This is a genomic window from Rhodoferax ferrireducens T118, from assembly GCF_000013605.1.
In the GTDB taxonomy this organism is placed as follows: domain Bacteria; phylum Pseudomonadota; class Gammaproteobacteria; order Burkholderiales; family Burkholderiaceae_C; genus Rhodoferax; species Rhodoferax ferrireducens.
In genome coordinates this window covers 4584474-4638618 of record NC_007908.1, presented here as the reverse complement: position 1 = coordinate 4638618, position 54145 = coordinate 4584474, and the positions used below count along the sequence as shown (strand labels likewise).

General features: G+C 60.7%; 62 protein-coding genes and 3 pseudogenes (2 of these 65 only partly in view). 36 read left to right on the top strand and 29 right to left on the bottom strand.

What is annotated here, in order from left to right; translation table 11 throughout:
• The 15 genes and pseudogenes from RFER_RS21115 to RFER_RS24755 form a co-directional block, all read left to right on the top strand.
• A protein-coding gene (locus RFER_RS21115; RefSeq protein ID WP_011466421.1) for a CaiB/BaiF CoA transferase family protein crosses the window boundary here: on the top strand, nucleotides 1–1106 show its 3' portion. The gene continues 58 nt to the left of window position 1, outside the view; the window shows 1106 of its 1164 coding nt (coding positions 59–1164); the start codon falls outside the window, past its left edge; the stop codon is at nucleotides 1104–1106.
• 175 nt (nucleotides 1107–1281) lie between these two features.
• Nucleotides 1282–2031, top strand: coding sequence for an electron transfer flavoprotein subunit beta/FixA family protein (locus tag RFER_RS21110; RefSeq protein ID WP_011466420.1), 750 nt, complete (start codon nucleotides 1282–1284; stop codon nucleotides 2029–2031).
• 78 nt (nucleotides 2032–2109) lie between these two features.
• Nucleotides 2110–3042, top strand: a complete 933-nt coding sequence (locus RFER_RS21105) for an electron transfer flavoprotein subunit alpha/FixB family protein (protein WP_011464251.1) — start codon at nucleotides 2110–2112, stop codon at nucleotides 3040–3042.
• 203 nt (nucleotides 3043–3245) lie between these two features.
• Nucleotides 3246–3479, top strand: a pseudogene (locus tag RFER_RS21100) (aspartate 1-decarboxylase); the annotation flags it as partial.
• 136 nt (nucleotides 3480–3615) lie between these two features.
• The gene (locus RFER_RS21095; protein WP_041793060.1) at nucleotides 3616–5307 is read left to right on the top strand and encodes an electron transfer flavoprotein-ubiquinone oxidoreductase; all 1692 of its coding nucleotides are present in this window, start codon (nucleotides 3616–3618) and stop codon (nucleotides 5305–5307) included.
• Between the two features lie 6 nt (nucleotides 5308–5313).
• The gene (locus RFER_RS21090; protein WP_166485776.1) at nucleotides 5314–5733 is read left to right on the top strand and encodes a methyl-accepting chemotaxis protein; all 420 of its coding nucleotides are present in this window, start codon (nucleotides 5314–5316) and stop codon (nucleotides 5731–5733) included.
• 611 nt (nucleotides 5734–6344) lie between these two features.
• Nucleotides 6345–7088 (top strand): IclR family transcriptional regulator, encoded by a 744-nt coding sequence (locus tag RFER_RS21085; protein ID WP_011466417.1) that lies wholly within the window; start codon nucleotides 6345–6347, stop codon nucleotides 7086–7088.
• 30 nt (nucleotides 7089–7118) lie between these two features.
• The gene (locus RFER_RS21080) at nucleotides 7119–7862 is read left to right on the top strand and encodes a transporter substrate-binding domain-containing protein (protein ID WP_011466416.1); all 744 of its coding nucleotides are present in this window, start codon (nucleotides 7119–7121) and stop codon (nucleotides 7860–7862) included.
• 17 nt (nucleotides 7863–7879) lie between these two features.
• A complete protein-coding gene (locus RFER_RS21075) occupies nucleotides 7880–8548 on the top strand; it encodes an amino acid ABC transporter permease (RefSeq protein WP_011466415.1) in 669 nt (222 codons plus the stop codon).
• The gene (locus RFER_RS21070; RefSeq protein WP_011466414.1) at nucleotides 8545–9309 is read left to right on the top strand and encodes an amino acid ABC transporter ATP-binding protein; all 765 of its coding nucleotides are present in this window, start codon (nucleotides 8545–8547) and stop codon (nucleotides 9307–9309) included. Before RFER_RS21075 ends, RFER_RS21070 begins: the two co-directional genes overlap by 4 nt.
• Before the next feature lies 1 nt (nucleotide 9310).
• Nucleotides 9311–10021: a UTRA domain-containing protein gene (locus RFER_RS21065; protein ID WP_011466413.1), complete on the top strand. Its 711-nt coding sequence runs from the start codon at nucleotides 9311–9313 to the stop codon at nucleotides 10019–10021.
• Nucleotides 10018–10578, top strand: coding sequence for a HutD/Ves family protein (locus tag RFER_RS21060; RefSeq protein ID WP_011466412.1), 561 nt, complete (start codon nucleotides 10018–10020; stop codon nucleotides 10576–10578). The genes RFER_RS21065 and RFER_RS21060 overlap by 4 nt, the downstream gene beginning before the upstream one ends.
• Nucleotides 10579–10681: 103 nt before the next feature.
• Entirely contained in the window at nucleotides 10682–11482 is an 801-nt protein-coding gene (gene hutG / locus RFER_RS21055; RefSeq protein WP_011466411.1) for an N-formylglutamate deformylase, read from the top strand.
• A 1-nt stretch (nucleotide 11483) separates the two neighbouring features.
• Nucleotides 11484–12896: a formimidoylglutamate deiminase gene (locus tag RFER_RS21050; RefSeq protein ID WP_166485775.1), complete on the top strand. Its 1413-nt coding sequence runs from the start codon at nucleotides 11484–11486 to the stop codon at nucleotides 12894–12896.
• Nucleotides 12897–15365: 2469 nt separating this feature from the next.
• Nucleotides 15366–15506: pseudogene (locus RFER_RS24755) on the top strand (enoyl-CoA hydratase); the annotation flags it as partial.
• A gap of 285 nt (nucleotides 15507–15791) precedes the next feature.
• Here the strand turns inward: RFER_RS24755 and RFER_RS21040 are convergent.
• The 7 genes from RFER_RS21040 to RFER_RS24285 form a co-directional block, all read right to left on the bottom strand.
• A complete protein-coding gene (locus RFER_RS21040; protein WP_166485774.1) occupies nucleotides 15792–17102 on the bottom strand; it encodes an NnrS family protein in 1311 nt (436 codons plus the stop codon).
• Between the two features lie 567 nt (nucleotides 17103–17669).
• Nucleotides 17670–18380 carry a DUF6448 family protein gene (locus RFER_RS21030; protein WP_011466408.1) on the bottom strand — a complete coding sequence of 237 codons (711 nt, stop codon included), beginning with the start codon at nucleotides 18378–18380 and terminating at the stop codon, nucleotides 17670–17672.
• Between the two features lie 21 nt (nucleotides 18381–18401).
• Nucleotides 18402–19142, bottom strand: a complete 741-nt coding sequence (locus tag RFER_RS21025; RefSeq protein ID WP_166485773.1) for a DUF6448 family protein — start codon at nucleotides 19140–19142, stop codon at nucleotides 18402–18404.
• A 66-nt stretch (nucleotides 19143–19208) separates the two neighbouring features.
• Nucleotides 19209–19685: a periplasmic heavy metal sensor gene (locus RFER_RS21020; protein WP_011466406.1), complete on the bottom strand. Its 477-nt coding sequence runs from the start codon at nucleotides 19683–19685 to the stop codon at nucleotides 19209–19211.
• Between the two features lies 1 nt (nucleotide 19686).
• Entirely contained in the window at nucleotides 19687–20145 is a 459-nt protein-coding gene (locus tag RFER_RS21015; protein ID WP_011466405.1) for an anti-sigma factor family protein, read from the bottom strand.
• Nucleotides 20142–20705: an RNA polymerase sigma factor gene (locus tag RFER_RS21010; RefSeq protein WP_011466404.1), complete on the bottom strand. Its 564-nt coding sequence runs from the start codon at nucleotides 20703–20705 to the stop codon at nucleotides 20142–20144. Before RFER_RS21010 ends, RFER_RS21015 begins: the two co-directional genes overlap by 4 nt.
• A 107-nt stretch (nucleotides 20706–20812) precedes the next feature.
• Complete coding sequence (locus RFER_RS24285) at nucleotides 20813–20959, bottom strand: hypothetical protein (protein ID WP_166485772.1); 147 nt, start codon at nucleotides 20957–20959, stop codon at nucleotides 20813–20815.
• 30 nt (nucleotides 20960–20989) lie between these two features.
• On the opposite strand from RFER_RS24285, the gene RFER_RS21005 reads away from it, so the two are divergent.
• The 7 genes from RFER_RS21005 to RFER_RS20975 all read left to right on the top strand — a co-directional run bounded on the left by RFER_RS21005 (nucleotide 20990) and on the right by RFER_RS20975 (nucleotide 26931).
• Nucleotides 20990–21250 (top strand): DUF2249 domain-containing protein, encoded by a 261-nt coding sequence (locus tag RFER_RS21005; RefSeq protein ID WP_011466403.1) that lies wholly within the window; start codon nucleotides 20990–20992, stop codon nucleotides 21248–21250.
• 8 nt (nucleotides 21251–21258) lie between these two features.
• The gene (locus tag RFER_RS21000; protein ID WP_011466402.1) at nucleotides 21259–21867 is read left to right on the top strand and encodes a hypothetical protein; all 609 of its coding nucleotides are present in this window, start codon (nucleotides 21259–21261) and stop codon (nucleotides 21865–21867) included.
• A gap of 189 nt (nucleotides 21868–22056) precedes the next feature.
• On the top strand, nucleotides 22057–22380 hold the full coding sequence (fdxA, locus tag RFER_RS20995) for a ferredoxin FdxA (protein ID WP_011466401.1): 324 nt from the start codon (nucleotides 22057–22059) through the stop codon (nucleotides 22378–22380).
• Between the two features lie 221 nt (nucleotides 22381–22601).
• A complete protein-coding gene (locus RFER_RS20990) occupies nucleotides 22602–23369 on the top strand; it encodes a metallophosphoesterase (protein WP_041791064.1) in 768 nt (255 codons plus the stop codon).
• A gap of 67 nt (nucleotides 23370–23436) precedes the next feature.
• Complete coding sequence (locus tag RFER_RS20985; RefSeq protein WP_011466399.1) at nucleotides 23437–24621, top strand: cytochrome P450; 1185 nt, start codon at nucleotides 23437–23439, stop codon at nucleotides 24619–24621.
• Entirely contained in the window at nucleotides 24618–25742 is a 1125-nt protein-coding gene (locus tag RFER_RS20980; RefSeq protein WP_011466398.1) for a tellurite resistance/C4-dicarboxylate transporter family protein, read from the top strand. The genes RFER_RS20985 and RFER_RS20980 overlap by 4 nt, the downstream gene beginning before the upstream one ends.
• A 16-nt stretch (nucleotides 25743–25758) precedes the next feature.
• Nucleotides 25759–26931 (top strand): trans-sulfuration enzyme family protein, encoded by a 1173-nt coding sequence (locus RFER_RS20975; RefSeq protein ID WP_011466397.1) that lies wholly within the window; start codon nucleotides 25759–25761, stop codon nucleotides 26929–26931.
• A 101-nt stretch (nucleotides 26932–27032) separates the two neighbouring features.
• Here RFER_RS20975 and RFER_RS20970 read toward each other — a convergent pair whose 3' ends face one another.
• The 8 genes and pseudogenes from RFER_RS20970 to RFER_RS20940 form a co-directional block, all read right to left on the bottom strand.
• Nucleotides 27033–27374: a c-type cytochrome gene (locus RFER_RS20970; protein ID WP_049765704.1), complete on the bottom strand. Its 342-nt coding sequence runs from the start codon at nucleotides 27372–27374 to the stop codon at nucleotides 27033–27035.
• A gap of 59 nt (nucleotides 27375–27433) precedes the next feature.
• Complete coding sequence (locus tag RFER_RS20965) at nucleotides 27434–28006, bottom strand: ferritin-like domain-containing protein (RefSeq protein WP_011466395.1); 573 nt, start codon at nucleotides 28004–28006, stop codon at nucleotides 27434–27436.
• Between the two features lie 35 nt (nucleotides 28007–28041).
• Complete coding sequence (locus tag RFER_RS20960; RefSeq protein WP_011466394.1) at nucleotides 28042–28761, bottom strand: RNA polymerase sigma factor; 720 nt, start codon at nucleotides 28759–28761, stop codon at nucleotides 28042–28044.
• A complete protein-coding gene (locus RFER_RS24280) occupies nucleotides 28758–29036 on the bottom strand; it encodes a hypothetical protein (protein WP_166485771.1) in 279 nt (92 codons plus the stop codon). The genes RFER_RS20960 and RFER_RS24280 overlap by 4 nt, the downstream gene beginning before the upstream one ends.
• A 17-nt stretch (nucleotides 29037–29053) precedes the next feature.
• A pseudogene (locus tag RFER_RS20955) lies at nucleotides 29054–29278 on the bottom strand (GTP cyclohydrolase, FolE2/MptA family); the annotation flags it as partial.
• A gap of 4 nt (nucleotides 29279–29282) precedes the next feature.
• Nucleotides 29283–30557, bottom strand: coding sequence for a c-type cytochrome (locus tag RFER_RS20950; protein ID WP_244095764.1), 1275 nt, complete (start codon nucleotides 30555–30557; stop codon nucleotides 29283–29285).
• 318 nt (nucleotides 30558–30875) lie between these two features.
• Nucleotides 30876–31310, bottom strand: a complete 435-nt coding sequence (locus RFER_RS20945) for a MarR family transcriptional regulator (protein WP_011466392.1) — start codon at nucleotides 31308–31310, stop codon at nucleotides 30876–30878.
• A gap of 132 nt (nucleotides 31311–31442) precedes the next feature.
• Nucleotides 31443–31628 (bottom strand): hypothetical protein, encoded by a 186-nt coding sequence (locus RFER_RS20940; RefSeq protein WP_049765703.1) that lies wholly within the window; start codon nucleotides 31626–31628, stop codon nucleotides 31443–31445.
• 85 nt (nucleotides 31629–31713) lie between these two features.
• On the opposite strand from RFER_RS20940, the gene RFER_RS20935 reads away from it, so the two are divergent.
• The gene (locus RFER_RS20935) at nucleotides 31714–31908 is read left to right on the top strand and encodes an NAD(P)-binding domain-containing protein (RefSeq protein ID WP_041791060.1); all 195 of its coding nucleotides are present in this window, start codon (nucleotides 31714–31716) and stop codon (nucleotides 31906–31908) included.
• A 13-nt stretch (nucleotides 31909–31921) separates the two neighbouring features.
• Here RFER_RS20935 and RFER_RS20930 read toward each other — a convergent pair whose 3' ends face one another.
• Together RFER_RS20930 and RFER_RS20925 are read right to left on the bottom strand one after the other, a co-directional pair.
• A complete protein-coding gene (locus tag RFER_RS20930; protein WP_011466391.1) occupies nucleotides 31922–32269 on the bottom strand; it encodes a carboxymuconolactone decarboxylase family protein in 348 nt (115 codons plus the stop codon).
• Nucleotides 32270–32309: 40 nt separating this feature from the next.
• Nucleotides 32310–32699, bottom strand: coding sequence for a DUF488 domain-containing protein (locus tag RFER_RS20925; protein ID WP_011466390.1), 390 nt, complete (start codon nucleotides 32697–32699; stop codon nucleotides 32310–32312).
• Nucleotides 32700–33097: 398 nt separating this feature from the next.
• Between RFER_RS20925 and RFER_RS20920 the strand changes: the two genes are divergently transcribed.
• From RFER_RS20920 to RFER_RS20890, 7 genes are all read left to right on the top strand, one after another.
• Nucleotides 33098–33703, top strand: coding sequence for a uracil-DNA glycosylase family protein (locus RFER_RS20920; protein WP_011466389.1), 606 nt, complete (start codon nucleotides 33098–33100; stop codon nucleotides 33701–33703).
• A gap of 209 nt (nucleotides 33704–33912) precedes the next feature.
• Nucleotides 33913–34173, top strand: a complete 261-nt coding sequence (locus RFER_RS20915; RefSeq protein WP_011466388.1) for a group III truncated hemoglobin — start codon at nucleotides 33913–33915, stop codon at nucleotides 34171–34173.
• Nucleotides 34173–35825 carry a cbb3-type cytochrome c oxidase subunit I gene (locus RFER_RS20910; RefSeq protein WP_011466387.1) on the top strand — a complete coding sequence of 551 codons (1653 nt, stop codon included), beginning with the start codon at nucleotides 34173–34175 and terminating at the stop codon, nucleotides 35823–35825. Before RFER_RS20915 ends, RFER_RS20910 begins: the two co-directional genes overlap by 1 nt.
• Nucleotides 35815–36417, top strand: a complete 603-nt coding sequence (locus RFER_RS20905; protein WP_011466386.1) for a cbb3-type cytochrome c oxidase subunit II — start codon at nucleotides 35815–35817, stop codon at nucleotides 36415–36417. Before RFER_RS20910 ends, RFER_RS20905 begins: the two co-directional genes overlap by 11 nt.
• 20 nt (nucleotides 36418–36437) lie before the next feature.
• A complete protein-coding gene (locus RFER_RS20900; protein WP_011466385.1) occupies nucleotides 36438–37046 on the top strand; it encodes a c-type cytochrome in 609 nt (202 codons plus the stop codon).
• A 46-nt stretch (nucleotides 37047–37092) separates the two neighbouring features.
• Nucleotides 37093–37737 carry an SCO family protein gene (locus RFER_RS20895; RefSeq protein ID WP_011466384.1) on the top strand — a complete coding sequence of 215 codons (645 nt, stop codon included), beginning with the start codon at nucleotides 37093–37095 and terminating at the stop codon, nucleotides 37735–37737.
• Nucleotides 37734–38366 carry a hypothetical protein gene (locus tag RFER_RS20890; RefSeq protein ID WP_011466383.1) on the top strand — a complete coding sequence of 211 codons (633 nt, stop codon included), beginning with the start codon at nucleotides 37734–37736 and terminating at the stop codon, nucleotides 38364–38366. Before RFER_RS20895 ends, RFER_RS20890 begins: the two co-directional genes overlap by 4 nt.
• Nucleotides 38367–38397: 31 nt before the next feature.
• On the opposite strand, the gene RFER_RS20885 is transcribed toward RFER_RS20890, so the two are convergent.
• The 3 genes from RFER_RS20885 to RFER_RS20875 are packed head-to-tail and all read right to left on the bottom strand — an operon-like array spanning nucleotide 38398 to nucleotide 42259.
• The gene (locus RFER_RS20885; RefSeq protein WP_011466382.1) at nucleotides 38398–39747 is read right to left on the bottom strand and encodes a PAS domain-containing sensor histidine kinase; all 1350 of its coding nucleotides are present in this window, start codon (nucleotides 39745–39747) and stop codon (nucleotides 38398–38400) included.
• Nucleotides 39748–39752: 5 nt separating this feature from the next.
• A complete protein-coding gene (locus RFER_RS20880; RefSeq protein WP_011466381.1) occupies nucleotides 39753–41243 on the bottom strand; it encodes a nickel-dependent hydrogenase large subunit in 1491 nt (496 codons plus the stop codon).
• A 14-nt stretch (nucleotides 41244–41257) separates the two neighbouring features.
• Entirely contained in the window at nucleotides 41258–42259 is a 1002-nt protein-coding gene (locus RFER_RS20875) for a HupU protein (protein WP_244095763.1), read from the bottom strand.
• Nucleotides 42260–42403: 144 nt separating this feature from the next.
• Between RFER_RS20875 and RFER_RS23630 the strand changes: the two genes are divergently transcribed.
• Nucleotides 42404–42673 (top strand): ATP-binding protein, encoded by a 270-nt coding sequence (locus RFER_RS23630; protein WP_011466379.1) that lies wholly within the window; start codon nucleotides 42404–42406, stop codon nucleotides 42671–42673.
• Here RFER_RS23630 and RFER_RS23150 read toward each other — a convergent pair.
• The gene (locus RFER_RS23150) at nucleotides 42660–43835 is read right to left on the bottom strand and encodes a nickel-dependent hydrogenase large subunit (RefSeq protein ID WP_011466378.1); all 1176 of its coding nucleotides are present in this window, start codon (nucleotides 43833–43835) and stop codon (nucleotides 42660–42662) included. The genes RFER_RS23630 and RFER_RS23150 overlap by 14 nt on opposite strands.
• 193 nt (nucleotides 43836–44028) lie before the next feature.
• On the opposite strand from RFER_RS23150, the gene RFER_RS20865 reads away from it, so the two are divergent.
• Nucleotides 44029–45033, top strand: coding sequence for a TIGR01212 family radical SAM protein (locus tag RFER_RS20865; RefSeq protein ID WP_011466377.1), 1005 nt, complete (start codon nucleotides 44029–44031; stop codon nucleotides 45031–45033).
• A gap of 106 nt (nucleotides 45034–45139) precedes the next feature.
• Here the strand turns inward: RFER_RS20865 and RFER_RS20860 are convergent, their stop codons facing one another.
• A complete protein-coding gene (locus tag RFER_RS20860; RefSeq protein WP_011466376.1) occupies nucleotides 45140–45529 on the bottom strand; it encodes a DUF488 domain-containing protein in 390 nt (129 codons plus the stop codon).
• A 17-nt stretch (nucleotides 45530–45546) separates the two neighbouring features.
• The gene (locus RFER_RS20855; protein WP_041791055.1) at nucleotides 45547–46017 is read right to left on the bottom strand and encodes a MarR family winged helix-turn-helix transcriptional regulator; all 471 of its coding nucleotides are present in this window, start codon (nucleotides 46015–46017) and stop codon (nucleotides 45547–45549) included.
• 58 nt (nucleotides 46018–46075) lie between these two features.
• On the opposite strand from RFER_RS20855, the gene RFER_RS20850 reads away from it, so the two are divergent.
• Nucleotides 46076–46561: a PaaI family thioesterase gene (locus tag RFER_RS20850; protein ID WP_011466374.1), complete on the top strand. Its 486-nt coding sequence runs from the start codon at nucleotides 46076–46078 to the stop codon at nucleotides 46559–46561.
• Between the two features lie 61 nt (nucleotides 46562–46622).
• Here RFER_RS20850 and RFER_RS20845 read toward each other — a convergent pair whose 3' ends face one another.
• Nucleotides 46623–47744: an NADH:flavin oxidoreductase/NADH oxidase gene (locus RFER_RS20845; RefSeq protein WP_011466373.1), complete on the bottom strand. Its 1122-nt coding sequence runs from the start codon at nucleotides 47742–47744 to the stop codon at nucleotides 46623–46625.
• 117 nt (nucleotides 47745–47861) lie between these two features.
• Here RFER_RS20845 and tkt point away from each other — a divergent pair, with 117 nt between their 5' ends.
• Nucleotides 47862–49943 (top strand): transketolase, encoded by a 2082-nt coding sequence (gene tkt, locus RFER_RS20840; RefSeq protein ID WP_011466372.1) that lies wholly within the window; start codon nucleotides 47862–47864, stop codon nucleotides 49941–49943.
• A gap of 35 nt (nucleotides 49944–49978) precedes the next feature.
• Nucleotides 49979–50977, top strand: coding sequence for a type I glyceraldehyde-3-phosphate dehydrogenase (gene gap, locus RFER_RS20835; protein WP_011466371.1), 999 nt, complete (start codon nucleotides 49979–49981; stop codon nucleotides 50975–50977).
• A 62-nt stretch (nucleotides 50978–51039) separates the two neighbouring features.
• Here gap and RFER_RS20830 read toward each other — a convergent pair whose 3' ends face one another.
• From RFER_RS20830 to RFER_RS20810, 5 genes are all read right to left on the bottom strand, one after another.
• Nucleotides 51040–51453 carry a VOC family protein gene (locus RFER_RS20830; protein ID WP_011466370.1) on the bottom strand — a complete coding sequence of 138 codons (414 nt, stop codon included), beginning with the start codon at nucleotides 51451–51453 and terminating at the stop codon, nucleotides 51040–51042.
• A gap of 57 nt (nucleotides 51454–51510) precedes the next feature.
• Nucleotides 51511–51858, bottom strand: a complete 348-nt coding sequence (locus RFER_RS20825; RefSeq protein WP_011466369.1) for a GFA family protein — start codon at nucleotides 51856–51858, stop codon at nucleotides 51511–51513.
• Nucleotides 51855–52337 carry a VOC family protein gene (locus tag RFER_RS20820; RefSeq protein WP_011466368.1) on the bottom strand — a complete coding sequence of 161 codons (483 nt, stop codon included), beginning with the start codon at nucleotides 52335–52337 and terminating at the stop codon, nucleotides 51855–51857. The genes RFER_RS20825 and RFER_RS20820 overlap by 4 nt, the downstream gene beginning before the upstream one ends.
• Nucleotides 52338–52393: 56 nt before the next feature.
• Nucleotides 52394–52582, bottom strand: a complete 189-nt coding sequence (locus RFER_RS24750) for a hypothetical protein (RefSeq protein ID WP_244095762.1) — start codon at nucleotides 52580–52582, stop codon at nucleotides 52394–52396.
• Nucleotides 52583–52922: 340 nt separating this feature from the next.
• Complete coding sequence (locus RFER_RS20810; RefSeq protein ID WP_011466367.1) at nucleotides 52923–53546, bottom strand: GyrI-like domain-containing protein; 624 nt, start codon at nucleotides 53544–53546, stop codon at nucleotides 52923–52925.
• A gap of 469 nt (nucleotides 53547–54015) precedes the next feature.
• On the opposite strand from RFER_RS20810, the gene RFER_RS20805 reads away from it, so the two are divergent.
• A protein-coding gene (locus RFER_RS20805; RefSeq protein ID WP_011466366.1) for an efflux transporter outer membrane subunit crosses the window boundary here: on the top strand, nucleotides 54016–54145 show its 5' end (the start). Its footprint extends 1328 nt past the window's final position; 130 of the gene's 1458 nt are visible here — the first part of the coding sequence; the start codon lies at nucleotides 54016–54018; the stop codon falls past the right edge of the window.

The window sequence follows — 54145 nt, the reverse complement described above, 5'->3', positions numbered from 1 at the left end:
TGACGATGATGATGGCCGACCACGGCGCTGAGGTGATCCGAATCGAGCCACCGACGGGGGAGCCGACACGTGCGATAGGCTGTTTTCACGACGACATGACCGTCTGGTTCCGCAATACCCACCGCGCCAAGCAGAGTGTCGTGCTTGATCTCAAGAAGCCCGAGGCGGTCGAAGCCTTCCTGCGTCTGGCCGCGCAGGCGGACGTAATCGTCGAAGCCTTCCGTCCTGGCGTGGTGGAGCGGCTAGGCATCGGGTACAGCAAGGTTGCTGCGATTAATCCGCGTATTGTGTACTGTTCGATCTCGGCCTTCGGCCAGACCGGACCCAATGCCAAGCGCGTGGCGCACGATGTGAGTATCGAAGCGGACACGGGGGTTCTCAGCCTTAATGTCGATGCGCAGGGAAATCCGATGATGCCTTGCGTGCCGACTGCCGATGTCTGTGGCGGCATGATGGGGTTGGCGGGCGTGTTGATGGCGCTGCTGCGCCGTGAGAAGACCGGTCGCGGCGACTATGTAGATATTTCCATGCAGGATGGGTTGGTCTCCTGGTTGGTCAATGTGATCAGTCCTGTATTCGCGGAAAAGCGTGACCTCAATCCAGCGGAGGAGCGGTCGCTCGGCGGCAATGCGTTCTATCGTATCTACCGCTGTGCCGACGGACGCAACCTCACGCTGGGCGGCAGCGAGATCAAATTCGTTGAAAACCTTCTGAGCGCGCTTGGTCGTCCGGATCTCATCTCCTTGTGCAAGTTGCCGCCGGGTAGTGGTCAGGATCCGGTCAAGTTGTTCCTCACTGACGCCTTCGCCCAGCAGCCACTGGCCTATTGGGAGGCCTTTCTCTCGAAGCTCGACCTGTGCTGGGCGCCCGTGAAAGGTCTGAAAGAGGCCTTGGACGGCGAGCACATTAGGGCGCGCGGCATGCGGCTCGAATTCCCGGACGGACAAATACATCTTGGCAATCCGATCAAGTACAGCAACGAGCCGGCGCAGGTGCTGCCAGTGGCACCTGCACTTGGTGAACATACGCGTTCGGCGCTCAAGGCTGTTGGATACACCGGTGCCGAACTTGACGCCCTCGCGCGGGCCGGCGCTATCGGGGCTTGAGGGAGCAAGGGAACGTAGGCTCCCGTTAGGGCGGCTTGCCATGCTGTGTGCGACCAACGACCGCTCCCAGCTCTGGACTTTGTGCCTCTGAGTCGGGTAGTGCAATGATTGTTGAGTGCGAATAACAAGAGTAGCAACGGAAACATATTCTTTACAACTATCTGGAGTCGAAGCAATGAAAGTCCTGGTCGCAGTGAAACGCGTGGTCGATTACAACGTGAAGGTCCGCGTCAAATCGGACAACACGGGTGTTGATGTCGCCAACGTCAAGATGAGCATGAACCCTTTTGATGAGATCGCCATCGAAGAAGCCGTGCGCCTGAAAGAAAAAGGCGTGGTTTCCGAGGTCATCGCCGTCTCCTGCGGCGTGACCCAGTGCCAGGAAACCCTGCGCACCGCCATGGCCATTGGCGCGGACCGCGCCATTCTGGTCGAGACCACGGTCGAGCTGCAGCCCCTGGCCGTGGCGAAACTGCTCAAGGCGCTGGTGGACAAAGAGCAACCCGGCCTCATCATCCTGGGCAAGCAGGCCATTGACGATGACTGCAACCAGACCGGCCAAATGCTCGCTGCGCTGGCCGACCTGCCGCAAGCCACTTTTGCCAGCAAAATTGAAGTGCTTGAAGGCAAAGCCTCGGTCACGCGTGAAGTCGACGGCGGCTCAGAAACGCTGTCCATCACCTTGCCGGCGGTCATCACCGCCGACTTGCGCCTGAACGAGCCGCGCTACGTGACGCTGCCCAACATCATGAAGGCCAAGAAGAAGCAACTCGACATCTTCAAGCCCGAAGACCTCGGTGTCGACGTCACACCGCGCATCAAGACCCTCAAAGTCAGTGAGCCGCCCAAGCGCAGCGCTGGCATCAAAGTGCCCGATGTGGCGACGCTGGTGGCCAAACTCAAAAATGAAGCCAAAGTAATCTAAGACATTGCGGGACAGACCGCAGCCACACGCAGTGGGCAAGCTCTGTCCTCAACTGATTAAAACTTTTTGGGAAAAATGATGACATCTTTAGTAATTGCCGAACATGACAACGCGACCCTCAAGGGCGCAACCCTCAACACCGTCACCGCTGCCGTCCAATGTGGCGGTGAGGTGCACGTGCTGGTAGCCGGTGCCAACGCCGGCGCCGCAGCCGCTGCAGCGGCGCAAATTGCCGGCGTGTCCAAGGTGCTGCACGCTGACAGCGACGCCCTGGCCCACGGCCTGGCTGAGAACATGAGCGCGCAGATTCTGGCCCTCGCCTCGAACTACAGCCATATCCTGTTTGCCGCCACGGCGTCCGGCAAGAACATCGCCCCGCGCCTGGCCGCCAAGCTCGACGTGGGACAGATCTCTGACGTCACCAAAGTCGACAGCCCCGACACCTTCGAGCGCCCGATCTACGCCGGCAACGCCATTGCGATTGTGCAAAGCACAGACCCCATCAAGGTCATCACGGTGCGCACCACCGGATTTGACCCGGCAGCTGCCAGCGGTGGCACGGCCGCCATTGAGGCCGTAGCGGCGGTCGCGGCCAGTGACAAGTCAACTTACATGGGCAGTGAAATCGCCAAAAATGATCGCCCTGAGCTGACCGCAGCCAAGATCATCGTGGCCGGGGGCCGGGCGCTGGGCTCCAGCGAGAAGTTCATGGAAATCCTGATGCCACTGGCCGACAAGCTCGGTGCTGCCATTGGTGCCTCGCGCGCCGCGGTGGACGCCGGTTACTCGCCCAATGACTGGCAAGTGGGCCAGACCGGCAAGATCGTGGCGCCGCAGCTGTACATCGCAGTCGGTATCAGCGGCGCGATCCAGCATCTGGCCGGCATGAAGGATTCCAAGGTGATCGTGGCCATCAACAAAGACCCCGAGGCGCCGATCTTCTCGGTGGCCGACTATGGCCTGGAAGCGGACCTGTTCGTGGCGGTGCCCGAACTGGTGGCCGCGCTGTAGTTCTCCAGAATTGGGTTTAGGAGTAAGAAGTCTATGGCACTGCTTCTTCGATGCCTGCAGGAAGTCAGAACCAAGCGAGGCGACCCTGACACCTTCGTTGAGGAATGCCCCGACCGAACACGGGGGCGGGACGCGCTAACTTCCCTCGTCGACCAGTCGTCTGCTTGGTTGTCTGAAGCCTTGACTAGCCAGACCGACACATCATGTTCCGCACATTACTCAGATCCAAGAGCCACCGCGGTGCAGTAACCCACTGCGAGTTGCACCACGATGGATCCTGCGCGATCGATAAAGTCCTGCTGGGCGCGCTGAATATTGTTGAGAATGAGAAGATCTATATCTGGAATATCACCAATGCCGTGTGCTTCATCACCTACGCGACCCATGGCGAACGCGGATCCGGCATGATTTTGGACATCTGCTCGGTTGCTACGCGCATCCCCCTTTGTGCCGTCCTTGCACCTCGCGAGTACTGATGGCCCCGGATTCCTCAATGACACCGGACATCCCAACGTCGTCACCTGTGTCGCGGTCCATTCCCGGACCATGCCCCATTATCAGATGAGTTCAACCATGACAAACCAGGAAATCTTGGCCCAGTTTGGCCCCCGCGAAGCGATGGAATACGACGTCGTTGTTGTTGGAGGCGGCGTTGCCGGCCTGTCCACCGCCATCCGCCTCAAGCAACTGGCCACTGAAAAAGGCCAGGAGCTGTCGGTGGTGGTGCTGGAAAAAGGCGCCGAGCCCGGCGCCCACATCCTCTCGGGCGCCATCATGGATCCCGTTGCCATGAATGAACTGTTCCCCGACTGGAAGGCCATGGGCGCGCCCCTGAACCAGCCGGTGACCGATGACGCCATGATGTTCCTGAGTGAAACCTCGGGCTATCGCACGCCCAATTTTCTGCTGCCCAAATGCAGCCATAACCACGGCAACTACATCATCAGCCTGGGCGAGCTGACGCGCTGGCTGGCGACCCAGGCCGAAAACATGGGCGTGGAAATATTCCCCGGCTTTGCCGCCGCTGAAGTGCTTTACAGCGAGCAAGGCGCCGTCAGAGGGGTCGCCACCGGCAATATGGGTGTGAACAAGGAAGGCGAACCGGGCGAGAATTTCCAGATCGGCATGGAGCTGTTGGCCAAATACACCATTTTTGCCGAAGGCTCACGCGGTCATCTGGGGCGCCAGCTGATTGCCAAGTACAAGCTTGACGAGGGCTGTGATCCGCAAAGTTATGGTTTGGGCATCAAGGAGGTTTGGGAGGTGGACCCCTCGCGCCACCAGCCTGGCTTTGCCATGCACACCGCAGGCTGGCCGCTGGACAACAGCACCTACGGCGGCTCCTTCATGTACCACATGGGGGACAACAAGATCGCGCTGGGCTTCATCACCGGGCTGAACTACCAGAACCCATTCTTAAGCCCGTTCGAGGAGTTCCAGCGCTGGAAAACCCATCCCAATGTGCGCTGGTATTTTGAGAACGACAAGGGCGAAGTCACCGCCAAGCGGCTGGCCTATGGTGCGCGCACCATCACCGCCGGCGGTTTGCTGGCGCTGCCCAAGACCGTGTTCCCGGGCGGCGCCCTGGTGGGTTGCGAAGCGGGCTTCCTGAACGTGAGCCGCATCAAGGGCAGCCACACGGCCATCAAGACCGGCATGCTGGCAGCCGAGGCGGCGTTTGAGGCCGTCACGGCCGGACGCCAGCATGACGAACTGAGCGCCTACCCCGAGGCGTTTGAGAAGAGCTGGGTCTATACCGAACTCAATAAATCGCGCAACTTCAAGGCCTGGTTCAAGTACGGCTTGCGCATCAGCACCCTGATGAACGGTTTCGAGCAGTTCGGACTGGGGGGCAACATGCCCTGGACCATTCACCGTGACAAGCCCGACCATGCCTACCTGAAACCAGCCGCCGAGTGCCAACCCATTGTTTACCCCAAGCCCGACGGCAAGCTCACCTTTGACCGCTTGAGCAGCGTCTTCATCGGCAACGTCAACCATGAAGAAAATCAGCCCGCGCACTTGACACTCAAAGACGCGTCGGTGCCGGTTGCCATCAACCTGGCCAAGTTTGCCGGCCCCGAGGCGCGCTACTGCCCGGCCGGGGTTTATGAGTTTGTCAAGAACGATGACGGCACCGACCGACTGCAGATCAACGCTTCCAACTGCGTGCACTGCAAGACCTGCGACATCAAGGACCCGACGCAGAACATCGTCTGGGTCACGCCCGAAGGGGGCGGTGGGCCGAACTACGCGGGGATGTAGTTGGCCATGTTGAATCGGTCCACTTCTGCTGCCGACTTGGACTTCCCAAGTCAAGCCGATCAAGCTTTTGAGTATCTGCAAAAGACGGTGTTTGAAATGGAGCGGCAAACAGCCACTTACTACCAGCTGGCGTATGCCGCCACTGAGATTGCAGCCAAGTTAGGTGATGCCGTTGCCAATATGGCATCCACGATAGCGCTGATCTCGGATTCGAAACAAAAAATTGGCGACATCATCAGCGTGATTGACAGCATTGCCTTCCAGGCCAACATTCAGTCTTTGAAGGCAGACTCTGACACTACCCCTGCAGAAAAGCATCGGCACGGTTCTTCCGTCCCAGTAAGTGAAGGCCACAGTCTGGCAGGCGATTCGGAAGGGGCGACCAAAAAGATCAAAGTTCTGGTTGAGACCTCAGTAGGAATGTAAAGTTGACGCGCTCGCCTGCAAACCACTTTTGGGGTCAGTCTCAGGATCAGCTCAGTGCACAACGAAAGACAATTCGATCAAGGTAGTTTGCTTTCCATTGTTAAAGCAGGCGGACGACACGAAGTCATTGACGCCTTCCATTCTGTGGACTGGGGTATCGCTTCTTTGGTCCACTCAAGCGTAGTATTGGCGGCAGTGCGGCTTCGAGGTTCAATACAGTAACTCGAGATCTCGCGTCGCGAACCCGGTCGAGGAGGGGAGACAACATGAGTGCAAATACCCAGTGCCTAACCATTCTGGCTCAGGACCCGTCGGTTCGCTCGAAAGGCGCACTGGTGCTTGCTCCTTCGGTCTGAATTTGGGTGTTGGTTAGCGATTTTCGACTTCAGTAAAGTTGTCTATACAACTTAGTCTGATTAGGGAAAACCCTGATCTCAAAGGCCATCCCGCCGTCTGTGAGATGGCTTTCTTTGCACTAGTTTCAGAGGAGAAGTGACGGCGCGTCGGTCTGCATGGGCGGCATGCAGTGTCCACCCAAAAAAGAGAGGTCTGTTCCCACTCAGTGATAATTTCCGGTTTACGAGTGAACGCAAGCGCCCGATACTGAGCCCATGCCGTCTGACTCTCATCCTATTTCTGCGGTCGATCGCGCCTTGGTGGTCCTGGCCACGCTGGCGCAACAAGGACGTGCCATGACTGCAGTGGAGTTAATGGACAAGACGCAGCTGAGTCAAAGCACGCTATACCGGCAACTGGCATCCCTCAAGCGCTGGGGGTTTGTGCTCGAGATGGAAGGCTGCTACGCCCCAGGCCCGCTGAGTCTTCAATTAGCGCTGGGCTTTGACATGGCTTCGCACCTGGTGCAGCACGCGCGTGCGGACATGATCGTGTTGGCGCAGCAATCGCAAGAAAGCGTCGGCTTAGTGGTGGCGGTAAACGGCCAGGCCATTTGCATTGACATGATCGAAAGCCGGCAAGCCTTGCGCTGCTCATTCGAGAAGGGGCGCAGCGTACCGCTGCAAAAAGGTGCCTCTGCGAAATGCCTGCTGGCGCATCTGCCCGCAGGCGCCATAAGCGCCTCCCTTGAGACCACCGCGGATCAGCCGGGTCAGCCCCTGGCGGACGTTTTGGCTGAGCTGAGCGCAATTCGGAAAGTGGGCTTTGTTGTCAGCGACGGGGAAGTTGACCCCGGTGTCTGGGGTGTCAGCGCGCCCCTGTTCGGCATGGGCAAACGCGCCCTCGGTGTGTTGACCCTGATGGCGCCCAGTGTGCGTGTCCACGGCAAGCATTCACCTCTGATTCAGATGACGGTGGTGACGGCCGCCCGTATTTCCCGAAGTTTGAGTACGCAGTAGTAATTGATTTAACCCCCTGGAGAAGACCCCATGAACTTTCGTCGCACATTTCTACTTTCCTGCTTCGCCGTTGCTAGCCTGGGCGCCGCGCATTCGAACGCGCAAGATGTTCTGCGCGTTGGCACCGATGCCACATTTCCTCCGATGGAATTTGTCGAAAACGACAAACGCACCGGTTTTGATATTGACCTGGTCGAGGCGATGGGCAAAGCCATGAACAAGCGTATCGAGTGGGTCGATATCGACTTCAAGGGCCTCATTCCAGGCCTCGTCTCCAAACGATTTGACATGTCCGTGTCGGCCATCTACATCACGGATGAGCGCAAAAAAGTGGTGGATTTCACGGACTCTTACTACGCTGGCGGGCTGGTGGCCATGGTCAAGGATGGCAACACCGGCATCAAGACCCTGAAAGACCTGAATGGCAAAAAAGTGGCCGTGCAGGTGGGGACGAAGTCCGTCGGCTACCTTGGCACGAATTACCCCCAGGTGCAACTGGTTGAAGTCGAGAAGAATCAAGAGATGTTCAACCTGGTTGACATCGGCCGTGCCGATGCGGCTGTGACCGGCAAGCCCGCTGCGTTCCAGTATGTACGCACCCGAGGCGGCCTGCACGTGCTGGAGCAGCAGCTCACCACCGAGGAGTACGGCATGGCGCTGCGCAAAGATACCCCGGACCTGACCCGGGCCGTCAACGCCGCCCTGGCCAAACTCAAGGCCGACGGCAGCTATGCCCAGATCGTCAAAAAATGGTTTACCAACACAGCTAAGTAAGGCGCAAGGCAATCCAGATGGAACTCGATTTCTCCCCCGTTTTTTCTGGCTGGCGCAACCTGATTCAAGGGGCATCGGTCACGGTTGAAATTACGGCGATGGCGCTGGTGCTTGGCTGCGTCATGGGCTTGCTGGTGGGAATCGGGCGCCTCAAGCCGGAGCGGCGCGTCATCTATGCGCTGTGCACCAGCTATGTGGCGGTCATTCGCGGCACGCCGCTGCTGGTGCAATTGTTTCTTCTGTTTTTTGGCTTGCCGCAGTTCGATATCCTGTTGCCGGCGTTTGTCTGTGGCGTCATCGGGCTGGGCATTTACTCTGGCGCCTACGTGTCGGAAATCGTGCGCGGCTCCATCCAGTCGATTGACCGGGGCCAGATGGAGGCGGCACGCTCGGTGGGCATGTCCTATGGCACGGCCATGCGGACCATCATCCTGCCGCAGGCGCTGGTGCGCATGATTCCACCACTGGGCAACGAGTTCATTGCCTTGATCAAGAATTCCGCGCTGGTGTCACTGCTCACCATTCACGACGTGATGCATGAGGGACAGAAAATCATCAGCGTGACCTACCGCTCGCTGGAAGTCTATCTGGCCATTGCCGCCATCTATTTTGTTTTGACCGGCTTGACGACGCTGGCGTTGCGCCGCATCGAGCAGCGACTTCGTGCGGGAGGCATGGTGCAATGAAAATGCAAAAACCCATCGTTCACATCCGGGGCTTGCGCAAGTCTTTTGGCGACCACGTGGTCCTGCATGGCATCGATTTTGATGTTCAGCCCTCGCAGGTGGTGGTGATCATTGGGCCCAGCGGTTCCGGCAAAAGCACTTTTTTGCGCTGCTGCAATGGGCTGGAGCAACCCGACAGTGGACGGGTCGAGATCTGTGGGCACACCTTGTCCGACGGTGGTCAGATGCTGGCGGATCAGGCACTGAATCATTTGCGCGAGCAGGTAGGCATGGTGTTCCAGTCGTTCAATCTGTTTCCGCACCTGTCGGTGATCGACAACATCACGGTCGGGCCGCGCAAGGTGCGGGGAGTGTCGGGACCGCAAGCCGAAGCGGAAGCCATGGTTTTGCTCGACAAGGTGGGCCTGGTGCAAAAGGCCCATGCCATGCCGGCCAGTCTGTCGGGCGGTCAGAAGCAGCGCGTGGCGATCGCCCGTGCGCTGGCCATGCAGCCGCAAGTCATGCTGTTTGATGAGCCCACTTCCGCGCTTGACCCCGAGCTGGTGGGTGAGGTGCTGCAGGTGATGAAACTGTTGGCGAGCGAGGGCATGACGATGATGGTCGTGACCCACGAAATGGATTTTGCGCGCGAGGTCGCTGACGTCGTGGTGGTGATGGATGGCGGCGCTTTGATCGAAGCGGGGCCGCCCGACATCATTTTCACCAACCCCAAGCAGGCGCGAACGCGGGACTTCTTGCGGGCCATCCTGACCCGCGTCTGATATGTCTGCGAGCAAGCTGCCAGCGTACGAACACGTCAAGGCCTTTGTCAAGAGCAAGATCAACTTGGGGGCCTGGCGTGCGGGCGACCCTGTTCCCAGCGAATCGGCTTTGCAGCAGCAGTTTGGCGTCAGTCGCATGACCGTGAGTCGGGCGCTGCGCGAGTTGGTGGTGGAAGGCGTGGTGACCCGGGTGCGGGGCTCGGGCACGGTTGTGGCGCAGTTGCATCGCATCCTGAGCACGTTGGCATTTCGAGACATAGAGGAGGAGGTTCTTGAGCGTGAGCACGCTCATGCCACCCAAGTCATAGTGCTTGAATCAATTTGCGCCAATGCGGCGCTGGGGCAGATCCTGAAACTGCCAACCGGGGCGAAAGTGTTTCACTCGGTGCTCGTGCACTACGAGGACGCGGTGCCGATTCAGTTCGAAGATTGCCATGTTAATCCGCAATCGGCGCCACACTACCTGGACAACGATTTCGAGACCACGACGTCGACCCAGTACCTGCTGGAGCATGCACCACTCACCGAAACCAGCTATTCGATCGAAGCCTGCTTGCCCAGCCCTCGGGAGGCCAGGTGTCTGCGAATCAAAAGCAGTGAGCCCTGTCTGGTGATGACCCGGCGCATCGTCAGTGGCCTGCATGTGGCCAGTCTGATGCGCCTCGTTTACCCCGGCATGCGCTACAGTTTTGGCGGAAAATTTCAGCTGTGAGCTGGCGACTGGTCCAACTGGACGATGTGCCCCCAAGCCCCTGGCGCAATGGCGGCGGCGTAACCCGTGAACTCGCATCCTGGCCTGGCACCGGGGACTGGGTTTGGCGCATGTCCGTCGCTGAGGTGGCGCGCAGCGGACCTTTTTCGCGCTTTGAGGGCGTGCAGCGATGGTTTGCGGTGCTGGGCGGGGGCGGGGTGCGATTGTCGATGGGCGACCAGGCACATGAGTTGACTGGCAACAGCGTGCCCCTGTGCTTTGACGGCGCCGTGCCCGCCTACTGCCAGTTGCTGGATGGCGCGACACAGGATTTCAACCTGATGGTGCGCCGCGACCAAGCTGCGGCACAGATGAGGCGGATCTCAGGAAGCCTCTGTATCGTTCTCAATGCTCCTAAAACGATAGCTTTATACGCAATAGATTCGGGGGCCAGTGTGAAATTTGATCAAAATATTATGGCAGTACCGGCGCACAGCCTAGTTTGGCAAGCCCTGCCAGCCGGGGCCGCGCTGCAGGTCAGTGCGGCAGACGCGTTGTGGATGGATATTGAGCTGTGAGCCTGCCATTCTGGGCCAACTGCACGGTGGTAACCACATTGGGTTGGCCACCGTTCATGAATGCAAACCCTTGCATGCAAACTTTCTTTAACGGTGAACAACGATGACTTTTACATTGCATGGCGGCACGTCTGCCCTGTTGGTGAGCATGCCCCATATTGGGACCGACATTCCGCCTGAGTTGCAGGACGCCTATGTGCCGCGCGCCCTGGCCGTCGAAGATACGGACTGGCATCTCGAGCGACTTTATAGCTTTTTGCCCGAGCTGGGCGCCAGCGTGTTGATGCCTCGTTACTCGCGCTACGTGATCGACCTGAATCGCCCGCCGGATGACGCACCCATGTACCCCGGTGCGTCCAATACCGAGCTGTGTCCCACGCGCTTCTTCACGGGCGACGCGCTCTACCAACCCGGCTGCGAACCAGAGCCGGTTGAGCGGGCGAGACGGCGCGAGGCCTATTGGCGGCCTTATCACACCGCCTTGGCCGCAGAGTTGCAGCGCATCAAGGCTATTCATGGCTATGCCCTGCTATGGGACGCGCACAGTATTCGCTCGCACATTCCGTGGCTGTTTGAGGGAGCCCTGCCGGGACTGAATGTCGGTACTGCCAATGGCGCCAGTGCGGACCCGTCGGTGGCTTCAGCGGTGGAGCAGGCCTGCGCGTTGGCCAGTGATGTGACCCATGTGCTCAATGGCCGGTTCAAGGGCGGCTACATCACCCGGCACTACGGCGCGCCACAGGAGCGGGTGCACGCCGTGCAGCTGGAGATGTGCCAGTACCTCTACATGCGCGAGGCCCTGCCGTTTGACTATGACGAGAAGAAGGCCAGAGCCGTCCAGCCTTTGCTCAAGACCATGCTGAGCCAAGCGCTAGCAGCCTGCCGGGGTCGCCATGAAAAATGACATGAAGCCTTTCTTCGCGACCCACGCTTGGGTCCGAGGGGCCTGGGCCCGTGATGTGTTGCTGACCGTCGACGCCAGCGGCGCGTGGAGTGGCATTCAAGCCAACGCGCCGGTGACAGCCAATCAAGATGTGACCGTTCTCAATGGCCCGGTGCTGCCGGGTCTTGTCAACGCCCACAGCCACGCGTTTCAACGTGCCATTGCCGGACTGACCGAGCGCAAGGCGGGGGCAGGTGCTGCCATTAGTGACGATTTCTGGAGCTGGCGCGACCGCATGTACTCGGTGGCCCGGCGCATCACGCCAGAGCAGTTGGAGACCATCGCAGCCTTGCTTTATGCCGAACTGCTGGCCGGCGGCTATACGCAGGTGTGTGAGTTTCACTACCTTCACAACGCGCTGGATGGCAGACCTTATGCCGACCCGCTGGAGATGTCGCTGGCCCTGGTGCGGGCGGCGCAGCGTGTGGGCATGGGCCTGACACTCCTGCCTACGCTGTACATGCGATCGGGTTTTGGTGCCACGGGGCTGCGGGAGGACCAGCGCCGGTTTGCGTCGACACCTGACAGCGTGTTGCGCCTGGTGGAGGGCGTGCAGGCGCAAGCAGGTGCACTGGCCCATGTCAACGTGGGGGTCGCCGTGCACTCGTTGCGGGCGGCCGACGCGGCGGCCATCAAAGAGGTGGCGGCATTTGCGGCCAACAATGGTCTGCCCATCCACATTCATGTCGCGGAGCAAACGCAGGAGGTGCAGGACTGCCTCAATCACACCGGGCAGCGTCCCATTGAGTGGCTGCTGGAACACCTGCCGTTGAATGCCCATTGGAACCTGGTCCATGCCACGCACGCTACACCTGTGGAGTTGCAGACGGTGGGCGCGAGTGGCGCCGCGATCGTCATTTGCCCGAGCACCGAGGCCAATCTGGGCGACGGCGTATTCGATTTTTCGGGCTATTCTGGCATCGGTGGCCGTTGGTCGATTGGCTCGGACAGCAACGTTAACCGCAGTTGGATCGAAGAGCTTCGTCTGCTGGAGTACTCACAGCGCTTGACGCAACGCAGGCGCAATGTGGCAGCCCAGGCTGGCGGGTTTGACAGCTCCGCTGCGGCATTGTTCGAGGCCGCATTGGCGGGTGGTCAGTCGGCCACAGCCAGGCCCCTGGGGGCGATTGAATTGGGGCACCGCGCCGACTTCCTGGTTTTGAATGAGCAGTCGTCGGTGCTGCTGGGGGTGCCGGCCGAGCACGTACTGGATGCCCTGGTGTTTTCCAGCCCCGGTGCCAGGTTTAAAGAAGTTTTCGTTGCTGGCCAGCAGCGTGTTGATGGGGGGCGGGGGTGGGGGCGTGAATCGGGGCCTGCGCTTTGGCCTGAGCTTGTACAGGAATTTGTGCGGACGATGAAGACGTTGTGGACGTAATGTCTCGTGACCAAGTTCGCGCTCCATTGGCTTATATTGCCGCTAATGGCTGTAAATGGCATTCTTTGAAGCGCAATAGAAACTGAGCTTGCCGTCCCATGTTCAGTGTCAGATAGGACAATTTGAATGCCGCGTCGTCGGTTGGAAACAAGGCTCGGGTCTCTATTGCAATCCCCAAGACTACGCGCACATCGCTGCATTGCTAAACGCCCTATGCCCGATGGCCATGCTGCATAGCTGTTGTTCGTCGGAGCAGGCCACCTGCAATCAGGTGCGTCGCCTACGCTGCATCGCGGCCGTGTCGGCGATGGCCGCGTTTTTGGCGATGGGACGACTGCGACAGCCAATGGCGACGGGTTGACTCGATTTAGCAACGGCTTGACCTGCGACACAGACCGTATGGGACTCACGCGAACCAATAAGAAGTGATTGTGGAGTTGAACAAAACGTCGCTAGGCCGCCACGAATGACTGCTGACTGGCTTCGCACTTTCAAAGTCGCACATCTAGAAGGCCACCTGTGGTCTATGACCTCTATCGCTGCACAATCGAAGCATGCCGCGCTCGACACCTGACTTTCAGTTTTCAAGGTCAGCTTTCGAGAGAGATGACTGGCTCCATCAGACACATTGCCGACGGTCACGACAGTCAGCAAACGGGTTGCCAAATCCATTGCCAATCACAAACTGTTCGGGGCGAACTTCACGTGTCCATTGGAGTCAGTGGCTTTTTCAATTGTCGAGGGTGACAGTTATAGGCCGATTGACCCTGGTCGGTGGAAATCGACAGGGGGGTCAAATTGGCGTCGGCTGCAACAAGAAATTTGACTTGCTGGCCGAGTAAGTACTCTAAAACAGGCACTTACTCGGCCAGTTTTGACGCCATGGTGGTCAAAATGGCTTTGATCACCATGGCGGGCGCATGTTTCATAGGGATTAGCAAATCCTGAGTTTTGAGTCATTGCAAGCAAACCAACATTCCACTCCCCCGATGGTGTTCACAAGCAGACAAACGTTTGGGAGAACTTTTGGAGTTTGAATATGGATCCTAAAGAAACCGAAGTTGGCACTAGCATAGTGTCTGTCGGACTCAATTTGACAGAGGCAGCTGCTGCGAACGATGCAGGCTTTGAAGTCATCGGTGGCTGCGCAGTGAAGGATGTCGACTGGAAATGGGCCGTCGGAATCCTACGCGAGCTTCATTCTGAGTGTCCATCACATGAAGCTTGGCCCGGCTTCATTGGCGATGCTCAAGCTTGGTGGTTTAGTCGAGTGACAGGCCCGATTTTCGGTCATGCCATCGGACTTCGTCCCTTTCAACTTCTCAACCGTGCGGCGCTCGCACGCCGTGCGACGGGAAAGCCACAGTTATTCGGTGCGTCGCCAGTCAGCAGCCTGGCCGATGAGTTGGAGCTGCTTCAAACAGTTCGAGCTTACTCCACGGTCACTTCGACTTTTGATGGCCTGATCCTGTTTGCAGGCCAGGTCGCCCGTGACAAGCGGTCCAAGGACCATGGGCGCGAACGCATCGTTGAGCGTATCAAGATGCTGCTTCCGCTTGCTGCGCGTGAGGGGAGGGTGCAGGTCATTGTGCTGGGCGCTATCCGTCACGCGATTGAAATGGGCGGGGTGCGCGGGGACAAATGGGCGCCAGTCACCATTCATGAATACCTACGCCAAGGAGTGAAGGAGCTCGTCGTTGCAGTTCTTGAAATGGACATAGACGACCTAAATGGGTGGGCATGGCAGGATGTCTATAAACAGATTTTGAAAGGAATCAGAGAATCGCAGCGCCCGAAATTTGCTGCGTTTCTTGAGGTATTTCATCGGTTCCTGGTCATCTCCGGGTTCGATCCATTACCGCGCAGTTTGTCCGGAAATGGTGTTGCGCTGCCACCTGCCGCGGCCGTGGTGTGGCCTCATGAACTGGAACGGGCCATCGCGTTCATCGAAGCGAGCGCACCTTCCAGCCGTGTTCGGCTGCAGGCCAGAGTCGGTCTGGCACTCGCTTTCTGGGTTCCTCTGCGCAGCGTCGAGCTGTGGTGCATACGTGTCGGCGACGTTCATCTAATGGATCAGGTGTACTTGACGATTTACCCCCGGCGTCGCGATGGGGTCGGCAAGACGCCCTCAGTGCGCAGGCAAGAGGCCGTGCTGGATATTCAACTGAAGGTGCTGTTGATCGATATGGTGAGACTCCGTCGTCAAGACGACGCGGACGATGATGACGTGCTGCTTGGCGAACCCGGAAAACCTGGAGCAAGGCATGAAGAATTGGTCACGACGCAGCTGATAAATGCTGCATTGCGTTGGGCCACGGGCGATACGACCGCCAGCTTTTATGACCTGCGCCACACTGCGTTTTCCCGTCGCGCTGAACCCGTTCTTTTGGGCGGCACGGTGGGAACCGACGTGGCGGCTTTTCAACAAGTGGCTGCCCAGGGCGGGCATGCCGGGCCGTCGTCAACAGCAACCGGGCTTTTGAGAGTCCGCTCAGTGAAGGCATCTGGTTTGAGCGCCGCATGTTGCACGCCAGTTTCGCGCTGCAAGACCAAAAGGAAGGCATGCGCGCCTTTGTGGAGAAACGCACTCCTCAGTTTGTACATCGCTGATTCACAACATAATCCCCCGCCAAACAAAACCTCGATGGCAGCCTGTGAGGACCAACCATCTCAGGCACCAAAGTGCGACCGGATCAGTCTCTCGTCACGCCGGTCAGTTTTTTCTTCAACAGACCCTCCATGTGTACAAAGAAATCAACGCTAAGTGCAAGGTCAAAGAACGCCAACTCCATCGTGGCCAAGAGGCCTCAATTGTGTCAAATTTGATTTGTAACCCTTACAAAAAGCACCAAACCCACATGCCAGATAGATTTGCAATCATTTGAAAAATCTAGCCTAACCTGGTCGACCATCCAGGCGGGAGCGACCAAACCAGCGGCCATACCGGAGCGCCCAACCTAGCGTGGCCGCTGTCCATGCGGCAATCGCCAGCAGCGTGAAAGGTGTGCTAGCTGCGGGCCAAATGGCCGCGATGACGCGCAGCAGCACGGCTGACTGCAGTATCCAGTACAAAGTCCAGGCTACGTCATCCGCGGCGACAGGTCGGCCGCCGTGCCCACTGCTCACCCGCGTGGTCATCGCAAACATGGTGGCGCCTAGATAACCCATGGTCATGGCATGCAGAGGCGCAAGTCCCAGAGAGTGTGCTCCATCTGTCAGCGCCATCAGCGTGTGGGACAGGGCACTCAGCGCGAAGGAAATCCCCAACCACGTGAAGCCGCCGTGAAGCATAGCGATAAGCCGGATTTTCAGGCTCTGCACCAGACCCCAGCGTATCGCTAAGTAGAGCAACAGAAGGGACGCTGGTAATTCGACCGCGACCTGACCCCATCGCATGGCGGCCGAAAAAGGCCGGTACCACAACTCCGCTGCGCTAAACACGGCCTCCAGCCACAGCACAGTGACCATTGCCCACAGCAACCACATCGGTCGCCATGCATCGAGAAACGGAACTGCGCTGGCACCGAAGAATGGAATCATGCGGTGAGATACCACTGCGAATATGGTCGCAACGAATCCCCATAACCCCATCTGCGTGGCGGTCCGCAGCATTAACTCCGAACTGATAGCCAGCGACACCGCCGCCGTCCACAACGCGATGGCGCCAATGCCACATGCGAAAGCCACCAGGCGAGCGTGGATACGGTCGGGCACGTCGCTTCGTCGCACCATCATGGAGAATTTCACGCTCAGAACTGTCCAGCCGGCAGCGACCAATATCACGCCTGCGCAGGACACCAGGGCGTAGGTATGAAAGCCGATCAGGACGCTGACCCAGCCAGCCAGCATGAACATCAAGCCCGGCAACAAACTGCGCGCCGTGACTTCCCGCAGACGCAACCACTTGGGTCCGGCTGTGAAAAGAAACCCAGCAAAAAACAGTGGCATGAACCCCATGCTCATCAGCAGCCCATGAGCCGCCGAAACCGGCACGGCCCAGTACAGCGCTAAGCCGAGAGCCCGCGTCACCAATAAGATTCCCCACCAGATCGAACTCATCACCAGCATGAGTGCAGCCATAAAAAAAGCCAGGCGGTGGGGTGCAGCCAGTAGCCAGATCGGCCTCCAGGGTGGTGTCACGTGGTTGCCCGTCACTGCACGTGAAGTGTTGTTTAGGGTCGTCGGCTTGATGGGGATCGGTTTCAATGTTTTTCCTTTCCCATCGATGCGGAGCCATTCCTCAAAATGCTTGCGTCGATCGTCATAGGGACCTCACATCTCCTGTCTATTTTGAAGCCAGCTGAAATTGGATACGTTCAAGCTGCCGGCCGTCGCGGTCATGCGGTTTCATGCTTTGGATGGATCTACCATGCGCACGGCGGATTTCGTCGCGATTATCCCGCCAGTGCCCAAATTCGAATTGGAAAGAAGATTTCTCTTTCTCAGTGACCTAAATGAACAAGCGGGTAAACAGACCCGCTGGCCAGGAGCGTCACACTCTGGGGAATCCCGGTCTTTGATGAAGGATAGGTTCGGCTCCAAAGCGAAGCCGTCGAAGCGCTGGGCTTCGACGGCATAAAAAGGGGTGAGCCCGCCCTTACTGACTTACTTACACCAGGACCAGTCGGAGTACCGCGCAAAAGGCTCTCTTGGTGGCCTGCCTGGACGACGCCGGCTTCAAATCGATCGGCTCATCATTACCAGTCAGCCACAGGTGCAAAACGCGGCGCGACGGAGTCAAGTATTCTCGGCAAACCGATCCATTAGCCAATGTCAGTGCCCGGCGTGATGCCGGTCATTTGCATGTGCATGTCCCGCGCCCTGTGCGGCTTGCCATAACCGCTCCACATAGTGGATATAGGGCACATAGGCCTCGACGTACGCACGACCCGCCTCGACGTCGTTGGGATCGAACTTGCGGCGCCCAAAGGCGACGTCAAAATACTTGTGCACGCCGCCGCGTATCGCGTCGGTGAGCAGTTTCTCCACCTGTTCGATCGAGCCATTTTCGAGCGCCTTGTCGGCAGCTGGAACCGCCGGACCGAGATCGCGACCGGCCGGTTGCAAGCCACCAAAGGGCGCGCCTTCCCCAGCCCGATGGATACGTACCAGCGTTTCAAAGAAGTGCGTGTCGGCGAGTTCGCGCGCCTCTGCGCCGAGTTTGCGCACCAACCTCGCTTGGTCGAACACCTTTCGAATCTCGCCTTCGTCCTCGGCCCGAACCCAGGGCAGGGCCAGATTGACATTGCCGGTTTCGAGCGACCTGCGTGCCACCGTCACCACGGGTCCATCCAGCCCATCGCAATGCCCAAGCGCCCAAGCCAGCGCGAGACCACCATTGCCCAGCCCAATGGCGTCCGTGCCGACGCCGCCGATCGATTCATCCAGCCCGAAATACTGAGCCAATGATTTCCAGGTCAGGTAAAAGAGGCCGGCAAAGAGCGCCAGCGCGATGCGTGATTTCAGCAGGTTTTGCAGGTTCATGGTGTTCACCTTTAGATCGCTTTAATGCTGATGGGCCGCTGCAGGGCTTTCCTTGGCGTCGCCGTGCGCGGGACCTTCAGTGGCTTCGTAAATCCGTTCGACCGAATGGATATAGCCGACGTACGCCTTGACATATTCTTGTCCGGCGGCAACGTCGTCAACCTTGAAATTCTTCTTGGCGATGACGTCCTTGAACTGCCCCCCGACGCTTTTGTGCACGGCCTTCGTGAGCAAGTTCGCCAGGGGTTCGACGGAGCCCGTTTCAAGCGCCTTGTCGCCTGCCACCACGGCTGGGCCAAGGTCGCGGCCAGCCGGCTGGATCCCGGTGTAAGGTGCCCCTTCTCCGGCTCGATGCACGCGTACCAGGGTCTCGAAGAAGGAATAGTCAGCCAGTTTCTTGGCAGCAGGGTTCAACTGCCTGACGTCGAGTGTCTTGCGAAACGCCTCCTTGATCTGCGCTTGGTCAGAAGCTTGCACCCAGATCAGCACGCGATTGACGTTGCCGGTGTCGAGCGCTTGTTGCGCTGCTTTAATGACCGGGCCGTCCACGCCATCGCAATGCGCGGAGGCAGGCGCCGCCGCGAGCAGCAGTGCCGCCGAGAGGGTCGCCAGGACAGAAGCTTTGACTGTGATTTGATTGAATTTCATGATAGGTAATTCTCCAGTGGTAGTTACGGACTTCGTTCTCATCAAGGCCCGGTCTTGATTCGACCGGGCCTTACTTGGATAAACGAAGTAGTTGGAGATTTGTTCCAGATTCATTTCGACCCGCAGTGCCAGCGCGTCCGATCAGGCCAGTCTGGGCCGGGCAATGGACGCTGATGCGGATCAGCGTGCGTGCAGTTGCTGCGCGCCGGCGGTACTGCGCGGGTCCTGCTTGAGAAGCAGGTCAGCCAGGGCGAGCCGCTGTCTCGCGTTCAACATCTCGCGCTCTTTGAGCAGTTGCTCAATGACGCTGCGCTGCTGCGCCTCCTGCAGCGTGAAGATTGCAGCGCGCTCGCGCTCGATGACTGACGTGTCGGGTTGAGCGGAGAAGATCTCGCGCACCAGATGCTCGCGGTGAATCTGGATTTTGCCGTCGACATCATTGAGGACCTTCACGAAGTCCTTCTCCATCGCATGCCAGCGCTCGATTTGCGTGCCATCGAGCTTTAAATAGTCCGGAACGCGTTCGTGACCCATCCCGAAGAAGGCCAGTTCAGTCGCACCTTGCGCACGCCAAGCCTGAAACCACGCGCCGGCGAGTACGCCCACGTTGACCAACAGCGAGACGGCGAGTAGCAGATAGATCCAGTAGCGTTTCATGTCAGCGACCCATTGAATTGCAGGCTTGCAGGGCCGGGCACAGGGCGCCCGGAGGAATTGCGGTAAAGGCGGCCATCTGCAGCGCCGCAGGTTGCGCCGTGATCTGCGACCCCAGCATCAGTGTGCCGCCCAAATAGACGCCGAGCGAAAGCGAGATGGCGCCGCCGAGCGTCGCCGGTGCGAGTTGCCACCAACGCCAGCGCCGCGGCTTTGGTTTGGGCCTAGGAACGCCTGCGGCGGAGATGCGGCGATCCACCAGAAAGGCGAAATCGACGTTGGGCGTCACGTCGGGCAATGCGGCAAAGGTAGTCCGCAACTGCCTGAACTCGGCCAGCACTGGCGCACAGATCGCGCAGCCCTCGACATGCGCATTGAGCGCAGCGCGAGCGGGCTCGGCCAGCTCATCGTCGACCAGGGCCGATATCGCCTCGGTTCGTGGGCATTTTTCGGCAAAGCTCATGACCGACTCCTTGCACGAATCTCAATCAGGGCGGCTCGTGCGCGCGCCAGCCGCGACTTCACCGTCCCCTCGTTCAGCGACAGCACACTTCCAATTTCTTCGTAAGACATTTCTTCCACCTCTCGCAACAGTAGTATTTGCCGGTGCTCCGGCATCAGCTTCTTCAAGCTCGTGTCCAGTTGCCTCACCTCCTGCGTGACCTGCGCCTGATGCGCTGGATCGGGCTCCGAACCGGGCGCGTCAAACGAGTCCTCCAGCGGCACGAATTCGATCAACTTGCGGTGCCGCAGGGCATCGAGCGCCGTGTTGTTCGCGATCCGGAACAGCCAGGTGCGGAATTGAGCCTCGGGCCGCCACTGCGGCAGCGCCTGCCAAGCCTTGATAAACGCTTCCTGCGTCAACTCCATCGCATCGTCGTGCGACCCCAGCATGCGCAACAGATAGCGGTGAACCGGCTTTTGATGACGCCGCACCAGTTCGGAAAATGCTTTCCGGTCGCCCGCTCGCGCACGGCTTACCCAGTCATCTTCGGAACCATCGGAGGTCAGCATATCAATCATTCAATTCCATAAACGAATGGCGTCAGAAAAAGTTCCTTGAGATGACTGAGCGTTTATCCCATCAATGCGGCAGGGGTTAAGGGATTGACCTTCGTCGTAAGAAGTATTTACAATACATCTTTAAAGCAATGCAAGTATATGAGCATGTTTCCCGATTGTCCGTTCCATTCGCGCGCGCATCGCGCAGTCAGCCCGGCAATCGCGAGCGATTTCTCCCGCAACAAGTCCTGCTGCGCCAAGAACAGCAGGTCCATTACTTTTTTCCAACCACAAGAGGTTTCACCATGAGTTCCTGCGCTACCAACCACGTCACCCCCGAAGCTATCTATCCGTTTGATGCGCGCGGCGTTGCCAAGCGTTTCCGTCATGCCGCCATTTTTGGTGCGCTTGATTCACTGCAACCCGGTGAGACCATGCGCTTTTGCAATGACCACGATCCGATTCCCCTATTGAACCAACTCGTCGCCCGGTACGGCGATGCCGTTTCTATTGAGTACGTGCAACGGGAGTCAGGCGCCATCGTGATCGACTTCGCCTGTCTTTGACGAGCCCCATGAATTTCCCTGATTTTTTCGATCAGGTGCCGCGCATCACACTGCGCGATCCGCTCGCTGATTTACTCGGATCGGTCACTGGCGGGCTAATGAGCTATGGCTACGCAGATGCGGTGCGGCTAGCCGGCCATTCTTGCCCGACGGTTGCCTCGGCCTACTGGCTCGGCGTGCGCGCCATCAAGACCTTGTACGGCGACGACATGCCCACACGCGGGGCTATCCAGGTGAGCTTGCGCGACCGACTTGAGACCGGCACCGCCGGTGTGGTCGCCAATGTGCTGGGCTTGCTCACCGGGGCCGCCAGCGACGGCGGCTTTGCCGGCATCGGTGGCCAGTTTGTGCGGCGCGGTTTGCTGCAGTTCAACGTGGATATCGAGGCCGAGCTTCGTTTCACGCGAACCGACACCGGCCAGGTCGTGCTAGCCCAAGCCTATCCGCACCGCGTACCGGGGGACCCGCAAACCATGCGCCTGATGCAGCTTTGCCTCTCAGCTCAGGCCACAGACGAGCAACTCATTGAATTTGGACGCTTGTGGCAGCAACGCGTGCAGCGCATCCTGCTCGACCATGCGTGGGACGATACCGTATTTGAGCTCAAGGCTGCCTGAGTACGACAGCGGGGCCGCATCTGCCAGACAGCGCGAGCGTCACCACCACGATTGGAGCCACGCAACAACGCACCATGCACGCGCTGAGCGAGCTCCCACCAGGTGGCAAGAACAGGTTCGGCATCGCGCCATCTTGACCCGCAACGCATGCTCCGCCGGAGCATGCTGCCGGAATGAAGGAGAAAAATCATGACGTTCGTTGTCACCGAGTCCTGCATCAGCTGCAAATATACCGACTGTGTCGATGTCTGCCCGGTGGATGCCTTTCGTGAGGGCCCCAACTTCCTGGCCATTGATCCGGACGAGTGCATTGACTGCGCGGTCTGTGTGCCAGAGTGCCCGGTCAACGCCATCTTTGCCGAAGAGGATGTACCCGCCGACCAGCAGGACTTCATCGCATTGAATGCAGAACTCGCACCGAAGTGGAAAACCATCACCCGAACCAAGGCGGCTCTTCCTGACGCTGACAAATGGGCGTCCGTGGCGGCCAAACGGGCTGAGCTCAAGCGTTGATGCACCGTAAGCTATCGCTGCAACAACATCTATCCAAAACTGTCGTGTGTGGCGGGCGTCGCGTTCCGTTCATGACGACGCACGCCAATGTCGATTGGCAGGACAAGTCCCGGCAAGTTTCAATCACCTTTTTTTCATGGCGAATACATCACGTCATGATATAGATGGGTAAACTCGGCGACATTCAGCCAAGTCTGTTATCCGGCTGACTGATGTCCCTTATGAAACTCAATATTCTGTCTGACCTGCATCTCAGCTGCGGCGCATTGGAGATGCCCCGTAATGACGCCGATATCGTAATTCTGGCAGGTGACATCGCCCGCCCGAAGGAGGCGGTTTCATGGGCCTTGGGGCTTGCCAAGCCAGTGCTTTACGTTCCCGGGAACCACGAGTTCTACGGCGGCAGCATTGTGGGGGCCTCAGATGAGCTCAGAAGACTGTGTGCCGGAACGAATATTCACGTACTCGACAATGATCAAGCCATCATCGAAGGCGTGCGTTTTCTGGGGACCACGCTGTGGACTGATTTCATGCTTTGGCCTGACGGCGCGCAACGTACGCTGGCAAAGCTGGAAGCGCAACGTTTCATGCGTGATTTCAGCGTAATCCATGTGGACGAGCCCGTGCCAAGACTGTTCACGCCCGATGACGCCGCCGCCCTGTGTCGCGCTGACGTCCACTGGCTTGAAAGCCGACTGGCCGAGCCCCATGCGGGGCCGACAGTCGTCATCACGCACCATGCCCCTTCGCGCCAGAGCATTCATTCGCGGTTTGCCAGCTCTCCGCTCAATGGCTGCTTTGTGTCCGATCTGCAGCATCTGGCCGACGGTCAACGTACCCCGTTGTGGGTGCACGGTCACACCCATGACAGTTTTGACTATCTGCTCAACGGTACGCGGGTGGTGTGCAACCCGCGTGGCTATGCGAAAGACGGGGTGAATGAAAACCCCTTGTTTGACAGCAATTTCGTGGTTCAAATCGGGCTTTGAGGCGGGCAAAGACTCTGTGGCCGGCAAACTGGCTGCCCGGCGGTTTATTTTTTGAAGGGCAATAGCCATGAGCAATATGCGTTCCCCAGACTGGGATCCGAAGTCCGCTGCGGTGCTGCGCGATCAGCGCGCCGCCTGTGATGAGATGCGTGAGCGTTGCCCGGTCGCTTACAGTGATTTGCTGGGCTGGTCGCTCTTTCGGCACGAGGACGTTGTTCGCGTCCTCAATGACCCCGACACGTTCAGCAACGTGGTCTCCCGAAATCTCTCGGTTCCGAACGGCATGGATCCCCCCGAACACGGCCAATACCGCCGCATCATCGAGCGCTATTTCGCGCCGCAAACCATGCAGGCGTTCGAGCCACAATGCAGCAGCATCGCAGCCGACCTGGTACGCTCCCTGCGCGGTCGCGTGGCGCTGGAACTGATGGGTGATTTTGCCCATCCATTTGCGGTTCGGGTGCAATGCGCGTTTCTCGGTTGGCCAGCCAGCATGCACGAGCCGCTGCGATTGTGGGCGCAAAAAAACCACGTTGCCACCTTGGCCCAGGATCGGCCGGCCATGGCCGACATCGCCCACGAATTTTCGGGTTATGTCTTGGGGTTGCTGCAGCCGCGCCGCGACGCTGGTATCCAGGGCCATCAGGATGTCATAAGCAGTTTGACCAGCCAACAGATCAAGGGCCGACCGTTAAACGACGAAGAGATCATCAGCATCCTGCGCAACTGGACGGTTGGCGAGATCAGCACGATCGCGGCGGCGGTCGGCGTTGTGGCCCAGTATCTGGCGGAACACACCGAGTTGCAGCAACAACTGCGCACGCAGCCAACCTTGCTGCCCGACGCCATTGAAGAGATTTTGCGGATGTACGGTCCGCTGCTGGCGAACCGGCGCGTGACCACGCGCACCGTCGAGATCGGCGGGCGCACCATCAATGCCGGCGAGCGGATTTCTCTGAACTGGGTTGCGGCCAATCGGGATGGCCTTGTCTTCACCGATCCGCAGTCATTCCGGCTGGACCGCGACGCAAGCGCCAATCTGCTGTACGGCGCGGGTATCCATGTCTGTCCCGGGGCGCCACTGGCGCGCATGGAGTTGCGGGTAGCGGTGCGGGCACTGCTTGACGGAACCACCAGTATCGACCCGATTGCACAGCGCCCGCCAACCAGCGCGGTTTATCCGGCGTCCGGCTTTGCCACTTTACCCCTGCACCTTACGTTTCCATCGCAACCCAGCACCCACCAGCGATGACTTCGCCAAGCACCGATAGCGCAACGGACGAACTCCCGGTCAAGCCCGCACTGTGGACGCGCCTGCGCACTGATTTGGCCGGTCTGGCACCGGCGTATTTCGGGCTGGTGATGGCCACCGGCATCGTCTCCATTGCCGCTCACCTGCAGGGCTGGCCGCAGCTTGCGCGCACGCTGTTCTACCTGAACAACATGATGTATGCGGTCTTGTGGCTGTTGACGGTGGGACGCCTGCTGTGGTTTCCCCGGCGCTTTTTCAGTGACTTGATCGATCATTTGCGCGGCCCCGGATTTTTTACCATGGTGGCAGGAACCGGCGTGCTCGGGGCACAGTATGTGTTGTTGCTTGCCGACTACCGCATCGGGCTGCTGCTGTGGATTGTGGCGCTGGTGTTGTGGCTTGGGCTGACCTATGCGATCTTTACGGCCTTCACCGTCAAGGAACACAAGCCTGCACTGGACAAAGGCATCAGCGGCGCCTGGCTGCTGGCGGTGGTGGCGACGCAATCGGTCGCCGTGCTGGCTGCGATGCTGGCGGCGCATGTGGCCCAGCCCTACCGGCTGGAGATGAACTTTCTGGCGCTGTCGATGTGGCTGTGGGGCGGCATGTTGTACATCTGGATGATGTCGCTGATTTTCTACCGCTACACTTTCTTCCGGTTCGCGCCAGGGGACCTGTCGCCGCCCTACTGGATCAACATGGGTGCCATGGCGATCTCGACGCTGGCCGGGTCGCTGCTGATCATCAATGCGCCCGATGCGCCGTTCCTGTTGTCCTTGCTGCCCTTTCTCAAAGGTTTTACCGTGTTTTATTGGGCCACCGGCACCTGGTGGATTCCGATGCTGGTATTGCTGAGCATCTGGCGCCACGTTTACAAGCGTTTTCCGATGCGCTACGACCCGCTGTACTGGGGCGCGGTGTTCCCACTCGGCATGTACGCAACTTGCACCCACCAAATGTTGCACGCGATGGAATTTGAACTTCTGGAATTTTTGCCCCCACTTTTTTTGATCGTGGCGCTGGTGACCTGGAGCCTTGCATTTGTGGGCCTGCTGCTCGATCTGCTGCGGCGTTTTGACTTGCTGTGTTCGCCTAGCCCTGTTGCCGAAGAACATTCATGAATCCAGGAGCTCTCTGATGACCCACCTTCGCACCCGGGCTGTCCATGCCGGGCAGCACCCTGACCCGGGCACCGGCGCCATTGCCACGCCCATCAGCCAGACGACCGCCTTTGGCTATGGCACGCTGGAGCACGGTGCTGCTATCTTTGCAGGCGAGGCGCCGGGCTACCGTTACAGCCGCTTTGCCAACCCCACCGTGGCGGCGCTGGAGGCCAAGATGGCCGACCTTGAAGGCGCGCAGGCAGCAGTGGCTTTTTCCAGCGGCACGGCGGCCACGTCTTCGGTGCTGCTGGGGCTATTGAATCCGGGGGACGAAATCGCGTTCCTCGGACCGCTGTACGGCGGCACCGAAGGGCTTTTTCGCGCGGTGGGTGAGCGCTTTGGCATCCGGGTTGTGGACGCCACGCAGCAGGGCCTGGCTGCCAGCCTCACACCGGCTACACGCATGGTGTGGGTGGAGACGCTGACCAATCCCAGCCTGCGCCTGCATGATCTGGCTGAAGTGGCCGCCATTGCCAAAGCGCGCGGCGTGCTCACGGTGGCCGACAACACTTTCTGCACGCCGTGCCTGGTGCGGCCACTGGCGTACGGCATTGACCTGGCGATGCATTCCATGACCAAGTACCTGGGTGGGCATGGTGACGCCACGGGCGGCATCGTGGCAGGCTCGGTCGCATTGATCGCGCCGGTGCGCAAGACCGGCCTGGGCCATGTGGGGGGTAACCTGTCGCCGCAGGAAGCGTTTCTATTTCTGCGTGGCATCAAGACGCTGCCACTGCGCATGGCGGCACACTGCGAGGGCGCGGCTGCGGTGGCCCATTTCCTGGCGGGCCACCCTGCGGTGCGGGTGGTGCATTACCCGGGTCTTGCCAGTCACCCGCAGCATGCGCTGGCGCGGCGCCTGTTGCAGGGCGGCTTTGGCGGCATGGTGGCTTTCGAGCTGGTGCGCAACGAGCGCTCTGCCGCTGCGGCCGTATTGAACCGGCTCCAGCTATTCACCCAGGCGGTCTCATTGGGTGACGTGGACAGCCTGGCCTGTCATCCGGCGAGCACCACGCACAGCTTTGTCACGGCTGCGGTGCGAGCCCAAAATGGAGTTACCGAAGGGCTGATCCGGCTCAGCGTGGGCATAGAGCATCCGGACGACCTGATGGCTGACCTTGAACATGCGTTAAGACATGCTGTTTAAACGCGGATGGCGGCCGGCTAGGCCTGGCCATGGTCTGCTGATGACAAGGGCTTTAGCTTATGACTGCTCATGATCCCGGGTCTTTCGCTGCAACGAGGCCGTTATGGCGTAACACGACAGACCGCTCCGCTGTTGGCCGATTTGAGGTAAGCAATCAGGTCGGCACGATCGCTGGCCCCGGGGACGCCAGCATAGGTCATGCTGCTGCCAGGCACCATGACCAGCGGATTGGTCAGAAACTGATCGAGCGTCTTTTCATTCCACACAATGCTCGATTTCTTCATGGCCGACGAATAGTCAAAGCCAGGCACGCTGCCCGCGCGGCGGCCCAGCAAGCCGCAATGCCTGGGCCCGACGCGATCGAAAGTCAGCGCGTGGCACGCGGCACAGCGTGCATACAACTGTTGGCCGCGCGCGGCGTCTGGCGCTGCAGGGGCCGCCATGCCCGGGCTGATAGTCGTTAGCGCGAATAGCGCGACGGGAACAAGATGGCGGCGCGGCATCACGACATGAAAGCGGAGGGCACGGGGACTTCGCCAATGGCCTGGCGCAGGATGGCCCAATGCATGGCTTCGTCGCCCAAAATACTCGCGGCCGCCTTGGCCAGGTCGTGGTTGCCAAACAGCGGCACGGCTCCCAGGTAAGCGCTCACGGCGCCCTGCTCCAGCGAGGCGGCAAACTTGAGTACGTCGAGCTCCGCTTTCAACTGGTCCACGGGAAAGTTGTACTTGGCCTTGGCCACGGCAGCTTTTCCGCCCAGTTTGGCCACCGTGCCGGAAAGCAGCGCCACATGCTCTTTGTGGTGGCCCTGAAACGTCAGCGCCAGGTCCAGCACCGGCTTGCTGAGCAATTTGCTTTCGGCGCCCAGTTGATAGGCGGCAATAGCCTCCAGTTCGGCGCCGATGGCGGTGTTCAGGATCTGGATGTCGGCGGCCTTGCCGCCGCCCGCCTTGGCAGCCAGCGCATCGTTGCCGGCGAGCAGCGCAACTGCCGCCCCTGACAACACCAGGCCGCCTGAGCGGCCAAGAAACAGTCGCCGTGCGGCGGCGGGGGTGGACATTTGGAAAAACGACATGGCAATCTCCAGTAGGGAAAAACTCACTTCACATATCACGAGCGGGAAGATTCACGTTCGTGGGCAATCCTGGCCAGCACACCCTCGACAATCCTGTCGCAGCGCGGGCCGGCAAATGAAAATGCGTCACCGATGGCCATGTCGATGTCGCGTGAAAGGCCTTCGCGCAAAATGCCGCGGGCACGAAAAAACCGGGAGCGTACGGTGGCCTCGGGAATATCCAGCGCCAGGGCGGTTTCCTCCACGCTCAATTCCTCGACCCCCCGAAGCATGAAAACGCTGCGAAACGAATCGGGCAAGGAGTCAATCCGGGCCTCGATCTGCTGGCGTATCTGTGCCCGCACGGCGGTGGGCTCGGGCTGGTCATCGGGATTGGCCTGCATCTGCATCTCCGGGGTTTCGCCATCTGGGTCGATCGCCGCATTGAGCGGCAAGACCTGGGCGGGCTGGACGCCAGAGCGCCGCAGCCGCCCCAGCGCTTCATTGACCACGATGCGCACCAACCAGGTGGAAAGCCGGGCGTCAGAGCGAAAGCTGGCCAGCGCGCGCCAGGCGCGCAGATAGGCTTCCTGCAAGGCATCCTGCGTGTCGTCGTCGTTCTTGAGGATGCCGCGCGCTGTGCGAAACAACAAACGGTTGTGGCGCCGCATGATCTGCGAAAACGCCGCATCATGGCCGGCAATAGCCAGATCGACCAGCTCCGCGTCGGAGCTGACATCAAGGGGCGCGGGAAGCATTGTCTTTTGGGTATTCATGGTTGATCCTGTCCATTAGATGGTCGGCGGGCTGCCGGCGTTCCGGTTTTTTTCAGACCGCATGAAAAGCCGGGTCGCGACGTATCAAGCGGCCCCGCCCCATCAGTAACCATAAAACTCTTCACTGCCGGTGTCGAGGGTGGGCGCGTCAGGCCAACAACGTCGGTCCCCTGGCCGGGTTTGAATCTGAAGCCTGCGGGTTTCTCAAAATGAAACGCCAGCGTGCCCTGCGCGACTTCTTCGCGCCGTTGAAGGCTCGCCTCGAATGTGCTCATAGTGAGTCCTTGGTTGATCGCGCTTCCTGATTCAGCAACAGAGCCGCGTCACGCACCAGGTCTTCGACAAACTTGGGATTGTCATGAGCGCGCTCCGTCACATACTTCTCATCCACGCGCTTGAGCAGGCCGTACACATTGCAGGAGGCACTGCGTTCGGCCATGGTAATCAATTCCTTGATGGCCATTTCTCCCAGGAGTTCTGCTTCGATGCTGATGTGTGAGCGCTGATCGCCGCGGCCGGGGTCACAAAGACTTCAGGTACTGAACCAGATCGGCCATATCCGGGGCGCTCAGACCGAGCGACTGCCTGGTGTTGTAGGTTTGCACCACGTCTTGCAGCGTGGCCGCCGACCCGTCGTGAAAGTACGGCGCATGCTGCCAGACACCCTTGAGGGGAGAGGTGCGGTACTGTTTGGTCGCCGACCGGGAAGCGTAACTCGGAGACTCCGGTTCGGCCATGGAGTCGGCAACCGGGTGCAGTCTGGTGTTGGCATCCGTGAATGCGGACCCGCTGTGGCATGTCACGCACTTGCCTGCACCCTCGAATATCTGCTTTCCTCGCGCGGAAGCGACCGCGTCGAAACTGCCGGCCGGCGGCGTCGGGGCCTTCAAGGTGAGTTGATAGGCCTGCAAGGCGGGCAGCTTGGCGCTCACCAGATCCTGCGTGCCATTCTTGATGGTCAGATTCAGGCGCGGCTCGGAAACTGACCCTTGCCCGCCCATTTCAGCCACGGCAACGTACCGATTCCAGTACGCAAGGTCCTCACCATCACCGGTGAATGTGATGCGATGGATGCCGTCCAGGCCGTAGGCGGGCGGGATGACCACCGGCTTGCTCAGGCCGTCAACGTTGTGGCGAGGATCGAACTTGCCGGCACCCCAGGAATTGAGGGCCACCTTCGTCGCAGCATCCAGGGCAGGTGACAGGGCAATGATGGCGCCGGGATTGAGGTCACGGTTGGGCCAGCCATCGAGCCGCTTGCCAATGCCGGGCGCAAACGAGTTGTCAACCGTCGAATGGCACAGTGCGCAGGTGATGCCGACACGGGTCAGCGTTTCCACACCATTGACCGTCTCGACCGTGCCCTTGAGACCGACAACCGCGTTCAGCTTCAGCAACGTCACGGTGGTGGCTGGGCTCTTCAGATCGACGCTGCCGTTCTGGATGCCCTGGACCACTGCCGCGGGCAAGGCCTCGGCGTCAACCTTGAGTCCGACTGAAAGCGCGGTCACCGGATCGACTGCCGTGCGGATAACCTCATGAATGCGCAGCGTGTCTGTCCACTGCGCTTCGTCGCCAAAGGCATCGAAACGAAAGATCTGCTGGCCCTGTGCCACCAGGGCGGCTTGCTCGGTGGCCAAGTCTTCGGATGAACCACCGCACGCGGCGAGCAGCGCGACAGCGCCCGCGACCGCGGTACAGATTGGAACTGCTCGTGAACCCGTAGCCCCGCGCTTGTACTGTGCCGAATGGCGGCGGGTGTCGGGCCGTGGCATGGCGGAAGTGTCTGCTTTCATCATTCATTCCTTTACGCTTGTTTTGAAATATTCAGTGTGGCTCCTGTGTGTTAGATGATCAGGCGGTCCGCGGCGTTCCGGATCTTTCAGCCGAACGCTGAAGCCGCAGACGTCATTTCCAGACGGCACAACACCCACGTTCACCGTGCGGCGGCTTGGTGATGGCCTCCAGCATTGCACCAATGGCTGTGTTGGGAATCTGCACGTCGGCGACTTTGACGTCGACAAGCCTGTCACGACTTCTGAAATAACCAGGTTGGATTGAACAAGCCGATGAGGCAACCATGTGCGGGCTGTTTGGCCGCTTAGGCGCGCTCTCTATTCGTGGTCAAAAGCCCTTACGTCGGGTACAACGAAACGGCCACGCAAGGATAGCAACTCAGTCCGGTGCAAACGTGCGAGCTTATTGATCACTTTTTCACCGTCTTTCAGAAGATGAATTTCAATCCGTCGCCGGTCGTCAGAGGAACGACGGCGTTCGACCAAGCCCAGCTTCTCGCAGCGTGAAATCAGTGCGACTACGCCATGCTGTTGCGCCTGCAAGCGTTCCGCCAGCTCCCCGACGGTTGCCCAATCACGATCAGGATAACCTTTGACATGCAGCAACAGCAGATACTGCAAAGGCGTCAGGCCATGCTGGCGCGTAACCTCTTCGCTAAAGCGTTCAAACTTCCGAATCTGGTAACGAAAATCGGACAGTATTTCAAAATCATGTTTATTGAGGGGTAGCGCTTTGAGCTTCGGTACGGCCATATCCATCCTAAATCGGTGTGAGCTGGCATTTTCTCATCCCCTCCCAATCGAGGCGTCGCAGCAGGCCTGTTGCGCACCGTGCTTCACGGTGCCAGGTCGTCAGTGGCTCAGGACGATTTGCATCAGTATCAGCTACATGAACAGTCCAGCGCCTGCAATCACTGTTGCCATTTGCAGCGCCTTGATATCTTCGCGCATGGAGAACAATGCATACACGCCGCGATAGATCAGTCCAACTGAACATAGCAGGCCGAGCCCCCCAACGACAACTCCGACAGACAGATTCGGTACGAACAGCGTCAGCGAAGAGAGCCACATGGGAACTGGTGCAATCGCTGCCAGGGTAAAACATGCGTGGTAGTCGGCTGCCGTCCAGGTTGGAATTCTTCAACAAGATGCCGAATTGAAGGCCGGCGGCATTCGCTATCTGGATGTGCGCACCAGTGGTGGCGTAGCCGGCCTTGATCGCGGCTGTTGCCTGATCATCGGCGGCGAGGCCGACACCGCTGCGCACTTGCGGCCCGTCTCTTCCGCCCTCGCTGGCTCAAGGTGGGCAACGCAGGACAAAAGCTCTGAATGTCAGCGACCCAAAGACTAAAGACTTGTTCAGGTCAGCTTGGCTTGGCGTCGTGCGCGTGCAGCATGGTGTCGATGGCCAGCGCCGAGTGCGCGTAGGCCGCACCAGCGCGCATCTCGGCCGCAACCCAGATGGCCTCCATGAGCTCCTGCTCGGTGGCGCCCGCCTTCAGTGCCGTTTGCGTATGGCCGCGAATGCAATACGGACATTGGGTCACGTGTGCCACGGCCACCGCGATCAGCTGCTTGGTCTTGCTGGGCAAGGCGCCGTCGGCAAAGACGCTGGCGCTGAAGGCCTTGAAGGCGTCCAGCGGGTTGGGCGCGAGTTCACGGCGTTTGCGCGCGACTTCGGCACCTGCATGGGGGTAAATGGAACTGTCCATAACATCTCCTTTGGGATTGATGGGTGTGGTTCGGCTTGCGTCACCGGTTGGCGTCGATAGCCTCGGGTGCAAGAAGAAATTCCCGCAGGGCGACCGCGTTGTTGTGTGTTTCGTCATGCGCGCCATACACGAGCGTGACGGGGCCCTTGCGCGCCAGTGTGCGCAAGGTATCGAGCAACTCCGCGTGTGGGCGCAATTCGGCCGCATAGCGCTGGCGAAACTCCTGCCAGCGCGCGGGGTCATGACCGAACCATTGGCGCAACGCGGTGCTGGGCGCCAGCTCCTTGGCCCATTGATCCACGGCCAGACTCTCCTTCTTGATGCCTCGCGGCCACAGGCGGTCAATCAATACACGCGCACCGTCGTCGTGGGATGGAGGATCGTAGGCGCGCTTGATCCGGATATGGCTGGCTGGAATTTTCGTGCTCATGAAGATGCCCTTGCAGCAGTCTGGCTCTGGCGCTCGCCGGCGGGCAGGTGCGGCCAGCGCAACGCGCTCGACCGGGGCTCCTCGCAAACTGCAAGGTGTGTCGAGATGATCCTGCTCGGAAATTTCAAGGTTTAGCTCCCGATGAACGTGACAGAAGCCAGACGATGGCACGTTCGCCATATTTGAATCTGCAATTGCCAGACAGCCAAGCATACGCGTCGTGCGCGACACGATTGCCTAGTAGGGGCATTTAACATGCATCTTATGATGGACGCTTGTCAGACTGGGAGCAACAGCCAGCACACTGAAACCGCATGATGGAACCGAACAAGCCCAAGATTATCTTTGCGCGCTCCGTCCTCAAGGCTACCCGTTCCAAGCTTGGGGGAGCGAGGGAAATGGCTGAACCCGAGGCCGCCTATCCCAACCTTGACGCATTGCTGACGGCGGTGCGCAATTGCCGTGCGTGTGAGTCGCATCTGCCGCTTGGTCCTCGTCCGGTGCTGCGAGCGGGTGAGGCGGCGCGTATCCTCATCGTGGGGCAGGCGCCCGGTGTGCGCGTGCACACGACCGGTATCCCATGGGACGACCCGAGCGGGGAGCGTCTGCGCGCATGGATGGGTGTGGACAAAGCGCTCTTCTATGACGAATCGCGCATCGCCATCATTCCCATGGGTTATTGTTATCCGGGGCGCGCAAGGGGTGGTGATTTACCGCCGCGTCGTGAATGTGCGGCGCTTTGGCTTGACCAGTTGCTGTCCCGGATGCCGCGGATTGAATTGACTCTGCTGGTCGGTCAGTATGCGCAGCACCATTTTCTGGGTAGCCGCCGCAAACCGTCACTGACCGAAACAACGATGGCCTGGCGGGAGTACGCGCCGCGATTCATCCCGCTGCCGCACCCTTCGCCGCGCAACCAACCCTGGTTCAAGCAGCACGCCTGGTTTGAGGAGGACGTGGTACCCGCGTTGCAGGCACGCATCAACGCCATGATCGCCCGCTGACGGCCGGGGCGCGTTGCCGTTGTGCGGACTTTGCGTTGAGCGCTTCGTCGGTCCAGCCAGAGACCTCGACTTGATCAGGCTTGGTTATTCTGAATACCCACGTTGAAGTCGCGGTTGCTGGTGAACAAATAAAGATGCATCTTATATCTATTTTATTATGAAGATGTGCATCACCGGTCTGCCGGCGCTTTAACTGCAAGGAATTTGATATGCCATCCGCCGACTTGTGTACCGAAGAGGAAATTATTCAATTGGTGAACCGGTTCTACGCAGGCGTTCGCAAGCACGAGGTGCCGGGTCCAATAGTCAACCCGCATGTGAAAGACCGGGATACACATCTGTCCACCATGGGGGACTTTTGGTCATCCCCATTGCGTGGCAGCGCCCGATTTCGCGGCGCGCCCATGCCCATGCCCGAGCACACTGCACTGCCGAGCCGGAATGCGGACAAGCTGGCGGGAGTCGCGTGATGGACAGCGCCATTCTGAGTCTGCTGGGCGCTTTTTTGCTGTCGATCATCGGCCTGTTCGTGTTCATCTGGTCTTCGCGCAAAGGCCTGCTGGTGGAGAACCCGAAGGCCGCTTCGGTAATCTTCGCGCGTGGCGAGATCGGGCGGGTTGACGATCCGGCCCTTGCGGACGCAGCACAGGATTCCATGCAGGCAGCGGCGCTGGAGCCAGGCCACCCGTTGCACGTTGCTGACGCGACCGAACTGCAGGACCGCATCGCGTCCGACCAGTCGAGTGCTTTTCCGGTCTTCATGTTTATCGCCTTCGCCTGCTTCTGGCTGCTGCTCGGCTCGCTGGCGGGCTTGACCTCCTCGATCAAGCTGCACCAGCCCGACTGGCTGACCGACCAGGCCTGGCTGACCTTTGGCCGCATTCGCACGGTGCACCTGACCGCCGTGTTGTACGGTTGGATCAGCAATGCGGCGCTGGGCATGATGCTGTGGCTGCTGCCGCGCCTGCTGCGTACGCATTTGCACGGGGCGATCTGGGCCATGCTCGGCGGTGCCCTCATCAACATGGGCATCGCCGCTGCCATCGGTGCCATTTCGTCCGGCTGGACCGACGGCATGGAATACCTGGAAATTCCGTGGCAAATCGCCATCCTCATCTTCGCCGGTTTTGTGCTGGTGATCTTGTCGGTGTTGTATACGCTGGTAAACCGCAAGGTCGAACATCTATACGTCAGCGTCTGGTACATGGTGGCGGCGTTGTTATGGATTTCCCTGCTGTTTCTGGTCGCCAAACTGCCTGGTGTGCATACCGGCGTGCAACAGGCCACCACCAACTGGTGGTACGGGCACAACGTGCTGGGCCTGTGGTTCACACCCGTCAGCGTAGGTGCCATTTATTACTTCTTGCCGAAGATCATCGGCCGGCCGGTTCGCTCCTACAACCTGTCAATACTGGGTTTCTGGACGTTGGCGTTCTTTTACGGTCAGGTCGGCGGGCATCATTTGATTGGCGGACCGGTGCCGGGCTGGCTGACGACGTTGTCAATTGTGCAAAGCGTGATGATGGTCATTCCGGTCGTCGCCTTCAGTATCAACATGGGCGGCACCCTCAAGGGGCGAATGCATCTGGCCCGCTACTCGCCGACGCTGCGCTTCATGATGTTTGGCGGACTCATGTACTTTGCCTCGTCGCTGCAGGGTTCGCTTGAAGCGCTGCGAAGCGTCAACCAGGTGGCCCACTTCACGCACTTCACGGTGGCGCACGCCCACCTGGGCGCTTACGCTTTCGTCACCATGGTCCTGTTCGGCGCCATCTATTTCATGATGCCGCGCGTCCTGAACTGGGAGTGGCCGTACCCGAAATTGATTACGCTGCACTTCTGGCTGTCAGCGATCGGCATTGCCATCTACTTTATCGGCCTGACGATTGGCGGCTGGCTGCAGGGCGTGGCCATGCTGGACGCGGCCCGGCCGTTCATGGACTCGGTCACGCTGACCCTGCCTTACCTGAAATGGCGCACGGCGGGCGGCAGCCTGATGGTGCTGGGACACATTGTCTTTGTCGGCCATTTCCTGGCAATGGCGCTGCGCTTTGGTCCGACGCGCACCGGCGCCGCCCTATTCTGGCAAAACAACAAACGGGAGCTTGCGCATGGACAATGAAGTCAAGCTGGTTTCGGGCGCCATGGTGGCCTTGGCGGTTGCCACCGCCGCACTGGTGGTCATGCCCTACATGGAAGTGCGCGACATTCAGCCGCCGCCCGGCCTCAAGCCCTATACCAGCGCCGAACTGCGCGGGCGCGGGGTTTACATTGCCAACGGCTGCGTCTATTGCCACAGCCAGCAGCCGCGCGACCGCAACTTCGGCCCCGATTTCGAGCGCGGCTGGGGGCGCGCTTCGGTGCCGGGCGACTACATCTACGACAAGCCGCACCTGCTGGGCAGCATGCGCACCGGACCGGATTTGTTCAACATCGCTTCGCGCCAGCCCAGCAAGGACTGGCACCTGGGTCACCTTTACCAGCCGCGCGCCTATGTGCCGGGTTCGATCATGCCGTCCTACCCTTTCCTGTTTACCGTCAAGGACGCGAAGGAGGCCGAGAAAGAAGGTGAACAGCCTGTGTCATTGCCGCCCGCTTATGGCCCGAACGTCGGCCAGGTGGTGGTGCCGACGCCCGAGGCGCTGGACCTGGTCAAGTACCTTCTGGCCTTGAACCATACCTATCCGGTGTTGCCGCCCGCCCCCAAACCCTAAGCCGAACACGAGGTCCATCGATGCCAAAAGAATCAGAATCGGGCCGCCGTGCTCAAGCGCGCGAACAGGAGGATCCGTCCGAGCGGAATCGGCCGATTCCGCTGACGGTGGCACTCATCACGCTGGTCGTGGTGATTTTCGGTGTTACCTACATCCTGCTTTCGGAACCCTTCGGCCGGGCCGATCTTGGCGACCGGCGCACCGTGGCTGATCTGAGAGCGCCTGCAGCCGGGGCGGCGGGCGCAGCGGTCGATGGCAAACAGGTATTTACCGCCAACTGCGTCCCCTGTCACCAGGCGACCGGCAAAGGTTTGCCTGGCGTGTTTCCGCCCCTGGACGGCTCGGAGTGGGTGGGCGGTGATGAGCGTACCGTTGTCAATATCCTGCTGCACGGTGTGAGTGGGGAGCTGACGGTGATGGGCAACACTTACAAGGGCGCGATGCCTTCATTCCAGCAACTCAGTGACGCAGAGTTGGCGGCAGTCGCCAGCTATGTCCGCTCCGGATGGTCAAACAAGGCCGGCGCCATCAAGGCCGAGCTGTTTGCCAGCGAACGCAAGAGCAGTACCCGCACGGCGCCGTTTAACGGCGAAGCCGAGCTGAAGGCCTTGATGGACAAGGTGCCGTGATCTACTCTGGAGGCGGTATGCGGCCGATCCGCAAGCGTCCTGCCCGATGCTCAAGACTGCGTTGCTGAGCGCCAGCCTGGCCGTGGCCGGCTATGCCTGCTCAGCTTGGCTGACCCACGACTTTCAGGTCTGGACGGCCGAAGGTGCGCGGCGCCTGGAAGTGGCCCTGCAGCCCATTGCTGCGCCTTCCGTGCAAATTGACGGCCCCGGTGTGACCGCACAGGCTTTGTCGCAACTCTTGTCCGACGGCCAATCCGTCACCCTGGTTGATTTCGTTTACACCCGCTGCCAGACCGTGTGTCTGGCGCTGGGCAGCGTTTATCAGCAAATGCAGACCACGCTGCAAGCGGCCAGAAAAACCGACGCCGCTGCGCGCCAGGTAAGACTGCTGTCGATCAGCTTCGACGGGCAGCACGACAACCCACGGATTCTGGAGGCTTACGCCGCGCGTCTGGGCGCCGATCAGCTGCTGTGGCGTTTTGTTCGCGTGCCGGATCCGAAAGAAACACAGCGCCTGCTGGCGGATTTTCAGGTCATCGTCGTCCCTGACGGTCGAGGCGCTTTCGAGCACAACGCGGCGCTGCTGGTGGTCAACCAGCACGGACAACTGGTGCGCATCTTTGATTATGCGGAGCAGCAACTGGCCCTCGACTACGCCCGCGACCTGGCGAACGCCGCTTCACCACGATGAAACTGGCGCAGTTTTGGCTCAAGTGGCATTTGGCCATTGCAGGCTTGGCGCTGTGCCTGCTGGCCCTGCCCGGCGCACGACTGTTTCTTGAAGCCAACATGACCCGCCACATGCTGGTTCAGTTTCCCCTGCTTGCCCTCATCGGTTTTTGGTTCGCAGGGGCGTTGCCGCGCAACTGGATGCGGCGCCTGAATTCATGGAACGGCTACGGCATCAGCGGTTTGTTCGCCAGCGCCCTGTTGCTCGCACTATTGATGATCCCCCGCGTCCTGGACCTGGCCTTGGTTGACGGCCGTATTGAACTGGTCAAATGGCTGGCCCTGCTTGTGTGCGGCGCAGCCGTGCGCCTGTCATGGCAGCCTGCTGGCTTGCTGGTGCAAGGCTTCTTTCTGGGCAACGTGCTGCCCATGATGGTCGTTGTGGGTTATCTGTTTGAAAGTTCGCCGGTGCGCCTGTGTAACGCCTACCTCCTCGACGATCAGGAAAGGCTGGGGCAAAGCCTGCTCTGGATCGCGGCCGTCACCGGGTTGGCGTGGTTGGCCATCCTGGTGCGTGCGATGATGCGCCGAGAGGCGGCGACCGCGCTACCAACACCCTCTGAAGAAGGCCCGAGCACGACATATGGTTGACATGGATGCGTTGGCATGGGGCCGCTAAACGTTATGCCTTTGGCATCGGCAATGTCAGCGTAAACACCGCGCCTCCTTGCGGCAGGTTGGCGGCGCTGAGCTGCCCGCCGTGTTGCTCAACCAGGCCGTAGCTGATCGACAGACCCAGACCGGTGCCTTTGCCCACGCTCTTGGTGGTAAAAAACGGATCAAAGACGCGCGACAAATGTTCAGGTGCAATGCCTGGGCCGTTGTCGGCAAAGCGCAGACGCACTTGCCCGCCATCTTGCTGCAGGCTGATGCGCAATTGCGGCGCAGTGGCGTCGTCTGTGCTGGCGGCGTCCGAAGCGTTCTGGATCAGGTTCATCACCACCTGCAGCAACTGCCCGGCGTTGCCGGTGACAAAACAATCGGGGCCACGCGTCCAGACCATCTCGAACCGGGGCGACGTGCCTTTTTTGACCCACAGCATGGCGCGCTCCACCACCGCGTTGAGTTCCACCTGCGTCACGTCCTCGTGCGCCGCGGTGGCAAAGCGCTTGAGGCCGTTGACGATGTCGGTGGTGCGCTGGGCGCCCTCTAACGTGCCCGCCATCAGCGAAGGCAGGTCGCCCACCAAGTGGTCGATACGCAGCTCAGCGCGCAGCGCCTGCACCGGCGCGGGCAGGTCAAGCTGGTGCAGCGCCTGCAGGTAGCGGCTCAGGCGTGCGCCGTAGCGTTGCAGCACATGCACATTGCCCAGCACAAAACTGATCGGGTTGTTGAGCTCGTGCGCCACGCCAGCCACCAGCCGCCCCAGCGAGGCCATCTTTTCCGAATGCAGCAGTTGCGCCTGCGCATTTTTCAAGGCCTCGTGCGCCTGGCGCAACTGCTGGTAGGCGCGTTTGAGCTCGCCCAGGGGGCGTCCCACCAGCACCCGGCCGACCTGGCGACCGGCGCTGTTGTGCCGGGGGGTGCAATTGAAGTCCACCGCGACCACTTCACCACTGGCGCTGCGCAGATTGATCTCCACCACCGCAGCGTCATGCGAGGCCGATTGGTACATCGCCAACTGCCAGCGCTGCACACTTTGTTCGTCGGCCAGCAAGCCGAGCACCGGCGTGCCGCGCAGCGCCTGCTCGCTCAGACCCACCAGTTCGCACAAAGCCGCGTTGGTTTCTTCGATCATGCCGTTCTGATTGCAGGCGATCAGCACATCGCTCATGGCCGACAGCAGGCTGAAGATGAATTGCTGCGACTGTTCAAGCTGCGCGTTCTTTTCCTCCAGCTCGATCTCATCGGTCACCAGCTTGGAATAGACCTCGTCCATCTTGTGAATGACGTCCAGCCAGGTCGCCTCGTCCATGCCTTCGAGGGCTCCGACGGGCAAATGGTGCAGCGGTGACGGTTGTGGCACAGGCATGGGTTTCAATGCACCGTGCAGACCATGCACGGATCAAACGAACGCACGATGTGCTGCACCGCCACACTCTGGCCACCGGCGCCCTCAATGGCGTTGTCAAGCCGTGCGCCCACCAGCGCGGCTTCCAGCGCGCCGGGCGTGCCCGCCGCATCGCGCGGCGAAAAGTTCCAACTGGTGGGTGCCACGATCTGGTAATGCGCAATACGACCGTTCTCGATGCGCAGCCAGTGCCCGAGCGCACCGCGTGCCGCCTCGGTCAGCCCGATGCCTTGCGCCTGCTCGGGCTGCGCCTGCACCGCATGAAACGGCGCGTGTGGCTGCAGCGCCAGCAGCCACTGCTCCATCAGCGGCAGGATGCGGGCCATCTCCAGCAAGCGCGCCAGCACCCGGGTATAAACCGTGCCGCCATGCGCCAACACGGCGGCGCGGATCAGGGGCTGGCCGTCCACCAGTTGCCGCGCAATGGCGCCGGTCTCAACCACCTGGCTCCCTAAGCGCGGCGCCTTGTTCCAGCTGTAGGCGCCCGGCTTGTCCGGCTCGGGTTGGGTCAGGCCGGCCATCGGGTGCAGGGCTTGCGCGCTGGTGCTTTCAGCGTACCAGGCGTGGCGCGCGTCTTCGCTGATCTGCGTCGGGTCGAGCGGCAGGCCTTGCTGCAGGGCGGCGTCCCAAACCCCGCGCGCCAAGGCGTGACCACCTTCAAACCGGGCGTAGGCGCCGTAGCTGAGGTAGCGGCCCGGTCCCGGCCCCAAATTCGTCAACTGGGTCGCCTCGGCCAGGTCAAGAAACAGCGCCATGTCGCTGCCCGCAGCACGCGCGCGCCAGCGCTGCAAGGCGGCCAGGCTGTCAAGCGTTGCCACTTCTTCCAGCGCTGTGCCAAACAGCGTTTGCTCCAGAAAGGCGCGCATCTCGCGCACCCGCGCCAGCAGGCGAATGCGCTCGGTGGTCTCGATCGCGCGTGACGTGCCCCCCGGCAGCACGGCGCCGGTGTGCGGCCATTTGCCGCCCAGCGTGCCGATCAGCTCAAACCAGCGCGCGCGCGCCGCCAGTGCTGCGCGGCTGCGCAGGCCGCCGTTGGAGGTGCTGCCAGCCAGTGCTGCAAAGCGCCGCTCGGCTTCCCGAAACCAGGGCCGGGCGGCATACACCGCGCGCGTGAAGTCGGGCATGAAAAACAGATAAAAATGCGTCAGATGGTCGGCAAAGTTCTCGCACGCGAGCATCAGGTTGATGGCATGCATGCCGTTGGGCGGCACCACCACGCCTGACGCATCGGCCAGCGCCTTGGCTGCCGCCACCGACTGAGAGACCGAGCAAATGCCGCAAATACGCGGCGCGATGCTCAAAGCATCCATCGGGTCACGGCCATTCAGGATAAGCTCGAAACCGCGGAACATCGGGGCGTTGACGCGGGCCTCAGTGACCCGGCCATCGGTGACTTCCAGCTGGACTTCGAGGTCACCCTCGACGCGGTTAAAAGGGCCAAGAATCAGGCGGCTCATGGGCAGGTCTGCGCTTAGCGCAGCCGCGTCTTGCGAGCCACTGGCGGCAGCACCACGTGGTCGCTGTGCGAATTGACCTTGACGCGCCGGGGCGTGGCGCTCTTGGACAAGGAAGCCAGCGCCACAAACCAGGCCTTGGGCATGTCCACGGGCAGGCCGATCGGGATGCCCGCCAGCTTCGGGGTGATGTGAAACGGATGACCGGGGCTTTGAAAACCCGGCGCGGTGCAGTTGATGCAGGCAAAGCCGCCGCGCAGGCAGGAACCATCACCGTTCCAGAGCCGGGTGTTGCAGTCGGCGTGCGCCTGCGTGCCCTTGCAACCCATGTTTTCCATCAGGCAACCCAGGTCGGTGGGCTTGGCCGCACTGGCCTTGTATTCGTAATACTCGTTGCGGGTGCAGGCGTGGTGCACCAGTTGGTCGGCATAAAAACGCGGCCGCCCCAAGGGGTCAAGGTCCTCTTCGGTCAGTTGATGGGCGGCCAGCATCATCAGCGTGTCGAGTACCCAGCCGGGGTGGGTCGGGCAACCCGCGATGTTGATCACCGGCAGCCCAGCTCCAGCCCGAAAGTCGGTACCCAGCAGGCCGCCTGGCTGATCATCTTCATACTGCAACCCGCAGGCATCGGTCGGGTTGCGGCCCGCGGTCGTGATGCCGCCCCAGGCCGCGCAACTGCCGACCGCCACCACATGCGCGGCCACGCCGGCGAGCCGGCGCACCCAATCGGTCATCGCGACGCCGGTGCCAGCCAGCCTGTGGAAACGCCCCGTACCCTGCGGGCCGCGTAGCAGCGCCCCTTCAATACACAGTGCGTCCAGTTGCAACTGGCCTGCCAGGCAGCGTTCCAGCAGCTGGATCAAGTCCTGCTCGCCCGCCAGCGACAGCGCGGGATGCCACAGCAGCCTGATGCCGTTGCTGCGCAAGAGGGCCGGGAAGTCGGTCGTATCGGCGCACAGCAGCGACATACTGCAGCCCCCGCAACCGCCGGATTGCAACCACAACACGTTCAGTGCCATGTGATCTCCAGTTTCAAGCATCGTTAGTCCCCCGCTGCCAAGAGTCTATACCGGGCCGGCCGGCCGTGAAACTTTCGATAACTCACCATGTCGTCTAAAAGAATCCACTGATGCTTGAATAAGCAATCCAAGGTATTCTTCGCCATGGCAATCCGAATTCCGACGATTGATGCTGCACGTTGTTCAGGATGTGGAAGGTGTATTGCCGCCTGTCATCTCCGGCTGTTTGCCTTCGAAACACACGAGTGGAAAAAAACTTCCGTGCTGCACGACAGCGAGCGCTGTAGCGGTTGCGGAAAATGCGCTGCGAATTGCGCTATCGACGCGATTACCATGGGTCAGAAGCCCGTCAGCGCAAACCCGCTACCCGTTGAGCCCGCAAGCCCCCCTGCTGGGCGGTTCATACCTGTTTGATCGTGCAGAGCACACAAGGGTCAAAGGCCGCCGCCAGTGTGCTGGCGCCTAGCGTATCGCCGGCTGGCAAGGCCGCCACGGCGCGCGCCAGTGCCCCGTCGGGATGGAAATTCCACTCCGTGGGCGCCACCACCTGGTAGTCCTGCACCGCGCCTTGGGCATCGAGTTGCACCCAGTGCAGCAGCAGGCCGCGCGCCATTTCGCACCAGGCCAGGGCCTGGCCAGGGCCCAGCTTCATGGCCCCGGTGGCCAACAGCGCGACCCGGCCCAGACTTTGGGTTGGCGCAGAAGCAGCCGCAATTTCGATCAGTTCCAGCCAGCGCGTGCTCAAGCGCGTCCAGGCGCTGTGCGGCGTAGCCGTTTGAGTTTGCCGGTGGCGCAGGCGCGTCCAGGGACCATTCTCAAAGCACTGGCCCAGCCACGTTGGCTGTTGCGCAAAGTCGGGCTGATCGACCAGGGTTTGCGCCAACTGGCGCAACTGGGCACGCTGCAGCGCCGCATCCTCATCGAGCACATTCAGGCCGCGCATCTCTGGCCGCAAGGCGTGCGCCATCGGCTGCCAACTGGCCAGGCAATGGGCCGGCGGCAGGCGAGCGGCCTGCGCGTGGCACCAGTGCGCCAATGCGTCGGGGTCCCGGTGGGCGCTCAGCCAGCTTGATGCCGATTGCTGGAAGACGCGTTGCTCCAGCCACAGGCGCAAAGCGTCCAGCGCCGCGCCCGCCGCCGCCGCATCCAGCCGCGTGGCGGTGGCCAGCGGCAAGGGACAGTCCCGCAGCCATTCCAGCGCCGGGCGGTCGGCCGACAAGCTGGGCAGTCGCTGCGGCCAGTCGAGTGCGATGCTGCGCAAGTGATCCCGCGCGGTCTCGACCCACAGCAACAGCGGTGGCGGACTGGGCGGCGCGGCCCCTGCCTCGCCCTGTGCGACCGCCAAGGCCAGCTCGGCGGTGCCGCGATGAGCATGGGCGCACAGCGTGAACACACTGCTCAACGTGCGGCCGACCTGCTCGCCGCGCTGGCCGCGCAGCAAACGCCCGAGTCGCCCGGCGCCCAGCACCGGGCGCTGGCCGACGATGCTGCGCGGCGTGCCCGGGCACAGTTGGTACTGCCCGTTGAGCGTATCCCAAGGGGCCGCAGTCGCGGTTGCGGGTGCAGGCGCTGTCACTGTCGTCTTCCTTTCTGTCGCTTGGGCGAACTCGGTCCAGGCCGTGCGGCATGGATTGAGGCAGTTTAGCTGGCGCCAAGGCCAGGTGCAGGCCAGCGCGCTGAACGCAGAGTCGCTACTTACAATGGCCCGCTCAACGCTTCATTTTCTACTTCCACAACGTCATGGCGCCCTTTACTCCCCGTCTTTCGCCGTGTCTTCCTGGCGCCGCGCGGTCACGGCGCACCGGATGAATCCAGCCGCCAGCTCGCCTTTTGGCGAACGTCGCTACCACGCCTGGAACGACCATGTGAAGGCGCGTCATGGCGGGCGGGTGCAGAAAGTCTCGGTATTGGCGGGCTTCACCTGCCCGAACCGCGACGGCCTGGTCGGCACCGGGGGTTGCACGTTTTGCAACAACGCCAGCTTTACGCCGGGCTACCTGCACCGGCGCCAGGGCATCACCGAACAGATCGACGCCGGGCTGGAATTCTTGCATCGGCGCTACCCCGGCACGCAGCGCTACATCGCCTATTTTCAGAGCTACAGCAACACCTACGGCGAATCCGAGCGGCTGCGCGCCTGCTACGCCGAGGCGCTGGCCCATCCGCAGATCAGCGGGCTGGCCATCGGCACCCGCCCCGACTGCCTGCCCGACGGGGTGCTGGACTACCTTGCCGAGCTGTCGGGCCACGCCATCATCGAACTTGAAATCGGTGTCGAGTCCTGCAACGACGCGGCGCTGGCGCGGGTCAATCGCGGCCACGATTTTGCCGCCAGCGTCGACGCCATCGAGCGGGCGGCGGCGCGCGGACTGGAAGTCACCGCCCATGTCATGCTCGGGCTGCCGGGCGAATCCCACGCCAGCATGCTGGACGGCGCGCGCCAGCTCTCGGCGCTGCCGATCCATGCGCTGAAACTGCATCAGCTGCAACTAGTGCGCGGCACCGCGCTGGCGCGCGAATGGCAGCGCAATCCCGAGGCCGTGCCGCTGCTCGATGAGCAGGCCTGCATCAGTCTGCTGGTCGATTTCATCGAGCGCCTGTCGCCTCGGGTCCTGCTGCAGCGCGTCGGCAGCGAAGTGCCACCGTCACTCAAACTCGCGCCGGACTGGAACCTGCGCCTGTCCGAACTCGCGCCGCGCCTGACGGCCGAGCTGGCGCGGCGCTCAAGCTGGCAGGGTTGCCGCTATGTAGCGACGGCGCCCGGTCAAGTTTGAGATTGCTATGTTATTAGTAGCGCATAAAGCCGCAGCTACTGGGCTGGCGGCCTGAAAGGCTCTAGACATCGGCACGCGGGGCCACACGCCGGGCCGCAGCCGGCGGTCATGCGCTCAGCAAAGCCCCGTGTTCATGCAACAGCGCCCGGAGAATCGAGCGATGGCAATGAGACTCGTCCTGGCAATAGCAGCCCATGGAGAAATCGGCGCCATGCGACAGCTTGGCCAGCAGTTCAATCGTGCGCGTCGCATCGGGCTGCTTCATTTCCGCGCGGTAGCGCTTCGCAAACGCGTTCCACTTGGCGTCGTCATCGGCTGCTTGTCCGAGCTTCATGGTCTCGATGCTGGGCGCGAGGTTGGGGTACCAGATGTCGTACCAGTTCTGCCGTGCAAACTCGGTTTTGGGTACGCCTCGCGGCGGACGCCGCACGGTTCCTATCCTGATGCCTTCAGCCGGCGCTCGCTCGCTCCCCAATCGGACAATTCGTATTCCCATGGCCACTCCTTGCTTGATCAACCTGCAGGACCGGGCGCCAGCACCTGCTTGACGCCGGACAAATGTTGCGCGAGTTGCGGCTCCAGTCGCGCCGCAAGCGCCTGCTGCGCGCTGCGCCACAAGGGCATCGCGTCGTTCAATCGCATCAATCCCGCCTCCGTGAGCCACATGGCGCGGCGTCTGCGGTCTTGGTTGACGGTCGCCACCTCGACCAGCCCGGCGCGTGACAGCGCATCGATATTGCGCGACATGGTCGACTGATTGAGTCCGCCGCGGGCCGCCAATCCGCCCACGGTGTCGTCGGGCGACGATGCAATCAGGCACATCAGTCCGAACTGGGTGCTGGTGAGGCCCGAGGCCTTCAGGCCTTGGTCCAGGGCCGCCGTCAGCAGCCTCGCTGCGAGTCGGGCATTCCAGGCCAAATCCTCATTCAGGGCGCTGGCCGCGTCGCCCCGCAATGAACGATTGGGTTGCGTTGGAAGAGTCATGTGTTTATTATATGCAGCTGCATTCAATGCAGCTACATTTAAAACGAAAGGCGCATCGATGACAAAGTATCACTATGGTCTGGCCGACTCCCAGGAAGCCGCGACCTTGAGCGGGAAGGCCTTGCTGCAGGCCATCATCGAGGGCCGGCTACCGCAGGCACCGATTTCACAAACGATGTCCTTCTGGCTCGTCGAAGTCGGCGACGGTTTTGCGGCCTTTGAGGGCGAGCCCGGCAAGCAACTGCTCAATCCCATGGGCACGGTGCACGGCGGCTGGGCGCTGACCTTGATCGACAGCGCTGCGGGCTGCGCGGGACTGAGCTTGCTGCCTGCGGGCGTCGGCTATACGACCGTGGAAACCAAAGGCAACTTCTCGCGTCCCATTGCCCCTGACGCGGGGCGCGTGCGCGCACACGCCCAAGTGGTCGCGCAGGGGCGGCAGATTATTTCAGTCGAAGCGAAAGTCCTGTCGCAAGACGGACGCGTGCTCGCGCATGGCAGCTCGACGCTCATGGTGCTGGCCGGTCGCCCAGCAAGCTCCTAAAAAGATAGCTTACTATGCAGATTTGGTAAGGGCTGGCGACCGAAAATCCATGTAAACCCGGCTAACGCCCGCCAATCGACACCTTGCCAAACACCGTCTGCGCCTCGCGCGGCAGGCAGCGCCAGTAGACCGGGTTGGCCACCACTTGACCGCCCAGGGCGGCAGCGGCGTGCCAGCCCCAACGCGGCTCATACAAAAAGGCCCGCGCCAGTGCGATCAGGTCGGCGTCACCGGCCTGCAAAATCGCCTCGGCCTGTTGCGCCTCGGTGATCAAACCAACGGCGGTGGTGACCAGGCCGCTGGCGGCACGAACGGCCCGCGCCATGGCCACCTGATAGCCCGCCCCCAAAGCGATCTTTTGCTGGGGCGACACACCGCCGGAAGAGACGTGGATGAAGTCACAGCCGAGCGTCTTCAGCCGTTTCGCGAACTCCGCACTCTGTGCCACGTCCCAGCCGCCCTCGACCCAGTCCGAGGCCGAGACGCGCAGGCCCAGCACGCCGTCAAAGGCGGCGCGCACGGCGGCAAATACTTCCAGCGGAAAGCGGATGCGGTTCTCGAAACTGCCGCCATAGGCATCGCTGCGCTGGTTCGCCAGCGGCGACAAGAACTCATGCAGCAAATAACCGTGGGCGCCGTGAATCTCCACGGCCTCCAGCCCGATGCGCGCGGCACGCTGGGCAGCGGCCACAAACGCGTCACGGATCTGCGCCATCTGCGCCAGCGTCAGTTCGGTGGGCGGGGGTTCGTTGGGAAGTTGCGGCAAGGCCGAAGGGCCAAACGTCTCCCAGCCGCCCTGCGCGGCGGGCAGCAGTTGGCCACCTTGCCACGGCACCGCGCTGGACGCCTTGCGCCCGGCGTGCGCCAGTTGAATACACACGGGCAAGGGCGGCGCGAGCTGGCGCGCCCGCTGCAACTTGTCGGCCAGCGCGGCTTCAGTGCGCGCATCCCACAGTCCCAGGCAGCTGGGGGTGATGCGGCCTTCGGGCAGCACGGCCGTGGCCTCGATGGTGAACATCGCCGCGCCACTGTTGAGCAGGTTGCCCCAGTGCATCAGGTGCCAGTCGCTGGCCTCACCGTTGCGGGCCGAGTACTGGCACATGGGCGCGACCACGATGCGGTTGGATAAGGTCAGGCCACCGCGCGGCGAGGGCAGATGCAGGGGAGAAAACAGCAGGCTCATGGTGCTCACTCAAGAGTTGATGGGTAGCCCAAAGCATAGCCCAGGCCGGGCGTGTTTTTCAGCCCGGTAAAATCCATGGTTTCCCCTCACCCCCACACACTCCCGGAGTTGCCACCCATGGCTGATACAGAACAAGCGCAAGCACCACAAACAATCAGCGCCAACCGCGCTGAGATGGCCAACGCGATCCGCGCGCTGGCGATGGACGCGGTGCAGGCCGCCAACTCGGGCCACCCCGGCGCGCCCATGGGCATGGCCGACATGGCGGTGGCTTTGTGGGGTCAGCACCTTAAACACAATCCCGCCAATCCCCACTGGTTTGACCGCGACCGTTTCGTACTCTCCAACGGACACGCTTCCATGTTGTTGTACTCGGTGCTGCATCTGACCGGCTACAAGCTGCCCATCACCGAGCTGAAGAAATTTCGCCAGTTTGGTTCCAAAACGCCCGGCCACCCCGAGGTGGGGGTGACCCCCGGCGTGGAAACCACCACCGGTCCGCTCGGCCAGGGCATCACCAATGCGGTGGGCATGGCGCTGGCAGAGAAACTGCTGGCCAAAGAGTTCAATCGCGAAGGTCACGACGTCGTCAGCCACAACACCTTCACCTTCCTGGGCGACGGCTGCCTGATGGAGGGCATCAGCCACGAAGCGGCCGCCCTCGCTGGCGCCTGGAAGCTCAACAAGTTGATCGCCCTGTACGACGACAACGGCATCTCGATTGATGGCCCGGTGGCGCCCTGGTTTATCGACAATACCGCGTTGCGTTTTGTGGCCTACGGCTGGAACGTGCTCGGCCCCATCGATGGCCACGACGCTGACCTGGTCGCCAAAACCATCGCGGAGGCCAAGACCTCGGCTGACAAGCCCACGCTGATCATCTGCAAGACCGCCATCGGCCAGGGCAGCCCCAATCGCGCCAATACCGCCAAGGCCCATGGCGAGCCACTGGGTGCGGAGGAAATCCTGCTGACCCGCGTTGCGCTGGGCTGGTCGCACAAGCCTTTCAGCATCCCCCAAGACGTGTATGCCGCGTGGGATGCCAAGGCCGCCGGCGCCGCTGCCGAGGCGGCCTGGAACGACAGGTTTGCCGCCTACAAAGCGGCCTTCCCCGACCTGGCGAAAGAGCTGGTGCGCCGCATGAAGGGTGAGCTGCCGAAAAACTTTGCCCAGGTCGCGGTCAATACCGCCGTGGCGGCCCACACCAAGGCTGAAACCGTGGCCTCGCGCAAAGCCTCGCAACTGGCACTGGAGTCCTTCACTGCTGCGCTGCCGGAACTGCTTGGTGGCTCCGCTGACCTGACCGGCTCGAACCTGACCAACACCAAGAGCACGCCAAATTTGCGTTTTGACTTTACCGGTGGCGTGGTGCAGACGCCGAACGCCGACGGCGTGATGGTGGGCGGGCGCCACATCAACTACGGCGTGCGCGAGTTCGGCATGGCCGCCATCATGAACGGCATTGCGCTGCATGGTGGCTTCATTCCCTATGGCGGCACCTTCCTGACCTTTAGCGACTACAGCCGCAACGCCATCCGCATGGCCGCGCTCATGAAACTGCGCGTGGTGCATGTGTTCACACATGACAGCATTGGTCTGGGTGAAGACGGCCCGACGCACCAGTCGATCGAACACGCGGCATCCCTGCGCCTGATCCCGAATCTGGATGTCTGGCGCCCCGGTGACACGGCTGAAACCGCCGTCGCCTGGGCGGTGGCCTTGCAAAACAAAAGCAAGCCCACCGCGCTGCTGCTGTCCCGCCAGAACATCCACTACGCGCCCAAGGCCGGTCTGGGTGACATCAGCAAGGGCGCCTACATACTGGCCGAGCCGTCTGAGGTGGGCCTGAAGAAAAAGACCCAGGCGGTGCTCATCGCCACCGGCTCCGAGGTGCAACTGGCACTCAAGGCGCAGGAGTTGCTAGCTAGCAGAAAAATAGCGGTACGCGTCGTCTCCATGCCGAGCACCACCACATTCGACCAACAAAGTGCAGCCTACAAAGCAGCCGTGCTGCCCGTTGGCGTGCCACGCATCGCGGTCGAAATGGGCGTCTCCGCCGGCTGGTGGAAATATGGCTGTGCGGCGGTGGTCGGCATCGACAGCTACGGTGAATCCGCACCCGCGCCGGTGTTGTTTCAGCATTTCGGCTTTACCCCCGAAAATGTGGCGGACACGGTAGAAAAGGTTTTGCGCAAGTAAGCAGGTTTCAAGTTTTAACTAATGGAGAAAAGCAGATGACAATCAAGATCGGTATCAACGGCTTTGGCCGTATCGGGCGCATGGTGTTCCGTGCCGCAGTGCAAGACTTCAAGGACATTGAGGTGGTCGGCATCAACGACTTGCTGGAGCCGGCGTACCTGGCTTACATGCTGCAGTTTGACTCGGTGCATGGCCGCTTCAAGGGCGACATCGCCGTCGAAGGCAACAACCTCATCGTCAACGGCAAAAAGATTCGCCTCAGCGCCGTCAAAGATCCGGCCGAGTTGAAGTGGAACGAAGTCGGCGCCGACATCGTGATCGAGGCCACGGGTCTGTTCCTGACCAAGGAAACGGCGCAAAAACACATCACCGCCGGCGCCAAAAAAGTCATCATGAGTGCGCCTTCCAAGGATGACACCCCGATGTTCGTCTACGGCGTGAACGACAGCAAATACGCGGGTGAAGCGATCATCAGCAATGCCAGTTGCACCACCAACTGCCTGGCTCCGGTGGCCAAGATCCTGAACGACAACTGGGGCATCAAGCGTGGCCTGATGACCACCGTGCATGCTGCCACGGCAACGCAAAAAACCGTCGACAGCCCATCCAACAAAGACTGGCGCGGCGGCCGTGGCATTCTGGAAAACATCATTCCTTCCAGCACCGGCGCGGCCAAGGCGGTGGGTGTGGTGATTCCCGAGCTGAACAAGAAGCTCACCGGCATGTCTTTCCGTGTGCCGACCTCCGACGTGTCGGTGGTGGACTTGACCGTGGAGCTGAACAAACCCGCCACTTACGCTGAAATCTGCGCCGCCATGAAGGCTGCATCCCTGGGCGCCATGAAGGGTGTGCTGGGCTACACCGAAGACAAAGTGGTGTCCACCGACTTCCGCGGCGAGAGCTGCACCTCGACCTTTGATGCCGACGCCGGCATCGCGCTCGACAGCACCTTTGTCAAGGTGGTGAGCTGGTATGACAACGAATGGGGCTATTCGAGCAAGTGCCTGGAGATGGCGCGCGTGGTCTCCAAATAAGCGGTCTTCGCTGCCAATAAATGACTAACGCGCCTTCGGGCGCGTTTTTTATGAGCCGCGCTTCAAGGCGCCACGATGATCATCCATGACACGCCGAAGCGGTCAGCCACCATGCCGAAGGACGAGGCAAAAAACGTCTTGCCCAGCGGCATTTGCACCTGCCCGCCATCGCCCAGGGCGCTGAACAGCCGCTTGGCCTCGGCGTCGGTCGGGGCCGACAGCGACAGCGAAAAGCCTTGAAACACCGGGCTACCAGTGGCCCGGCCATCCGAGGCCATCAGCGTTGTTTCGCCAATGGTAAAGCTCGCGTGCATCACTTTGTCGTCCGAGCCGGGCGGGAACATGCCGGGAGGCTGCGGCTCCGGGTTTTCCTTGAAGCGCATCAGCATCGTGACCTTGGCGCCCAGGGTGGTGCGGTAAAACTCAAGCGCCTCTTCGCAGCGGCCTTCAAAGAATAAGTAGGGCTGAACTTGCATGACTATCTCCTTTTCAGTGGTTGATATTGATCGATCTCCCTTATCTCCATACGGTCTTCACCTGGCACGACCGTCGAAGTTGGTGACCGGGACAGAGGCCAGGTCAAGGTCTTCGAGGCAGCGAATGTTGACGGCGGCCATGCGGTTGCCTTTGGGGTCAACACCTTCGCCATACGGATGTATGCCACAGGTCGGGCAGAAGTGGTGCTTGATAACATGTTGATTGAAGGTGTAGGTCCTCATGTCTTCTTCCGCTGTGAGCAAGCGCAGCTGGTCGCGCGGCACGAACCACATGAGCGCGCCTTTGCGCGAGCAGATCGAGCAGTTGCACGCCATCGCCCCGGTGAGTTCGCCGTCCACTTCAAATGCGATTTTTCCGCAGTGGCAGCTACCTTTGTAAATCATGTGTTCTCTCCTTGCGCAGCGGCGCGCTGCAAAGCGGCGATGTCGATCTTTTTCATTTTCATCATGGCCGCCATGACACGCTGGGCCTTGGCCGGATCGGGGTCATTCAACAGCTCGATCAGCACCCTGGGAACGATCTGCCAGGAGACACCGAACTTGTCCTGCAACCAGGCACATTGGTCTTCTCTGCCACCGGCTGAGAGCTTGTCCCACAAGTCATCGACTTCTGCCTGCGTTTCGCAGTTCACGACAAACGAGATGGCCGGCGTGAACTTGTATTGCGGCCCGCCGTTGAGTGCGACAAACTCCTGCCCGTCGAGCAGAAAACTGGCGGTCATGACCGTGCCCCTGGGACCCGGCCCTGCCTCACCATAACGATTGACAGTCAAAACTTTCGAGTTCCTGAAAATCGAAACATAGAAATTCATTGCCTCTTCGGCCTGGCTGTCGAACCACAAAAAGGGGGTGATTTTTTGCATAGGCTGTTACTCCTTCACGCTGGCCTGGTATGAAACGAGGGGGCTCAATTCCTGGATCAAGGGTGGGCACCTCCATCCCGGAACCGCGGTTGTTCGTCCACTTCGAACGAGCCGTAGGCCGGGCGGCCGGCGCGCTGGCAGCCGCTGATCACCACGCCGGTGCCGCTCGTGTCTTCGTTCGGACCACCAGGGGCCTGCATGACGCCGTCAAGGGTCAGGAAACTCGTCATCGTGAGTTCAGCCATCGGTTTCTCCATCGAATGCCCTTTTGACGAACCGCCTATGTCCTCGGAAGATTTTGTGGACACTGTCCACAAATAATAGCAAAGGCAATGGGTGATGTCCACATCCCGTCAATAACACGACTGCCATATCAACAATTGCCGTGTGATTGCTGCCCGGAATATAAGTAATTTTGATCTCTAGCCACCGTCGATATTGGGCCATGCGCTATTCTTTAAGTAGCAATAACAAGGTGCGCCGCGTCAGGGGGGCCCTTGCGTCCGCAGGTCATCCGGCACGATCTCGATGACTTGATGCACTGGATCCGCACCGTGACTCCCCCCGCCGCCAAGTTGCTGCGTCTCATCGTTCGGATGGCGACATAGGCTGGCGAATGAGGGTCTTCCATTTCGCCGGAGCGGCTTTGCTGATGTCGCTCAGGTAGATCTCGTGGTGCTTGCCGTGCCGCTTGTGCCCGCTGGCCTGGATGAAATGATGCAACTTTTCTATCGCAGGCCCCTCTTCGCTGAAGGGGCCAATGTGCATGATCTGCGCGCAACGGCCTTCGGTGTAAGCCTCAAAGCGCAGCCTGGAAATGGCCGCCGGGTTCTTCTTCTTGGCCACTGCGGCGATGGCGGTGTCCACCATCTCCCGCGTGATGAAAGGCGGCTGCGCGATCATCGCTGTCCACAGCCAGTTGCTTTTGTCGTCGGGGCTGAACTTGCTCATGTCCTTCGCCCACCACAAGCCTTCCAGCGGCATCACACCGTAGTCGATGGCGAGCGCCCCTTTCTTGACCATGAACTTGAGGCTGTAGGCCGTTGCAAACAGGGCAGCGACCGCATCGGCGTATTCCTGCGAGGTGTTCGGGTCGCCCTGGCCGTCCACCATCAGGTAGTTCATGGCTGGGACCTCTACTTGCATCACCTCTCGGGCGGAGGCCTGGTACAGGTGCTTGAGTTCCTTTTTCCAATCGATTTTTTCCATGGGTGTCTCCAGGGGTTGCAGCCAGCATGGTGTCAGCTCCAGAGGAGCGTGGACGACGTGCCAGGGTTGTTGACGCCTTCACGTTTGCCGGGTATGAAACGGCTGAAGTTGATTCTCCGCAATCGACATAGATTTGCAAGCCCCATCTCGAAGTCCTGGCCGACCATCGACCGTCTGATCCATGCGAAGAGCAGGCCCATCACTTTGATCTAGCCACGGTCCGTCAGCCATGCTATAGTTTACTTGTGGATGGCGTCCACATGAAGTACTGGGCTGCGCCAGGCATGCGGCCAAGCCAAGTTGATTTGGAACATCAGGGTTGTATGTTCCCAACTCAATTTTTAAGGGAACTTCATCATGACCTGTGTCAGCGCCACCTTCACCTTGCCCGTTCCACTGCGCGTCCCGGTCTGAGCCCCGAGGATCCTGACCTGCACAAATCGTTGACCAGATAGCACTGAGAGCCATCATGACTGGACCCTTCGAAGGCCACAACATCGCGCGGTTCACGCTAGCGACACTGGCCGTGGTGATGCTCGGCGCCTGCGCCGGCTTGCCCACGCCCGGCGACGCTGTGTCAAATGCACCGGCAGCCACGG

Excerpts from the sequence above, each read along its gene's own strand:
- RFER_RS23630 (WP_011466379.1), top strand. The coding sequence starts at position 42,404 with ATGGCAATCCGAATTCCGACGATTGATGCTGCACGTTGTTCAGGATGT.
- RFER_RS21085 (WP_011466417.1), top strand. The coding sequence starts at position 6,345 with ATGCCGTCTGACTCTCATCCTATTTCTGCGGTCGATCGCGCCTTGGTG.
- RFER_RS20945 (WP_011466392.1), bottom strand. The coding sequence starts at position 31,310 with ATGGCCGTACCGAAGCTCAAAGCGCTACCCCTCAATAAACATGATTTT.
- RFER_RS21000 (WP_011466402.1), top strand. The coding sequence starts at position 21,259 with ATGAATTTCCCTGATTTTTTCGATCAGGTGCCGCGCATCACACTGCGC.
- RFER_RS21020 (WP_011466406.1), bottom strand. The coding sequence starts at position 19,685 with ATGAAACGCTACTGGATCTATCTGCTACTCGCCGTCTCGCTGTTGGTC.
- RFER_RS21075 (WP_011466415.1), top strand. The coding sequence starts at position 7,880 with ATGGAACTCGATTTCTCCCCCGTTTTTTCTGGCTGGCGCAACCTGATT.
- tkt (WP_011466372.1), top strand. The coding sequence starts at position 47,862 with ATGGCTGATACAGAACAAGCGCAAGCACCACAAACAATCAGCGCCAAC.
- RFER_RS20980 (WP_011466398.1), top strand. The coding sequence starts at position 24,618 with ATGACTTCGCCAAGCACCGATAGCGCAACGGACGAACTCCCGGTCAAG.
- RFER_RS21010 (WP_011466404.1), bottom strand. The coding sequence starts at position 20,705 with ATGATTGATATGCTGACCTCCGATGGTTCCGAAGATGACTGGGTAAGC.
- RFER_RS20860 (WP_011466376.1), bottom strand. The coding sequence starts at position 45,529 with ATGGGAATACGAATTGTCCGATTGGGGAGCGAGCGAGCGCCGGCTGAA.
- RFER_RS20895 (WP_011466384.1), top strand. The coding sequence starts at position 37,093 with ATGCTCAAGACTGCGTTGCTGAGCGCCAGCCTGGCCGTGGCCGGCTAT.
- RFER_RS20845 (WP_011466373.1), bottom strand. The coding sequence starts at position 47,744 with ATGAGCCTGCTGTTTTCTCCCCTGCATCTGCCCTCGCCGCGCGGTGGC.
- RFER_RS20880 (WP_011466381.1), bottom strand. The coding sequence starts at position 41,243 with ATGAGCCGCCTGATTCTTGGCCCTTTTAACCGCGTCGAGGGTGACCTC.
- RFER_RS20890 (WP_011466383.1), top strand. The coding sequence starts at position 37,734 with ATGAAACTGGCGCAGTTTTGGCTCAAGTGGCATTTGGCCATTGCAGGC.
- RFER_RS21065 (WP_011466413.1), top strand. The coding sequence starts at position 9,311 with ATGTCTGCGAGCAAGCTGCCAGCGTACGAACACGTCAAGGCCTTTGTC.
- RFER_RS20850 (WP_011466374.1), top strand. The coding sequence starts at position 46,076 with ATGACAAAGTATCACTATGGTCTGGCCGACTCCCAGGAAGCCGCGACC.
- RFER_RS20900 (WP_011466385.1), top strand. The coding sequence starts at position 36,438 with ATGCCAAAAGAATCAGAATCGGGCCGCCGTGCTCAAGCGCGCGAACAG.
- RFER_RS21110 (WP_011466420.1), top strand. The coding sequence starts at position 1,282 with ATGAAAGTCCTGGTCGCAGTGAAACGCGTGGTCGATTACAACGTGAAG.
- RFER_RS20915 (WP_011466388.1), top strand. The coding sequence starts at position 33,913 with ATGCCATCCGCCGACTTGTGTACCGAAGAGGAAATTATTCAATTGGTG.
- RFER_RS20910 (WP_011466387.1), top strand. The coding sequence starts at position 34,173 with ATGGACAGCGCCATTCTGAGTCTGCTGGGCGCTTTTTTGCTGTCGATC.
- RFER_RS20950 (WP_244095764.1), bottom strand. The coding sequence starts at position 30,557 with ATGAAAGCAGACACTTCCGCCATGCCACGGCCCGACACCCGCCGCCAT.
- RFER_RS20920 (WP_011466389.1), top strand. The coding sequence starts at position 33,098 with ATGGCTGAACCCGAGGCCGCCTATCCCAACCTTGACGCATTGCTGACG.
- RFER_RS21005 (WP_011466403.1), top strand. The coding sequence starts at position 20,990 with ATGAGTTCCTGCGCTACCAACCACGTCACCCCCGAAGCTATCTATCCG.
- RFER_RS20960 (WP_011466394.1), bottom strand. The coding sequence starts at position 28,761 with ATGAATACCCAAAAGACAATGCTTCCCGCGCCCCTTGATGTCAGCTCC.
- RFER_RS24750 (WP_244095762.1), bottom strand. The coding sequence starts at position 52,582 with ATGGCTGAACTCACGATGACGAGTTTCCTGACCCTTGACGGCGTCATG.
- RFER_RS20820 (WP_011466368.1), bottom strand. The coding sequence starts at position 52,337 with ATGCAAAAAATCACCCCCTTTTTGTGGTTCGACAGCCAGGCCGAAGAG.
- RFER_RS21025 (WP_166485773.1), bottom strand. The coding sequence starts at position 19,142 with ATGAATCTGGAACAAATCTCCAACTACTTCGTTTATCCAAGTAAGGCC.
- RFER_RS21105 (WP_011464251.1), top strand. The coding sequence starts at position 2,110 with ATGACATCTTTAGTAATTGCCGAACATGACAACGCGACCCTCAAGGGC.
- RFER_RS20930 (WP_011466391.1), bottom strand. The coding sequence starts at position 32,269 with ATGGACAGTTCCATTTACCCCCATGCAGGTGCCGAAGTCGCGCGCAAA.
- RFER_RS20925 (WP_011466390.1), bottom strand. The coding sequence starts at position 32,699 with ATGAGCACGAAAATTCCAGCCAGCCATATCCGGATCAAGCGCGCCTAC.
- RFER_RS20825 (WP_011466369.1), bottom strand. The coding sequence starts at position 51,858 with ATGATTTACAAAGGTAGCTGCCACTGCGGAAAAATCGCATTTGAAGTG.
- RFER_RS20810 (WP_011466367.1), bottom strand. The coding sequence starts at position 53,546 with ATGGAAAAAATCGATTGGAAAAAGGAACTCAAGCACCTGTACCAGGCC.
- RFER_RS20985 (WP_011466399.1), top strand. The coding sequence starts at position 23,437 with ATGAGCAATATGCGTTCCCCAGACTGGGATCCGAAGTCCGCTGCGGTG.
- RFER_RS20975 (WP_011466397.1), top strand. The coding sequence starts at position 25,759 with ATGACCCACCTTCGCACCCGGGCTGTCCATGCCGGGCAGCACCCTGAC.
- RFER_RS24285 (WP_166485772.1), bottom strand. The coding sequence starts at position 20,959 with ATGGACCTGCTGTTCTTGGCGCAGCAGGACTTGTTGCGGGAGAAATCG.
- gap (WP_011466371.1), top strand. The coding sequence starts at position 49,979 with ATGACAATCAAGATCGGTATCAACGGCTTTGGCCGTATCGGGCGCATG.
- RFER_RS21090 (WP_166485776.1), top strand. The coding sequence starts at position 5,314 with ATGTTGAATCGGTCCACTTCTGCTGCCGACTTGGACTTCCCAAGTCAA.
- fdxA (WP_011466401.1), top strand. The coding sequence starts at position 22,057 with ATGACGTTCGTTGTCACCGAGTCCTGCATCAGCTGCAAATATACCGAC.
- RFER_RS21015 (WP_011466405.1), bottom strand. The coding sequence starts at position 20,145 with ATGAGCTTTGCCGAAAAATGCCCACGAACCGAGGCGATATCGGCCCTG.
- RFER_RS20855 (WP_041791055.1), bottom strand. The coding sequence starts at position 46,017 with ATGACTCTTCCAACGCAACCCAATCGTTCATTGCGGGGCGACGCGGCC.
- RFER_RS21070 (WP_011466414.1), top strand. The coding sequence starts at position 8,545 with ATGAAAATGCAAAAACCCATCGTTCACATCCGGGGCTTGCGCAAGTCT.
- RFER_RS20830 (WP_011466370.1), bottom strand. The coding sequence starts at position 51,453 with ATGCAAGTTCAGCCCTACTTATTCTTTGAAGGCCGCTGCGAAGAGGCG.
- RFER_RS21050 (WP_166485775.1), top strand. The coding sequence starts at position 11,484 with ATGAAGCCTTTCTTCGCGACCCACGCTTGGGTCCGAGGGGCCTGGGCC.
- RFER_RS21095 (WP_041793060.1), top strand. The coding sequence starts at position 3,616 with ATGACAAACCAGGAAATCTTGGCCCAGTTTGGCCCCCGCGAAGCGATG.
- RFER_RS20970 (WP_049765704.1), bottom strand. The coding sequence starts at position 27,374 with ATGGCGGCCCCTGCAGCGCCAGACGCCGCGCGCGGCCAACAGTTGTAT.
- RFER_RS20875 (WP_244095763.1), bottom strand. The coding sequence starts at position 42,259 with ATGGCACTGAACGTGTTGTGGTTGCAATCCGGCGGTTGCGGGGGCTGC.
- RFER_RS20990 (WP_041791064.1), top strand. The coding sequence starts at position 22,602 with ATGAAACTCAATATTCTGTCTGACCTGCATCTCAGCTGCGGCGCATTG.
- RFER_RS21080 (WP_011466416.1), top strand. The coding sequence starts at position 7,119 with ATGAACTTTCGTCGCACATTTCTACTTTCCTGCTTCGCCGTTGCTAGC.
- RFER_RS24280 (WP_166485771.1), bottom strand. The coding sequence starts at position 29,036 with ATGAGCACATTCGAGGCGAGCCTTCAACGGCGCGAAGAAGTCGCGCAG.
- RFER_RS20905 (WP_011466386.1), top strand. The coding sequence starts at position 35,815 with ATGGACAATGAAGTCAAGCTGGTTTCGGGCGCCATGGTGGCCTTGGCG.
- RFER_RS21030 (WP_011466408.1), bottom strand. The coding sequence starts at position 18,380 with ATGAACCTGCAAAACCTGCTGAAATCACGCATCGCGCTGGCGCTCTTT.
- RFER_RS20885 (WP_011466382.1), bottom strand. The coding sequence starts at position 39,747 with ATGCCTGTGCCACAACCGTCACCGCTGCACCATTTGCCCGTCGGAGCC.
- RFER_RS20940 (WP_049765703.1), bottom strand. The coding sequence starts at position 31,628 with ATGTGGCTCTCTTCGCTGACGCTGTTCGTACCGAATCTGTCTGTCGGA.
- hutG (WP_011466411.1), top strand. The coding sequence starts at position 10,682 with ATGACTTTTACATTGCATGGCGGCACGTCTGCCCTGTTGGTGAGCATG.
- RFER_RS20965 (WP_011466395.1), bottom strand. The coding sequence starts at position 28,006 with ATGTCGTTTTTCCAAATGTCCACCCCCGCCGCCGCACGGCGACTGTTT.